The following is a 53,770-nucleotide window of genomic DNA, read 5'->3' as shown; positions in this document are numbered from 1 at the left end:
AGTTCGAGGCCGATGGCCCGGGCGGCGGCAAGAAGGGCGTGATCAAGGATGCGAGGGCGCATGCGGCGGCCGTGGAGCGCGTGCGCGACTGGCTGGAAGCGTTGGGTTGGGCGGTTCAGGCGACAACCGAAAGCCCGATCACCGGCGGTGACGGCAATGTCGAGTTCCTGCTGTGGGCGAAGAAGCCGGGCTAGGGCCGTAACCCCAAAACGGGCTCAAGTAGGCCGAATGCCGATAGCCCCAAAACAAAGAGAAACCGCCGGAGGATTGCTCCTCCAGCGGCTCCGTCACGTCGTCGATCGACAGGGGGGCTGAAATTTAATCGACGACGCGATAGCGGCCGTACTGGTCGGGGCAGGTGCGGACGTAGCGGGTGTCCGTGCGACCATCCGGCAGACGGACCTGGCTTTCGGCCAGACGGCATCCGTCTGAATTCTGATAGGATTCGACCGGGCGCGAGCGGTCGTCGTAGTAGCCGCCACGGCTGTAGGCATAGTCGTCGCGACGGTCGTAGTCGTCGTAGCGATAGCCTTGGTCACCGGTGTAACGATCATCGTAATAGCCGTAGCTCGGTTGGCTGTAGCCCTGGGCGTAGTAGCCGTTCGAGCCATAACTGCTTTGATAGCTGCGGCACGCGTCCGAGCTGGACCGACCGACCTGCGACCCGACCACGGCGCCGAGCACGCCGCCCAGGATGCTGCCTTCCGTGCGACGGCCGCGTGCTGCCAGTTGCGAGCCGATGACGGCGCCCGCGCCGCCGCCGATCACCGCGCCGGCGCCGGTGCGCCCTTGGCGCTCACGCGCGCAAGGATCGTAATAGCGGCCGCTGTTGTAATCATATGAGCGGCTGTAGGCGCCGGTGCCGTAGTTCTGGCTGTAGCCGCTGCCGTAATAGTTCTGGGCCGACGCCGTGAGCGGGGCGGCCGTGACGCCGAACGCCAGGGCGGCGACGGCGGCGATCGATGTTTTCGTGAGACGCATTTTCCAACCCTCTGAGGACCGAACGGTTTCCGTCAAACCTTAACGGCAAAGCCTCGTGTCTCGTTGCACCAAGATTTACGACGGCGAAGCTGAACGGCAATTGATCGGTTCGTTCATCTTCGTTCATGTTCAGCCGGTCCGCCGCTGTGGCCCCGTGGCTTGAGCGAAAGGGGACGCCCGGCTAGAAGCCGGCCGATGGACATCTTCACCATCGACCGCGTCGGCGGCCAGGGCGACGGCGTCGCCCAGACGCCGTCCGGCCCGGTGTTCGCCGGCCTGACTTTGCCCGGCGAAACGGTGCGCGGCGTCGTCGTGGACGGGCGGCTGGAAGAGGTCGAGATCGTCAAACCCAGCCCCGACCGGATCGCACCGGTCTCGCCCCAGTATGGCGACTGTGGCGGCTGCTCGCTTCAGCATTGGTCGGAAAAGCCGTATCTGGATTGGAAGCGAGAACAGGTGCGCCTGGCCTTGGCGCGCGAGCGGATCGAGACCGAGATCGAGGCGACGGTGGCGACCCCGCCGGCCAGTCGTCGCCGCTTGGCCCTTCATGCCCGTCGCACCCAGGATGGACGGGTTGTGCTGGGTTTCAAGGCGCGCCGCTCCTGGCGGCTGGTCGAGGTGAAGGCCTGTCCGGTCGCCGATCCCCGGATCGTGGCGGCCATTCCGGCGCTGACCCAGGTCGCGGCCGCCTTTTTCGAACATCCGAAGTCCGCGCCGACCCTGCACGTCACCTGGACCCTGTCGGGGCTGGATGTCGATGTGACCGGGGTCGAACGCCGCTCGGGCGGCGGCCTGTCGGCTGACGCCCAGATGCAGGCCATTCAGGCCGCGCACCGGGCCGATCTGGCGCGCCTCAGCCTGGCGGGCGACACCCTGGTCATGGCGCGCCAGCCGAAGGTGGCGTTCGGTCCGGCGACGGTCTCCCTGCCGGCTGGCGGATTCCTGCAAGCTGTGCCCCAGGCCGAGGCGGCGATGGTTGCGCGCGCGCTGGCGGCGGTGAAGGGCGCCAAGAAGATCGCAGATCTGTTCTGCGGCGCGGGGACCTTCACCTTCCCGTTGGCCACGGTCGCGCCGGTGATCGCAGCGGACGCATCCAAGCCGGGCATCGATGCGCTGAAGGCCGCCGTCGGTTCGGCCAAAGGGATGAAGGCCATCACGGCCGAGGCGCGCGATCTGTTTCGTCGGCCTATGAATCCCTATGACCTGAAGGGATGCGACGCCATCGTGTTCGACCCGCCGCGGGCCGGCGCGATCGACCAGACGGCCCAGATCGCGGACACCAAGGCCGGCGTCGTCGTGGGCGTGTCGTGCAACCCTCAGACCTTTGCGCGTGATGCGCGGGTGCTGATCGATGCCGGTTTTACGTTGGAGACGGTGACCCCGGTGGATCAATTCCTGTGGTCCTCGCACGTCGAACTGGTGGGGGTTTTCAAACGATGACCTTGGACGACACGAGCGAAGAGGACGGCGGCGGTTTCGACGCCGACGACTGGATGCGGCTGACGCCGTTCACCGGCGCCGTGGCGACGCTGGACGACGTTCAGGCGAGACGTGCGGTGTTCGCCTTGGGCGAAACCGACGATCCGCGTCCCATCGTCATGGATTTGCCTCAGCCGGTCATCTGGTGGGAAGAGGACGGCGAACAGGCGGCCGTGGCGGTTCAGGCCGAAAGCCACCTCGGCGCCGATGGCGAGGAGATGGAAATCCTGGGTCTGATCCTGCCGGACGGGGAGGGCGCGGTGGCCCTGATGGAGGATGTCGATCTGGTCGATGACACCGATCCGACCTGGCGCGATCTGGTCACGCGCGCCATCGATCCTTCGGCGGCGGACGACTAACCAAACAACTCCAGCTGAGGCCGGGCGTCGGCCGGCACCCGGAACTGGGTTTCGTCCAACAGGTGGTGTGGCGTGTCGAGGCCGTAGCGTTTGACGGCGGCCTTGAACCGGGTTCCGATCAGTTCGGCGACAGGGCCGGTTCCCTTCATCCGCTGAGACCAGTCGGCGTCATAATCTTTGCCCCCGCGTGTCTGGCGGATCAGGGACATGACGCGCGCGGCGCGATCCGGGCGGGCGTCGGCCAGCCATTCCCGAAACAGATCCTTGATCTCAAGCGGCAGACGCAGGGTGACATACATGGCCCGCGTCGCCCCGGCCTTGGCGGCGGCTTCCAGTATGGCTTCCAGTTCGTGGTCGTTCAGACCGGGAATGACGGGGGCGAAACCGACTCCGACAGGACAACCGGCGTCCGCCAGGCGGCTGATCGCCTCCAGCCGCTTGGCGGGGGTGGAGGCGCGCGGCTCCATCGCCCGCGCCAGCCCACGATCCAGGGTGGTGATGGAGACGAAGGCCGAGGCCAGCCCCGCCTTGCCCATCGGGCCCAGAATGTCGGCATCGCGCGCGATCAACACCGACTTGGTGATGATGCTGAACGGATGCCTGAATCTTTGCATGACCTCCAGGATCGAGCGCGTCGACTTCAGATCACGTTCGACCGGCTGATAGGGGTCTGTATTGCCGCCTATGTGGATGCGCTTGCATCGGTATCGGGGTGCGAGGAACGCCTGTTCCAGCAGACTTGCGGCCTGGGGTTTGAAGAAGATCCGGCTCTCGAAATCCAGGCCCGGGGATAGGCCCATCCAGGCATGGGACGGACGGGCGTAGCAGTAGATGCAGCCATGTTCGCAACCTTTGTACGGGTTGATGGAGCGGTCGAAGCCGATGTCCGGACTGTCGTTCCGGGCAATGATGGTGCGGGCGTGTTCAGGGGTGAGGGTTGTGCGCAGTGGCGCGGCCTCGGCGTCGTCTTGCGTCCAGCCGTCATCGAACGACTGATGCTGCTCAGGCTCGTAGCGGCCGCTGACATTCGAACGCGCGCCTCTTCCCTTGGCGGTTTCCATGGGAAGGACGATGCGACATCAGATAGAACAAAGCAAGAACATTTGTTCTAGAGGTTTTAGTTCAGTCGGGGCCGATGACCATGCAGGTCACGCGACGCGCAGCCAGCGCCTCGCAGGCGGACTTTGCGCCGGTTTCGGACAGGCCGACGAAGCGCGAGCGATACCAGTCGCCGGCGGTCTGGACGTTGCGTTCGGCGGTGGCGAACTGATCGCGGAAGCGGCGATTGACCTCGGTCAGCCAGTCGGTCGCCACCTTTTCCTCGCGGAAGGCGCCGACCTGCACCGCCCAGCGACCGGCCGGCGTTCTGGGCGCGGCGCGTGTCGGTTCACGCGTTGCAGACGACGCAGAACGACGGGGCGTGGTGGACGGCGCGACAGCGGCATTGGCCGGGGCGCCGTTCAGCGAAGCGGTGACATTGCGTGGCCCGCGCGTAGCGGCGGAGGCGGCCGGCGCCGAACCGATGGGCGGCAGCGCTGCGGCGGCCCGCTGGCTGGCTGCGCGCTCCGACGGGGCAGCGGCGACGCGGGTCGGCAGGGCGGCGGGCGCCGGTGCGGCCGTATAGGCGACAGCGGTGGATTCCGCGCCGACGCCGTCCTCGTCGTCATTGACCGAAGCATAGGCGATCGGGGCGTCGGCGATCGCCGACCCGACGCCGAATCCGCGCTGCTCGAAGAAGGTCTGGGCCACCTGGATCCGCTCGCCCTGGGCGCGGCGGCGCTCGACCTCGAAGCCGGTGTCCATGAGTTCGGCGACGTGGGCGTTGCGGCTGGCGGTCGAACGGCCGCCCAGGACCACGGTGATCAGGCGTCGCCCGTCACGCACGGCCGAGGCGGCGAGGTTGTAGCCCGAGGCGTTGGTGTAGCCGGTCTTCATCCCGTCATAGCCGCGCCCTGTCGGCAGCAGGCCGTTGGTGTTGCGATAGTTGCGGCCGTTGTAGGCCCAGTCGTGAAGGCCGAAATAACTGTAGTACTGAGGGAAATCGCGCATGATCGCGCGCGCCAGAATGGCTTGGTCGCGCGCGGAGGTCACCTGACGTGCGTCCGGCAGGCCGTTTGCGGTGTAGTAGCGCGTCTGGGTCATGCCTAGCTGCGCGGCCTTCTGCGTCATCATATTGGTGAAGCGGGCTTCCGATCCGCCGATGTGCTCGCCAATGGCCAGGGCCATGTCGTTGGCGGACCGCACGGCGGTGGCGCGCATGGCGTCGTCCAGGGTGATGGTCTGGCCAGCAGCCAGGCCCAGTTTCGATGGCGGCTGGGACGCGGCGCGCGGCGAGATCGTCAGCACGTCGTTCACATTGGCCTTGCCCTGAGACAGCGCTTCGAACGTCAGATACAGCGTCATCATCTTGGTCAGGGACGCTGGATAGCGGCGGCTGTCGGCGTTTCGCGCGAACAGGACCTCGCCCGTGGCGGCGTCGATCACGATGGCGGCGTAGCGGCTGTTCTCCTGGGCCGAGTAGGCGGTCTGGGCCTCGATCGGCCTGACGTTTGCGCCCAGAACCAGCGAAAGCGCGAGGACGGCGAACAGGCCACGGCGGAGAAAAGCAATCATGGGCGGGACAACCCCTCGGTGAGCAGGGTGCGACAGGCCCCCCGGCCGTCACGAACAAACAGCTAGCATAGGAAGCGCGGGTTTCGTGGTGGTTAACCGCGCGTCAACGCAAATTTGACCGGCCGATCAAGGTTATCGCCGAACATATTGTGCATTGCACAAAACGCTTGAAAAACCTTCGCACGTGCAGCATATTGCGGGTCTGCGAGATCCTCTCGCGTCATTATTTCCGCCCTCAGGCCCGTCCCCAAGGGCCTTCTACCGGAGAGACGATCATGGCCGACGCCGCTGAAACCGTGAAGAAAACCGCCGACCAAGCCACCGCCGCCGCAACTTCGGCTGCCGCCAAGGTCAAGGCGCAAGCCGAAACCATGCAAGCCGCTGGCACCCAGGCCTTCCGTGAAGGCATCGACAAGTCGACGGCCTCGATGGCCGAGTTGAACGCGCACAGCAAGAAGACCCTGGAAGCCATGGTCGAGTCGGTCACCGTCGCCCAGAAAGGCGCCGAGGCCCTGTCGCAACAGGCGCTGGGCTTCGCCAAGTCTTCGTGGGAAGACGGCGTCGCCGCCTCCAAGGAACTGTCGACCGCCCGTTCGGTGCACGAGTTCTTCGAGCTCCAGACCGCCTGGGCCAAGAAGTCGATGGAGCGCTATGTCGCCGAGCTGACCAAGACGAACGAGATCGTCACCGCCACGGTCAACGACAGCATCAAGCCGATCAACGAGCGCGTAACCGCCTCGGTCGAAACCTTCCAGGCCGCTCGCTAATCCCGCGAACCGCCTGAAGAATCGAGAAGGCCCCGGAGTTCGCTCCGGGGCTTTTTTGCTGTCAGGGCAGGGCGGAATGGTCGTAGCTGAAGACCCGCGCCAGCTTCCACTCGGTCCCGTCCTGTTTCCACATCTGCGTGAAGCGGGCGCGTCCCACGCGCTGTTCGGGGCCATCACCCTTGCGCTCGTAGAAGACGTGCTCGCCCGTTTCGACCGCGCCGTACTTGTTGATGGGATAGACGGCCAGACCGTCCCGCAGAGCCTCGCGCCGAGTCCGCCAAGCGTCGGGCGCGCTGCGGTCCTGACAGCGCGAGGCGTATTGCGCCACGAAGCTGTCGGCGTCGGTCGCCACACGCCCGCCTCGGTCGTCGAAGAATTCGAAATCGTCGGTCAGCATGGCCCGAAGTCCGGCCGGGTCGCAGCCTTCGAAGAAGACAGCGAAAAGTTTGGCGTCGGCCGCCATGACGGCGGTTTCCAGCGGCGTAGGCTGGGCGAAGGCGGCGAGCGAAAGGGCGGCGACGAGGGCGGCGGGCATGGCGATCGGGAGCTGTTCAACTGAGGCGCTCAACCTGAGCCGTTGACCTGCTGTGATCACGTGAAATCTTTGTCAGACGCCCTTCACGAAAGCCGTGACTGGACGCCGCTTCAATTCAGGCCATCATTCCCTATCTGAGAGCCAAGACGACTCCCCGATTACGGAACACGAATGCCCATACAAAGGCCCGGTGAGACCGGCGGCGGTCAAGGAACCGCCGTCGTCACCGAAACAAAGCCGAAGCTGCAAAAGCCCTCGCTCTATCGAGTGCTGATTCTGAACGACGATTATTCGCCGATGGAATTCGTCGTCTATGTGCTGGAGCGGTTCTTCCAAAAGAGCCGGGAAGAGGCCACCCGCATCATGCTGCATGTGCATCAGCATGGCGTCGGCGTCTGCGGCGTCTTCACCTACGAAGTCGCCGAGACCAAGGTCGCGCAGGTCATCGAGACGGCGCGCCGCCACCAGCACCCTTTGCAATGCACGATGGAAAAGGACTGAGAGGAGCCTCCCTATGCCTTCATTTTCCCGTCCTCTCGAAGAAACCCTGCACCGCGCGGTGGGATACGCCAATGCGCGCAGGCATGAGTATGCGACGCTCGAGCACCTGCTGCTCGCGCTGATCGACGATCCCGATGCGACCGGCGTCATGCAGGCCTGCAACGTCGATCTGTCGGCGTTGAAAGCGGCGCTGACCCTCTATGTCGACAACGACCTGGCCGCCCTGGCCACCAGCGACGGCGAGGACGCCAAGCCGACCGCCGGCTTCCAGCGCGTGATCCAGCGCGCGGTGATCCACGTCCAGTCGTCCGGCCGCGAGGAAGTGTCCGGCGCCAACGTCCTAGTCGCCATCTTCTCCGAGCGCGAGAGCCACGCCGCCTACTTCCTGCAAGAGCAGGACATGACGCGCTATGACGCGGTCAACTTTATCGCCCACGGCATCGCCAAGAAGGCGGGCGCCAACGAGGCCCGTCCGGCCAAAGGCGCTTCGCCCGAAGAGGCCGAGGATGCTTCCGCCGTCAAACAGGGCGGCGAGGCGCTGGAAGCCTATTGCGTCGACCTCAACGAGAAGTCGCGCCAGGGCAAGGTCGATCCCCTGATCGGTCGTCAGGCCGAGGTGGATCGCTCGATCCAGATCCTGTGCCGGCGGACCAAGAACAACCCGCTTCTGGTGGGCGACCCTGGTGTCGGCAAGACCGCCATCGCCGAAGGTCTGGCCCGCAAGATCGTCAACGGCGAAGTGCCTGACGTTCTGAAGGACGCCACCATCTATTCGCTCGATATGGGCGCGTTGCTGGCCGGCACCCGCTATCGCGGCGACTTCGAGGAGCGCTTGAAGCAGGTGGTCAAGGAGTTGGAGAACCACGACAACGCCGTGCTCTTCATCGACGAGATCCACACGGTGATCGGTGCGGGCGCGACCTCGGGCGGGGCGATGGATGCCTCGAACCTGCTGAAACCGGCCCTGGCGTCCGGCACGCTGCGCTGCATGGGATCAACGACCTACAAGGAATATCGCCAGCACTTCGAAAAGGACCGCGCCCTGGTGCGTCGCTTCCAGAAGATCGACGTCAACGAGCCGACGGTCGAGGATACGGTGAAGATCCTGAAGGGCCTGAAGACCTACTACGAGCAGCACCACAAGGTCCGCTATACCGACAGCGCCGTGCGCACGGCGGTGGAGCTGTCGGCGCGCTACATGACCGACCGCAAGCTGCCGGACAAGGCGATCGATGTGATCGACGAGGCCGGGGCGTCGCAGATGCTGCTGACCGAATCCAAGCGGAAGAAGGTCATCGGTCAGAAGGAGGTCGAGGCCGTCATCGCCAAGATGGCTCGCATACCGGCCAAGTCGGTGTCCAAGTCTGACACCGAAAGCCTGCGCGAACTGGAAACCGACCTGAAGCGCGCCGTCTTCGGTCAGGAACAGGCCATCGAACAGGTGTCGGCGGCCATGAAGCTGGCGCGGGCAGGTCTTCGCGATCCGAACAAGCCGATCGGCAGCTTCCTGTTCAGCGGCCCGACCGGTGTCGGCAAGACCGAGGTCGCCAAGCAGCTCGCCGCCACATTGGGCATCGAGATGCAGCGTTTCGACATGTCGGAATATATGGAGCGCCACACGGTCAGCCGTCTGATCGGCGCGCCTCCCGGCTACGTCGGCCACGACCAGGGCGGGCTTCTGACTGACGCCGTCGATCAGCATCCGCACGCCGTCGTGCTGTTGGATGAGATCGAGAAGGCGCACCCGGATGTCTACAACATCCTGCTGCAGGTGATGGATAACGGCATGCTGACCGACGCGGTCGGCAAGAAAGTCGATTTCAGGAACGTCATCCTCATCATGACCACCAACGCCGGGGCCGCCGACAACGCGCGCGCCTCCATCGGCTTCGGCCGGGGCAAGGTCGAGGGCGAGGATGACAAGGCCATCCAGCGCCTGTTCGCGCCGGAGTTCCGCAATCGCCTGGACGCCATCGTGGCCTTCAAGCCGTTGCAGGCCGATACGATCCGTTCGGTGGTGACCAAGTTCATCCTGCAGCTGGAAGCCCAGCTGGCGGACCGCAACATCACCATCGAACTGACCGACGAAGCCGCCGACTGGCTGGCCAAGAACGGCTTCGACGAACTGTATGGCGCGCGTCCGCTGGCGCGGGTCATCCAGGACTCGATCAAGAAGCCGCTGGCCGACGACATCCTGTTCGGCCGCCTGACGCGCGGCGGACACGTCAGGGTCCAGCTGAAGGACGGCAAGATCGACTTCGACATCACGAGCGCCAGCGCGCCCGCGAAGGCCGAGGAAGAAGAGACGGCCTGATCCTTAAAAAGGTGATGGCGAAAGGCCCGGCTGGCAGCAGCCGGGCCTTTTTAATGTTTCAAGTCGCTGGCGAACTAGGCAGTGGAGGGGCGTAATGAATCTAAAGGTGTGGAGAGCCTCGGTCGTTATAATGGCGGCGTTGACCGTTTTGGTCCTCGCTATCGCCGTCTGGTTTCAAGGTTTCAGTTTCCAGGGTGACGTCATCTTTGTGGTGGCATTTGCGATCTGTCTGCTGGCTGCGGATCGCACCTACGATTGGCTTTCGAAAAGATCACCTAGCCGGATCGCCGCCTATTCGTTGGCGGCGAGTGTCTTGTTGATCTGCGCTTTCGTTCTCGCGGAACTCATGGTGCGTCTGAACTTCGACAACCGCGCCTCAGTATACCCCTGGATGACCGGTTTCGGCATGCTGGCCACCGTCTCGTGGGTAGCCTTCGATCTGATCTGGCGGGGAAGGCTCGACGCCTCCGACAAATGGGTAAAGCCCACGGCGGCAGGCTTGGCAGTTGTGACGGTGCTCGCTTCGCTTTGGGCAGCTTTCACCGTTCCCATCGTTAGATCAGAGCACGTCACTTCCGCAGACTGCGCTTTGATGGCGCAAGCGTTGAAGGAATTTTCTCCGGAGGGCGTCACTGGAGGAATGCGGTTGGAGGCAAGGGCGAAATGCGATTGGCGTTCTTTAGGGCTGCCTGAGCCGCGTCGCCATCAGAGCGATATGACCGGCGAATTTCATCCTTGGTTTTCCGTCGAGCCTCCGACCTATTCTCTTTCGAGAACACGGGCCGCGCTGTCGGTCGGTCAGGAATGGGTCATGTTGGGCGGTGGTGGCCAGACTTGCTTCTATTCCCGGACGCTCAACGGGTGGCGGCAGGATCGTTGCGAAACCAGCTGGATCAGCTGACGACTTACGCCTGCTTGTAGGGCGAGAGTTCCTCGGTCATCGCCCGAATCTCCGCCGCGACGGCCGGGCGTTCGCCGTCCAGATAACGGGCGACGGGATCGCGCAGGGCGGGGTCGGCGATGAAGTGGGCGGAATAGACGGGGGAGGGCAGGTAGCCGCGCGCGATCTTGTGGTCGCCTTGGGCCCCGGCTTCGACGCGGGACAGGCCACGCGAAATGGCGAATTCGATAGCCTTATAGTAGCAAAGCTCGAAATGCAGGAACGGCACGTCTTCCAGCGTGCCCCACTGGCGGCCGTAAAGCGCGTCGCGGCCAATGAAGTTCAGGGCGCCGGCAATGGGCGTCTCATCCCGAAACGCCATCACCAGAGCGATCCGGTCGGCCATGCTGGCCCCGATGCGACTGAAGAAGTCGCGCGTCAGATAGGGTCGGCCCCATTTGCGCGAGCCGGTATCCATGTAGAAGGCAAAGAAGGCGTCCCAGTGGGCCTTGGTGATGTCGGCACCGGTGAGGACGCGGATATCCAGATCGGCCTGAGCGTCGCGGCGCTCGCGCTTAATGGTCTTGCGGCGGTTGGCCGACAGGGCGGCCAGGAAATCGTCGAAGGTCCGATAGCCGTTATTGCGCCAGATGAACTGGATGTCCTGGCGCGGCAGCAGGTCCGCCTCGGTAATGGCCGACCATTCCGGCTCGGTCGGGAAGTTGACGTGCAGAGACGAGACGCCCAGCCGTTCGACCAAGGTCACCGCCCCCTGGATCAGGGCCTGACGCACCGTCGCGGCGTCGGTCTCGGGATGGTTCAGGAAGCGCGGGCCGGTCGCGGGCGTAAAGGGCACGGCGCCCAGCAGCTTGGGATAATACCGGCCGCCGGCCCGTTCGTAAGCGTCGGCCCAGCTGTGGTCGAAGACATATTCGCCCTGGCTGTTGCCCTTCAGATAGAGGGGCATGACGCCCAATACCGCGTTGTCTTCACCCCTCAGAGCCAGGTGGCGTGGGGCCCAGCCCTGGCGCGGCGCGGCGCTGCCCGAGGCCTCGCACGCGTGCAGAAAATCATAGGAGACAAAGGGATCGCCGGTGGGCAGGGCGCACGCGTCCCAGGCCTCTCGGCCGATGTCGGCGATCCCTTCGTGAACCGAGATCTGAAAGATCAGCGGATCTCCACGATCGCATCGATCTCGACGGCGAACCCGAGCGGCAGCTTGTACACGCCGACGGCCGAGCGGGCGTGCTTGCCAGCGTCGCCGAAGACCTCGACCATCATGTCCGAGCAGCCGTTGATGACGGCGGGAATGGCGGTGAAGTCGGGACCGGCCTGAACGAAGCCGCCCAACTTGACGATGCGGACCACCCGGTCCAGATCGCCATCGCAGGCGGCCTTGATCTGGGCGATCAGGTTCAGACCGCACAGACGCGCGGCTTCCAGCGCCTGCTCCGGCGTCACGTCCACGCCGACCGTGCCCTTGATCCCGCCGTTCGCGTCGTTCGACAGCTGACCCGAGATGGTGACCTGATTGCCCGAGCGGACATAAGAGACATAGCTAGCCACCGGCTTGGCGGGTTCCGGCAGGGTGAGGCCGAGTTCGGCGATGCGGGCTTCGATGCTCATGGGGGCTCCTGTTTATCTGGGCGCGGTTTAGCGCGGGGCAAGGGCGGCGTCACCCGTTCGGCGCGCTTTAAAGGTTCGCCAACCGCGCCGTGTCATGGTGCGATCATGGATATGCATCTGACCCCCAACGTCGCCGCCTTCCATGCCGTGCTGGCGCGGTTGTCTCCCGGCGACCGCGCGCGTGTGGACGCCGCCGTAATCCCGGCCGCGCAAAAAGCCGCCGAGACCGCGCCGCATTGGGACTTCGAAATGCCGGCCAAGGCGGTGGATGCGCTGTTGGGCGCTGATGCATCGGACGATGTGCGTCGGGGTTTGGTTGCTGCCTGGGCGCTGCAACTGCCCGACCGTTCAGCGGCGATGAACCTGCCGGCCGAGGTCATGGCCCTCTATCCCTACTGGATCGAACAGTTGGCGGGTTTTCTGGACAAGGCCGAGGGCGACTACGTTTTTGACCACTGGTCCAAGGACGTGCGCTTCACCCTGGCGCTCAGCGTGCCGGGCGCGAAAAGTCAGGTGATCGACCTGTCGTCGCCGGTCGGGCCGGGCCAGATCGTCAAACACGTTCGCGACGGCTGGGGCCTCAAGCCGCTGTTCCGCTATCTGGCGGCGGGCGCCAAGCGCGAGCCTTGGCTGGAGGTTCATACCGAAAGCCGCTGGCTGAGGGGCTTCAACGAGGATGGCTGGAACGAGGCCTGGGCCACGGCGGCGGAGCTGTGCCGCGCGCGGCCCGAACTGGCCGGCATGATCGGCTCTAGCTGGTTCTACGACCCACCCCTGACCGAGATCAGCCCCCGCCTAGCCCACCTGCGCCTGAACCCGCTGAAGGGCGGCGCCTTCATGGTCCATCAAGGACCCGGCGAGATCCATACCGAACGGGCGGCGACGGCGTCGGCGTCGCGCAAGGCGCTGATCGATAGCGGCGAATACACCGCCCGGTCCTGGCTGATGATCTGGCCCCGCAAGGAGCTGATCGCCTGGGCGGATCGGCGTAACGCCGCCTGATTTCAGGCTGTCGCCATCCGCCACGCCGCCGCGACCGGCTGAATGTCCAAGTCGGCCGCCCTGGCCAGTCGGATCAATCGATCGATGTCCTCTGGACGGCAACCATACGGCGTCGGCGCGTCGCTGACGTCGTGGCCGTAGGCGATCAGCCAGCCTTTGGATGAAGCCGTCGTCGCCACAAGCGCCTCCAGGTCGTAGCCGGGCAGGCGACGGCTCTCCAGGCCGATGGCCTGCAGCAGATTGCGATCCGAACGCCCGGCATTGACCCCGTCGCGTACGCCGCGCCCGCACAGGAAGCGTTTGTCGATCACCGGCTTGGACCGCAGGGCGCAATCGCCGAAGGGATAGGCGAAGGTCTGCATTTCGTATCCGTCCAGCCGCTCGGCCACCCACGCGGCGTTGCGGGCCAGGCTGGCGTCCAATTCGGCCGGCGACAGGGTCAGGGTCGAGATATGCTCATAGGTGTGGCATCCGACTTCGTGCCCGGCCTCAAGGAGGGCTTGCAGGTGCTCCACCTCAAACTGGGGCAGGTTTAGATTGCGACCGCCCGACAGTCCGCCGCAGACATAGTAGGTCGCCTTGACCCCGTGCTGGGCCAGGATCGGTCCTGCCTCGGTCCAGGCCGATGCCGGAATGTCGTCGAACGACAGGCTGAGGACGCCGCGCGCGGGCTGCACCGTGGCGGGACGGACGTCGAGATAGCGGCCGGCGCGGCGGCGCATCTTGTCGAAAAAGGCGCTCATGGCCGCCTTTTCGCACGACGGGCTTAAGGCCGGGTTTCAGACCGTGACGGGTTGGACGGTCAGGCCGCGCACGCCGAAGACACGGCGATAGCGTTCGATCTCGACGGGATCGCCGACCGCTTTCGCCGGATTGTCCGACAGTTTGACGGCGGGACGACCGCCGGCCTCGACCACCTTGCAGACCAGGGAGATCGGCTCCAGTTCGGGCGCGAAAACGGGCGAACAGTCGCGGAAATCATTGGTCAGATTGGTGCCCCAGCCGAAGCTGAGACGGGCGCGACCATGGAAATGGGCGTGGGTCGCCTCGATCCCGTCGATGTCCATGCCGTCCGAGAAGATTAGCAGCTTCTCCTTAGGGTCTCGCCCATGCGCGCGCCACCAGTCGATCAGGCGCTCGCCGGCAGGGATGGGCGGGGCCGAGTCAGGATGGAAACCAGTCCAGTCCGCCACCCAATCGGGCGCCTGCTCCAGAAACGCTTCGGTGCCGAATGCGTCGGGCAGGACGATCAGCAGATTGCCCGCATAGTGCCTGCGCCATTCGTCCAGCACCGCATACGGCACCTGGGCCAACGCTGCGTCGTCAGGCGCCAGGGCCGCCAGAACCATCGGCAGTTCGTGGCCGTTGGTGCCGATGGCTTCGAGATCGTTCTCCATGGCGTGCAGGACGTTGGACGTGCCGATGAAGGATTTGCCCAGCCCCTCCTTTAACGCCTGAATGCACCAGCGTTGCCACAGGAAGCCGTGCCGTCTGCGGGTGCCGAAGTCCGACAGGGCCAGATCGGGGAGGGTGCGCAGCCGCTCCACCTTGGACCACAGCCGCGTCTTGGCGCGCGAATACAGGATGTCCAGTTCGAACCGCCCCAGCCGCCGCATCCCGACGCGGCAGCGCAGCTCGTTCAGGATCGCCAGCGCCGGGATTTCCCACAGCGTCACCTCGGCCCAGGCGCCCGAGAAGGTCAGCACATACTGCCCGTCCTGAACCGACAGATCACAGTCCGGCAGGCGATAGTCGGTCAGCCAGGCGATGAAGTCGGGCGAGAAGATTTGCTTCACGCCATAGAAGCTGTTGCCCGCAAGCCAGACCAGCTCCTTGTTAGTGAAGCGTAAAGTGCGGGCGTGATCCAGCTGTTCGCGCAAGGCGTCGATATCGATCTCGTCGGCCAGACGCACAGCCTTGGTGCGGTTGATGACCTGGAAGACGACCGGCACGTCGCGATGCTCGCGCCAGATCATCTGCAGCATCAGCAGCTTGTAGAAGTCTGTGTCCAGCAGACTGCGGACGATCGGGTCCAGGCGAAAGCCATGGTCATAGGCGCGTTTAGCGAGATCCATGCCCTGTCCTACGGCTTCAGCGCACGGCCCGCCACCACTGCGTCCTTGCCGAACTTTTCGCGCAGCACGTCGATGGCACGCTCTGTCTTCAAGGCGCGCGTCTCACTGGTCTGGAACAGGCCGGCGGGCGCGTCCTCCGCGTCCTGCACGTCCGCCATACCGATACCGATCAGACGATAGGGGCGGCCCAGCTCCGGCTTTAGCAGATCGCGCCCCGCAGCGAACAAGGCGCGCGCCGTCTGCACCGGATCGGGCAGGGTGACGCGTCGGGTCACGATCTTGAAGTCGGTGCGGCGCAGCTTGAGCACCAGCACCCGGCTGGCGACCCCGTCGCGCCGGGCTTTGGACGCCAGCTTCTCGCACAGGGGCCACAGCTCGGCCTCCAGCGCCTCGGCCGAGGTCAGGTCTTCGTTGAAGGTGGTTTCGGCGCTCATACCCTTGCGGTCGCGCTCAGGGTTCACGGCGCGGGCGTCGCGGGCGTGCGCCAGATCGTGCAGGCGCAGACCGGATTCGCCGTAGCGTTTGATTAAATCGCGAACGTCGGCCCGCGCTAGATCGCCGATGGTCGAATAGCCGTCGCTGCGCAAAGCCTTGCCAAACACAGGCCCGACGCCGGGCAGGGCGGTGACGGGGCGAGGCGCGAGCAGGGCCTGGGCGTTGACGGCCCCGACGACGGAGAAACCGCGCGGCTTGTCCATCTCCGACGCCATCTTGGCCAGGAAGCGGTTGGGCGCCAGGCCGATGGAGACGGTCAGGCCGGTCTCCTCCTCGATCTGTTTCTGAAAGCGGATCAGCTGCAGCGCCGGCGGGCCGCCGTTAAGCCGCTCTGTGCCCGACAGATCGACCCAGGCCTCATCCAGCGACAACGGCTGGATCAAGGGCGTCAGCTGTCCCAACGCCCCCAGAATGCGCTGCGATTCGAAGACGTATTTGGTGAAGTCCGGCCTGATCACAACGGCTTCGGGACAGGCCTTCAGCGCCTTGAACATGGGCATGGCGGAGCCGACGCCGTACTGGCGCGCGACATAGCAGGCGGTGGAGACCACGCCGCGCTTTCCGCCGCCGACGATCACCGGCTTGTCGCGCAACTCTGGCCGGTCGCGCTTCTCCACCGAGGCGTAGAAGGCGTCGCAGTCCATGTGGGCGATCGACAGCTGGTCCAGTTCGGCGTCTGAGACCACGCGCCGCGACCCGCACGCCGGACAGCGGTTCTCGTGCGGCCCGGCGGGATCTTCGCCGGTCCACAAGCAGTCGCGACAGATGGCCTTGATGGCCACGCTTAAGGTCTCCGTAAGGTTGGCTTCACCCCAACTTAAGACTGGGCGCCTACGAATGCGACCAACGAGGCGTCCCGCGTTCGAGGGGCGCGCAGGTCAGGTGATGATGTCCAAGAAAGTCCTCATCGTCGAGGATAACGAGCTGAACATGAAGCTTTTTCATGATCTGCTCGATTCCCAGGGCTATGAGACCCTGCAGACCCGCGAGGGTTTGCAGGCGCTCGCCTTGGCGCGCGCCCATCATCCCGACCTGATCCTGATGGATATCCAGTTGCCGGAAATTTCGGGCCTGGAGGTCACCAAATGGCTGAAGGACGACGAGGAGCTGAACCACATCCCCGTCATCGCCGTCACCGCCTTCGCCATGAAGGGCGATGAGGAGCGGATTCGTCAGGGCGGGTGTGAGGCCTATATCTCCAAGCCAATCTCGGTGATGCACTTCCTTGAAACCATCCGGCAGCACCTCGGATGAGCGCCCGTATCCTCGTCGTCGACGATGTGGACGTGAACGTCCGCCTGCTCGAAGCCAAGCTGACCATCGAATATTACGATGTGCTGACCTGCAACGACGGCGCGTCGGCCCTGGCCATCGCCGCCGAACATCAGCCAGACCTGATTCTGCTCGACGTCATGATGCCCGGTATGGACGGGTTCGAGACGTGCCGACGGCTGAAGGCCCAGGCCGAGACGCGCCATATTCCCGTCGTGCTGGTCACGGCGCTGGACGGGCGCGAGGATCGGATCAAGGGGCTTGAGGCCGGCGCCGACGATTTCCTGACCAAGCCCATCGACGACGTCATCCTGTTCGCGCGGGTCAAGTCGCTGACGCGGCTGAAGCACGTCATGGACGAACTCCGCGAGCGTGAAGAAAGCGGCCGTCGCCTGGGCGTCGATTCGGACAATGCCGCGCGGCTGCGTAGCGAGGGCGGGCGCGTTCTGATCGTCGACGACGACCAGCGTCAGGCCGAGAAGATCGCCCAGGAACTGGGCGGCGAACATCGCGTCGCCATCGAAACCGATCCCGAGGCGGCGCTGGTCGCGGCCAAGGGCGCGCTGGACCTGATCATCGTCAACGTCGCCGCCGCCAGCTTCGACGGTCTGCGGATCGTCGCCCAGGCCAAGTCGGGTGATGCGCGCCGCGCGCCGATTCTGGCCATCGTGGAGCCGACCGAACGGCCGCGCATGATCAAGGCGCTGGAACTGGGCGCCGCAGACATCCTGCCGCGCCCTGTCGATACCGAAGAACTGTCGGCGCGGGTTCGCACCCAGATCCGTCGCAAACGCTACACCGACTTCCTGCGCCAGAAGCTGGACAGCAGCATGGAAATGGCCGTCACCGACGCCCTGACCGGCCTGCACAACCGGCGCTACATGACCGGCCAGTTGCAGGCGCTGGTGGGTCGTGCGGCCCAGGGTGGGGCCCAGGTGGCCGTGCTGGTTCTGGACATCGACCACTTCAAGTCCGTCAACGACAGCTTCGGCCACGACGCTGGTGATGAGGTGCTGGTGGAGTTCGCCGTGCGCCTGGCCACCAATGTCCGGGCTGTGGACCTGCCTTGCCGCATGGGCGGCGAGGAGTTCGTGGTGGTCATGCCGGGCGCCAGTCTGGAAGACGCCGGCCGTGTCGCCGAACGGATTCGCCGCGACATCGCCTCCGCGCCGTTCCGCGTCATGGGCGGCAAGGAGCAGATCACCATCACCATCTCGATCGGCGTGGCCGCTACGACCGGCGACGGCGACACGCCCGAAGGCCTGCTGAAGCGCGCCGACGAGGGGGTCTATGAGGCCAAGGCCGCCGGTCGCAACCGGGTCATCGCCAAGGCGGCGTGACTCGGGCGTCCAGACAACGAAAAACGCCCGGCTGGAGACCAGCCGGGCGTTTTCAATTCTCAGCGGATCAAGGACTTACTTGATCTTGCCTTCCTTGAACTCGACATGCTTGCGCACGACAGGGTCGTACTTCTTGACGACCATTTTCTCGGTCATGGTGCGGGCGTTCTTCTTGGTGACATAGAAGAAGCCGGTGTCGGCCGTGGAGTTCAGGCGGATCTTGATGGAAGCCGGTTTGGCCATCGGAATTACCTCTGCGACGGCGAAAGCCGCTTAAAATAAGAGGCGCGGAACATACTCAGGATCGACCCAAAGTCAACGGGCGCGATGCCACGTTGATGAGGCGGAACGCACATATAGTCTGACCGCATGAAAATCGCATCCCTGCTGGCCGCTGCGGCCCTGATGGCCTTGTCATGCGTCGGCGTTGCAACGGCCGATCCGGCTCAGTCCCAGGACGATTTCCTGGCGCGCTTGAACGCCCTGTGTGGCCAACGATTCGAAGGGCGTGTCGTCACCACCGACGCCGCCGACGCCAGGTTCGCCAGCGAGCGGCTGGTCATGCAGGTCCGCGACTGTTCGCCGGACGAGGTGCGTATTCCCTTCGCCGTGGGGTCGGATCGTTCGCGCACCTGGGTCGTGACCAAGACCGACACGGGCCTTCGGCTGAAGCACGATCACCGACATGCGGACGGCACGACCGACGTGCTGCATTGGTATGGCGGCGATACGGTCAACGCCGGCACGGCCGAGCGTCAGGAATTCCCGGTCGACGCCGAATCGATCGCCCTGTTCAACGAAAACGACGCGGCGGTCTCGACCACCAATACCTGGGCGATGGAGGTTCACCCCGACCGGATGTTCGCCTACGAACTGCGACGTCCCAACCGGCATTTCCGCGTGGAGTTCGACCTGACCAAGCCGATGGCCGACTAGGGTCAGACTTCGCGCCAGGTCCGGATCGGCCGCACGGTGGCGCAGGCGGGACCGCCGTCCTTGGCGCGGCCGGGCAGGACGACTTCCAGCACCTCGCCTTGGCGCGCCTGGGCCAGCAGATCGGCGGGAATGTCGTGGACGTCGATCTTGGCGCGTCGGCTCCATTCGCTGGCGTGCTGGCCTGCCGACGTGCCGATCGCGACATAGACGAACCGCCGCGTAGCGCCCTCGCGCCGCACGAAGGGGCCGGTCAGGCGCCCATCCTCGGACAAAGTGACGGGCGCGTCGAAGCTGATCGGGCCGTCTGCGGCGATGCGCGGCTCGACCGGTATGTTCGCCTTGTCCTGCAGGCTGTAGGCGACGCCCGCGACCGGATCGGCGATCGTCAGGCGCAGGGTGATCGTCGTTCCGGCCATTTCAGTCCCTGTGTTCGACCGTGTGCCGACCCCGCACCATCCGCACGAAGGGCAGGGGCCGGTTCGGGTGTTTCAACCGCTCGGCCAACTCCCCCAACACAAACCGGGTGATGGCGGGCAGGTCCAGTGCGCGCGCCTCGTCCAACGGCAGCCAGGCGATCTCGTCCAATTCGCCCGACCCCGCGGTCGGCTCCGGGCTCAGCAGGGCATCGGCCGGGGCCATGAAGAAGCGGGCGTCGAACCGGCGGGTCCGGCCCGGCGGCGTAATGGCGCGCGCGACATAGGACAGGACCGACAGATCGGGCAGCGCGCCGGCCTGGCGATACTCGCGCCAAGGTCCGGCGACGGAGGCGCGGGGCGCCGGCCGCCCCAGAATGAGCCCTGTCTCCTCGAACGTCTCGCGCACCGCCGTCAGGGCCAGGGCGCGCGCACGGCGAGCGGGCAATTCGCCTTCCAGTCGCCGCGCAACCTCGCCCGACAACTCATCCGTCGCGGCGGCGTTGAAGTCGCTGCGATCGATCCGCCCACCCGGAAACACCCACTTCGACGCCATGAACACATGGCCAGGCGCGCGCCGCCCCATCAGCACCTCGGGCCGATCGCCGCCACGCGTCAGGATCAGCGTCGCCGCATCCTTCGGCCGCTGAGCCCCGCCGACACGCGGGGCGTCGGCCAGATCCTGAGCGGCGTCGAAAGGGGTCACTTGCGCTTGCCCTTCCTCACACCCTTCAGGCCGCCGGAGGGTTTGGAGCCGTTGCGGGGCTTGGGGCCGCCAGGGCGGTTCTTGCCGCGCATCGGCGGGCCGTCACCGCCGCGGCCGCGAATGCCGTAGCGTGGGGCCGGGGCGTTGGGATCGCGGGGTTCGGGCTCGCTGAGCATTTCGAACACCAAGCCACCCGTGACGGGGGTCGCCTCGCGCAGCTTGACCTCCACCATGCGGCCCAGGGTGAAGCGTTTACCCGTGCGTTCGCCGACAAGGGCGTGGGCGCGGTCGTCGTGGGTGAAGTATTCGCTGCCGAGCGTGGAGACGGGCACCAGGCCGTCCGCGCCCGTGTCCTCCAGACGAATGAACAGGCCGAACCGCGTCACGCCGGTGATCCGCCCGGCGAAGGTCGCGCCGACGTGCTCTTCCAGATAGGCGGCGATATAGCGATCCATTGCGTCGCGCTCGGCGGCCATCGACCTGCGCTCGGTCATGGTCACGCCCTCGGCGATGGCCGGCAGTTCGGCGATCTCGCGGTCGGTCAGTCCGTCCTTGCCCAGATTCAGCGCCCGGATCAGGCCGCGGTGGACGATCAGGTCGGAATAACGCCGGATCGGCGAGGTGAAGTGGGCGTAGCGATCCAGGTTCAGGCCGAAGTGGCCGATATTCTCGGGGCTGTAGATCGCCTGCATCTGGCTGCGCAGGACCACCTCGTTGACGACATCGGCGTGTTCGGTGTTGCGGGTCTCGTCCAGCAGTTTGTTGAACCGCTTGGTCGTGCCGGGCTCGCCCTTGTTCCAGGGCTTGCCGATAGTCGACAGGAAGTCGGCCAGGTTGAAGATCTTCTCCTGGCTGGGTGTGTCGTGCACGCGGTAGATCAGCGGCGTCTTCTTCTGCTCCAGCGTTTCGGCGGCGCAGACGTTGGCCTGGATCATCATCTCTTCGATCAGCCGGTGCGCCTCCAGCGAAGCGCGCTTTTCGATGGAGGCGATGCCGCCATCGGGCGCCATGCGGATGCGGCGTTCGGCCGACTCGATCTGCAGCGGGCTGCGCTTCAGCCGGCCCTTCAGCATGGCGTGATAAGCGTTCCACAGCGGATAGAGGATCGCCTCCATGATCGGGCCGGTCGTGTCGTCCGGTTGTCCATCGATGGCGGCCTGCGCCTGCTCGTAGCTGAGCTTGGCGTGCGACCGCATCAAACCGCGCACGAACCTATGTTCGGTCTTTCGGCCGTCCTTGTCGAAGACCATCCGCACGGCGAGACAGGCGCGGTTCTCGCCCTCCTTCAGGCTACACAGACCGTTCGACAACACCTCCGGCAGCATCGGCTCGACCCGATCGGGGAAATAGGTCGAGTTGCCCTTGTCGCGCGCCTCGCGGTCCAGCTGGCTGCCGGGGCGGACGTAGGCGGCGACGTCGGCGATGGCGACCCAGACGATCCAGCCGCCCTCATTCTTCGGATCCTCATCGCGCGCCGCATAGACGGCGTCGTCGTGGTCGCGCGCATCGGCGGGGTCGATGGTGATGAAGGGGACCTCGCGCAGGTCCTCGCGCCCCTTCAGAGTCGGCAGGGCCTGATCCTCGGCCTCGCGTTCGACCGCTTCGGAGAAGCCCGTCGGGACGCCGTGGGCGTGGATGGCGATCAGGGAGGCGGCGCGGGGATCATCCTCCTTGCCGATGTGCTCAAGGATCTTGCCGCGCTTGGGACCATAGCGTTGGTCGCCTTTTTCAATGGCGGCCAGAACCAGGTCGCCGTCGCGCAGGTCGCCGGATTGGGCCTGGGGCACCACCAGCACGTCCTTGGAGCGACGATCGACCGGCTCGACACGGGTTTCGCGCGCTGACTTGCGGATCACGCCCAGGACGCGGTTGGTCCCCACGTCCAGCTTCTTGATCAGCCGGGCTTCCCAACCCTCCGCGCCGCGCTGGAACTTCACCAGCACGCGGTCGCCTAGGCCAGGGGCGGCCTTTGACTTGTCGGGCATCAGAATGGCGCGCGGGGCGTCGGGACTGGCCTCGACCAGGCGAACATACAGTTCGCCGTCGCCGTCGCGCTCGATCACATCGGCGACGCCGACGGGGGGCAGGGCGCCGGCTTCGGAAAAGCCTTTGCGACCGCGTTTGCCCAGTCGCCCTTCGGCTTCCAGTTCGCGGATCATTTCCCGCAAGGCCCTGCGGTCACCGCCTTTCAGCCCGAAATGGCGCGCGATGTCGGTCTTCTCGGCCGATCCGGCCTCGCGCAGAAAGGCGACGAGGGTGTCTTTGTCGGGGAGACCGGCGGGCGGCCTCTTGGATGATTTGGTCATTATGTCTTTCGTAGCGCGGAACCGCGCCCTTGAGTAAATCTTGAGGGGTCAAATCTTGCGTGAGTTGACCATGTGAAGGCGGGGCTTCAGCTTCCGCCCGCCCCGAATGGAGTTTTCGATGTCCCTGACCGCCCCCGCCCTGAGCGCGACCGTCTCGTCGCCGCTGGATCTGATCGGCAAGACGCCGATGGTGGAGGTGACGAAGATCGACACCGGCCCGTGCCGCCTGCTGCTGAAGCTGGAGTCCCAGAACCCCGGCGGTTCGATCAAGGACCGGATCGCCATCTCCATGCTGGACGCCGCCGAGCGCAAAGGCTTCCTGAAGGAAGGCGGCACCATCGTGGAGGCGACGGCGGGCAACACCGGCCTGGCGTTGACGCTGGTCGGTCGGGCCCGGGGGTATAAGGTGCTTCTGGTCATTCCGGACAAGATGTCCAAGGAAAAGATTCAGCATCTCAGGGCGATGGGCGCCGATGTTCGTCTGACGCGTTCGGACGTCCCGCATGGCCATCCGGAATATTACACAGACATGGCCGAGCGTCTGGCCCAGGGCATTCCCGGCGGCTTCTATGTCAACCAGTTCGCCAACGCCGCCAACGCCGAGGCCCATGTGAATACGACGGGCCCCGAAATCTGGGAGCAGACGGGCGGCGACATCGACGCCTTCGTCGCCGGCATCGGCTCGGGCGGCACGATCACGGGCGTGGCGCAGTTTCTGAAGAGCGTTGGCTCGAAGGCCCAGATCATCTTGGCCGATCCCGTCGGCTCGACCTTGGCCGGCATCGTCAACGACGGCGTGCCGGGGCCGGAAGGCAGCTACACCGTCGAGGGAATCGGCCAGAACTTCGTGCCCGATACGGCGGACATGAGCCTGATCGACAAGGCCTATTCGATCCCCGACGCCGAGGCGATCGCCACGGCGCGCGAACTGCTGCTTAAGGAAGGTATTCTGGCCGGCTCGTCGTCCGGCACCCTGATCGCCTCGGCCCTGCGCTGGTGCCGCGAGCAGACGGAGGCCAAGACCTGCGTCACCTTCGTCTGCGACACTGGGGCCAAGTATCTCTCCAAGGTCTATAACGACGCTTGGCTGGCGGATCAGGGCCTGGGCGAGCGCGAGCTGCATGGCGACCTGTCGGACCTGATCAACCGCAAATACGAGAAGGGCGACGTCGTCGTCGCCGGGCCGGGCGACACCTTGGACACCGCCTTCAAGCGCATGAAGGGCGCCGACGTATCGCAACTGCCAATCATCGAAGACGGCCGGCTGGTCGGGATCTTGGACGAAAGCGACCTGATCCGCATCATGAACACTGACGAGATCACGCGGAAGGAGCGGTTCGCCAAGCCGGTGGCCTCGGCCATGACGCGGGATCTGGACACGCTTCAGGTCAATGAGCCTCTGGACGCCCTAATCCCTGTCTTCGACCGCGACCGGGTGGCCATCGTGTTGGACGGCGAGCGGTTCGTCGGCCTGATCACGCGCACCGACCTGATCAATCACCTCAGCCTGAACCGGTAAGCTTATGACTGACAAGAAGAACAGCCAGGGCTTTTCGACCCGCGCCATCCATGCGGGCCAACATCCTGACCCGACCACGGGCGCAGTGATGACGCCGATCTACGCAACCTCGACATACGCTCAGGAAAGCCCGGGCGTGAACAAGGGTTATGAGTATGCGCGGGGCAAGAACCCGACGCGCGAGGCGTTCGAGGCCTGTATTGCGGACCTGGAGGGCGGCACGCACGGGTTCGGCTTCGGCTCGGGCATGGCGGCGACCTCGACGGCGCTGGAGTTGCTGGATGCGGGCGATCACATCGTCACCGGCGACGACCTGTACGGCGGCTCGTGGCGACTGTTCGAGAGGGTGCGCAGGCGAACCATGGGGCTGGACTTCGCCTATGTGGACCTGAGCGACATCGCGGCGGTCGAGGCCGCGATCACGCCCAAGACCAAGATGCTGTGGGTCGAGACGCCCACCAATCCCCTGATGAAGCTGGCCGACATCGCCGCCCTGTCGAAGGTGGCCAAGGCGCATGGTCTGCTGCTGGTCGTGGACAACACCTTCGCCACCCCCTTCTGCCAGCAGCCGCTGAGCCTGGGGGCGGACGTGGTGATGCACTCGGCGACCAAATACCTGAACGGCCATTCGGACATTATCGGCGGGGTACTGGTGACGGCCGACGCCGAGCTGGCGACGCGGATCAAGTTTCTGCAAAACTCGGTCGGCGGGATCATGGGGCCGTTCGACGCCTTCCTGGCCAACCGGGGGCTGAAGACTCTGGCGCTGAGGATGAAGGCGCACTGCGAGAACGCGCTGACCATCGCACGCTGGCTGGAGACGCGCGCGGGGATCGCCAAGGTGATCTATCCCGGCCTGATCGCCCACCCGCAGCATGAGTTGGCCGCGCGCCAGATGCACGGCGGCTTTGGGGGGATGGTGACGGTGATCCTGGAGGGCGATCTGGAGCGCACCAAGCGGGTGCTGGAGCGGGTTCAGGTCTTCACCCTGGCGGAATCGCTAGGCGGGGTCGAAAGCCTGGTGAACCACCCGGCGATCATGACCCACGCCAGCGTGCCCAGGGAGGTGCGCGAGGCGGGCGGCGTGACCGACAACCTGATCCGGCTGTCGGTCGGGGTCGAGAACGTCGAGGATCTGATCGCAGATCTGGATCAGGCCCTGGGCTGATCTCAGCTGGAGGGAAGGGCTGTCTGGTGTCCGGTGACAGGCGGCAGCTTCTTCTTGGGGGCGGCGCGCTTGACCGGGGCTTTTGCGGGCTTGGGCAGGGCCGCGCGGCGGGCCATTTCGGTGTCGATGACCGGGATGATGTCGCTGGCGGCCATGACCTGGGTCGAGGCGCCGTGTTCGACCAGGCGGGCGGCGTTGGCGCGCAGCGTCGTCAGGTCGGCGTCGGTCATCGCGGGGATCATGTCGGCGAGCGGGGTCATGTCGGCATCCGTATGCAGAAGCCTCAGGGCTGGCGCGACAGGCGCCAGCCCTTCAGCTGATTGAAGGCGATTTCCACCGTCACGCGGTCGCCCAGCAGCGAGACGCCCGTCTGGGCGCCCAGCGAGGGCAGGACCGTGATCAGGTGGCCGTTGTCCAGGCGAACGCGACGGCCGCCGAGCGGCATCAATTTGATGACCTCGCCGTCGAAGGCGATCACGCCGGCCCTGGTCGGGGCCGGCTCGTTCGTGTTGGACGCTTGGAGCGTGTCCTACTCCGCCGCCGTAAGGCGACCGGCGGACTCTTTGCCGGAGCGCGAATCGCGCTCGATTTCGTAGGAAATCTTCTGGCCTTCGTTCAGCGAGCCGACGCTCGAGGTTTCGACGGCCGAGGCATGGACGAAGACGTCCTTGCCGCCGTCATCGGGCGCGATGAAGCCGTAGCCTTTGGTGGGGTTGTACCATTTTACAGTGCCGGTAGCCATTTGGAGACCTCCGTCTGGCGTTGACCGCAGGGAGGGATCCCTGGTCGGCCTGTCGGGTCTGAATGGGATCGGCTTTTGGACCTCGGTGCGTGATGCAAAGGGAGCAGCGGCGTTACGCAGAGAGATCGACCAAACCTAGATGGGCGCCCGACAACCGTTACGCAAGGGGCTGGCGATCAGAAGGCGTAGGCGACCTTTGCGACCAGGGCGTCCTCATATTGTTCGCCGAAGGTGTGGGCGTCGGTGTCGTAGTAGCGCAGGTCGAGCTCAAGGGCGTCGGTGAGGGCGTAGGTCACGCCGGCGTTCCAGCCGGTGTAATCGGGCGCGCCGTTCTGTTCGCGACGACCGACGGCGACCGTGCCGTTCAGGCGGTTGGTGAAGTCCCAGCCCAAGCGGCCCTCGACCCAGGTGAAGCTGTCGGTCGAGCCGGCGGCGTCGGGCGAATACTGGACCTGCAGTCGCGCGCTGGCCGGGCCGATCGAGCGGCTGGCGTTGCCGGTGATCTCCCAGGCGTCCTGATCATAGCCGGCTTCGGCGTCGAGGCGGTTCTTGTAGGCGACGTTGAAGTCGAACCGATAACCGAAGGCCTCGGGCTGATAGCCGACCACGAACTCGGCCTCGACGTTGGAGCCGCCGGCCTGGATCGTCTGGAAGCCGGGGCCGACGTAGAACAGGCCGTCCGCGCTTTCCCAGGTCGCCGAGCCGAAGGCGTAGCCGTCGTTGCCGGACTTGGACGCATCCTTGGAGCGGTTGTCCGTGCCCGCGCCCAGTTCGAAGGACCAGGCGTCACGCGCGGACGTCGGGGCGGACGCAGGCGCCGACTGGGCGGCGGCCGGCAGCGCAACGGCGAGCACGGAGACGTAGAGGGCGGCGAGGACGGTCGTGCGGATCATGGGGGCTCCAGCGCGAGAGAAGCGGATTTGCGCCGCCTTTAGCGTGCTCCGGCCTTGATGGCGAATTCCTCCGTGGCCTGAGCGAACTCTTGTCGCAGGCGCGCGACCAGTTCGGCGGTCGGCAGGACGTCGTGGATGGCGCCCGCGCCTTGGCCGGCGGACCAGACGGTCTTCCAGGCCTTGGCCTCGTCGCCCATGTCCAGCTTGTGCTCTGGCAAGGTCTTCGGATCGATGCCGTTCTCGATCAGCGACTTGCTCATGAAGTTGGCAGGGATGCCGGACACGGCGGGCGTGTGGACGATGTCGGTCGCGCCGCTGTCGATGACCATCTGCTTGTAGGCGTCGGCGGCCATGGCTTCGGTCGTGTTGATGAAGCGCGTGCCCATATAGGCGAAATCCGCGCCCAGCATCAGGGCGGCCGCCACGTCCTGACCCGTCGAAAGCGCGCCTGACAGGATGATGGTCCCCTTGAAGAAGCTGCGAACCTCATTGACCAGGGCGAAGGGGTTGATGATGCCCGCATGGCCGCCCGCGCCGTTGGCAACCAGGATCAGACCATCGACGCCGGCCTCGGCCGCTTTTCGCGCATGACGAATGTTGGCGATGTCATGGAAGACCTGACCGCCGTAGCCGTGGACCGCGTCGACCACGTCGCGCACGGCGCCCAAGGAGGTGATGATCAGCGGCACCTTCTCCTCGACCGACACCATCATATCGGCCATCAGCCGGGGGTTGGTCGGATGAACGATGTGGTTGACGCCGAAAGCCGCGGCCTCGGGCTTCAGCCGACCTTTGATCTCCTGAATCCAGTCCCGATAGCCCTCGGTCGTGCGCTGGTTCAGCGACGGGAAGGTGCCGATCACGCCCGCATTGCAGGCCTCGACCACCAGATCCGGTCCGGACACCAGGAACATCGGCGCCGAAATGATCGGCAGGATCAGACCTTTTTGCAGCGAAGCGGGAATGGCCACGGGCGTCTCCTTTGGTTTTCTTTCGCTACGCTTAGCGGGCTGTCGCCGGGGAAGGCAATCGCGGGGATTTCAGACGGTGGCGCGAAAAAATGAGTCTAATTCGTCTAATCTCGGGCCGGAGGCGGGGTGAAAGCGGGCAGGCGGCGACGGCGGGTGAAAACCGGCCATCATACGACGGTCCGGATCGAGGATCAGTCGATTGACGCTGGTCGCGGCGAAGGCGTTGAAAGGGCGAGGGAAGCCGTCCGGGATTACGATGGCTGGCTGATCGTATCCTTTCTCCCGTTGGGAGACGGTGGCCCGAGGGCCGGATGAGGGGCGGTCGGTTGGCCAGATCACGCCGTCCGACCCTCACCCTTTCGCGCAATGACGCCAGCTGACGCCGCCGTGCGCTCAAGCCCTCTCCCAATGGGAGAGGGAAGTGGAGCGGGGGAGGATTTTCATACGCGTCGCAAGCGCCTAAATGCGCCCCATGACCCACTATACCGACAACCTCAGCCAGCTCGGCGTCCAGACCGCCGCTCCGACCAGTCCCGAGACGGCGGTGCTGGAGCGTGTGCCGAACCCGCATGCTGACACGCTGTATCTGGCCCGGTTCACGGCGCCGGAGTTCACCAGCCTGTGCCCGGTGACGGGCCAGCCGGATTTCGCCCACATCGTCATCGACTATGCGCCGGGCGACTGGCTGGTCGAGTCCAAGAGCCTGAAGCTGTATCTGACCAGCTTCCGCAATCACGGCGCCTTCCACGAGGATTGCACCGTCGCCATCGGCCGCAAGCTGGCGGACCTGCTGGAACCCAAGTGGCTGAGGATCGGCGGATACTGGTATCCGCGCGGCGGCATCCCGATCGACGTCTTCTGGCAGACCGATGCGCCGCCCGAAGGGCTGTGGCTGCCGAACCAAGGCGTGCCGACCTATCGCGGGCGAGGATAGTCAGGGCGCGTCTGTCGTTCGTCGGCGCGCGCGTGGCGATCAGGCGCTCAGGGCGGCAGGCGCAGCCTGGTCAGGCCAGGCGACAGGCGACAAGGCTTCCAGGGCCGGTTTCGCCAACAGATAGCCCTGCATCAGATCGACGCCGAGGTCGCGCAGGACATCGTGTTCGGCCAGGGTTTCGATGCCTTCGCAGACCGGCTGGATGCCCAGGTCCCGCAGCATGTTCAGCGTGTGGCGCACGATGGTGCGTTTGACCGTGTTGGTGTCGATGTCGCGCACCAGGGCCATGTCCAGCTTGACGATGTCGGGCTGGAACAGGCTGAGCAGGCCCAACCCCGCATAGCCGGCGCCGAAGTCGTCGATGGCGGTCTTGAAGCCCATGGCGCGATAGGATCGCAGGATGTTCAGGATGTGGTCGGTGTCCATCACCTCGCTCTCGGTGAACTCGAAGATGATCCGATCCACCGGGAAGTTGGTGCGCATAGCCGCCGCCAGGGTGGCGCGGATGCAAGCGCGCGGTTCATAGACGGCGTTGGGCAGGAAGTTGATCGACAGGCTGGCGCCGCCCGCCGTCATATCCAGACCGGCGGCGAGATCGATGGCGGTCGTGCGGCATAGCTGATCGAAGGCATAGCGGTTGTCGTGGGAGATATGCGACAGAACCTGACCCGCGCCCCGGCCGTCCTTGCCCCGCACCAGGGCCTCGTAGGCGAAGACCGTCTGGGTCGTCACATCGACGATCGGCTGGAACGCCATGGTGATCGGCAGGTCAAACCCCGCCCCATCCTTACAACCTGCGCAAGACATAAGCTTCTCCTACTGGCCGGCAAGTCTAAGGCGGCAGGCGTTAAAGACTGATGTCGAAAAGGAAATTCGTTCTCGGGTTCCTTTCGTGCGGTTGAGACGCCGCGGCGTGGGAGCCGTCCGCTCTTGAAGTTTCGCGCTGGGCCGTCACGGGTAGTGCGATGAACCACGCACTTCCGCTCGAAGCCTGGGGGCGCCGTCTGATGACGCGGGCGGAGGCGTGGGCGGATGGGACCAGACCGCGTCGATACGCCTATGAGTTCCTGTGGTTCGGGCTGAAGCAGGGGTGGGCGTGTCTGTTCGGGGGGCTGATGCTGGCCCTGATCCTGGGGACGTTTCTGCTTTGGCCGGAGGGGGCGCCGGTGTCCCGTTACGATTTCCTGGCCGTCGGGGCGGTGGTGATCCAGGCGGCGATGCTGATCTTCCGGCTGGAGAGCTGGGAAGAGGCGCGGGTGATCTTCCTGTTCCATGTGGCGGGGACGATCATGGAGCTGTTCAAGACCGCGCACGGGTCGTGGGTCTATCCCGAGGACAGTCTGCTGCGGATCGGGGCGGTGCCGCTGTTCTCCGGCTTCATGTATGCGGCGGTCGGCAGCTATATCGCGCGGGTGCAGCGCATCTTCCATATTCGGGTGCGGAGGTATCCGCCGCTGTGGACGACCTGGGTGCTGGCGGCGGCGATCTACATCAACTTCTTCGCCCATCACTGGCTTCCGGATTTTCGAAAAGTCCTATTTGTGCTGACGATCCTCTTGTTCTGCCGAGGCTGGTTCTTCTTCACCGTCGATCGGATGCGATTGAAGATGCCGTTGCTGTTGGGCTTCGGCTTGGTGGCCCTATTCATCTGGTTCGCCGAGAACCTGGGCACGCTGGGGCGGGCCTGGGTCTATCCGGGGCAGGCCGACGGGTGGGAGATGGTGTCCCTGGCCAAGCTGGGCAGCTGGTTCCTGCTGATGATCATTTCGGTGGTGCTGGTCTCGTTGGTGCACCGACCGGAAGAGGAACTTAGCGGCCCTGTAACGCCCCGCGCATGATGGCGGACTTGCGGCTCATGCGGGCCTTCACCAGGCGATAGGCCACGGCGACAATCAGGATGGTCACGGCGAGGGCGCCGATCAGAAGGGTGGGGCCGTGGGCCTCGCTGAGGACTTCCATCTTCGCCAGGCCCTGGGCGGCGAGATAGCCCGGCGCCAGCATGGCCAGCACCCAGACGATCCCGGATGTGACATTGCCGAACTGGAAGGCGCGCTGACGCATCCTGAGCATGCCCAGGGTCAGGGGCACGAAGGCGCGCAAGGGCCCGAAGAAGCGGCCGACGAAGATCGACATGACGCCGTAGCGACGGCAGTACAACCGCGTCCAGGCGATGCGGCGGCGGTGCGCCGTGAACATCGGGCGCTGGAGGAAGCGCACGCCCAGCCGACGTCCGGCCCAGTAGGAGATGGCGTCGCCGATCACCGCGCCGATGACGCAACCGACGATGACATTGACGGGGTCCAGCACGCCGGCTGCGATCAGGCCGCCCGCCGCGACCAGCAAGCCGGTGGCGGGCACGAAGGCGCCGACGACCGCCAGCGACTCGACGAACACGACCAGGCCCAACATGACGCCGGCCCACATATGGTTGCGGGCGACGAAATCGCCCACGGCTTGCAACAGGGAATCCATACGAAGGCCTTGGGGGAGGAAGGCGGGGTCGGTCGAGGTCAAACCGACTTGGGGCGACCTTATGTCACCCGCTTACGGCAGGCGTGTGACCTTGGCGGCCATGTCGGGACGCGGGCGTTCCAGCGCCGGTTCGTTCAGCGTGCCGATGTGGATGAAGCCGGCGACGCTCTCGCCCTCGGTCAGGCCGAACAGGGCGACGCCTTGCGGATCGTAGCTGTACCAGTCGGTGATCCAGCTGGACGAATAGCCGAAGCCGGATGCCGCGTGTTCCAGGTTCATGCAGACCGCGCCCGCCGACAGCTGTTGCTCCCAGATCGGCTTGGACCCTTCGACCGGCGTCGAGACGACCAGGATGGTGACGGGCGCGGCGGTGAGCTTGGCCAGCACGGCCTGATCCTTGGCCGGGCCGTTCCTGAGTTCGACCAGCACGGCGAGGCGGGCGGCGATGTCGGCGCGCGATTGGGGGCCCAGGACCACGAACCGCCACGGGAACAGCTTGCCGTGGTCGGGCGTGCGGGCGCCCAGGGTCAGAATCTCGTCCAGTTCCGCCTCGGACGGGCCGGGCGCGACCAGGGCCTGGGCCGGGGCGGAGCGCCGCTGGGCCAGGCGGTCCCGAAAATCTTTCGAGGGAACGGGCGGGGGCAGGGGTTCGTTGAGCGCGACCATGCCGTCTAGCTAGGCTTTCATCCGCGTCTTCGCCATAGGTGGCCCATGCGCAAATCCGACGAACCGAAATGGGCCGAGGGGATGGCGAAACCGCCGGCGTGGCGCAGCGACGGAACCGAGACGGTGTTCGATAGCCCTTGGATGGCGCTGACCCGGCATCCGGCGACGGCGCCGACCGGGATGAAGGCCGACTATGCCGTCGTGCGGTTCAAGAACGTTGGGACCGGCGTCCTGCCCGTCCACGACGACGGAACGGTGACTTTGGTGGGCCAGCAGCGGTTCGCCCACGCCAACTACAGCTGGGAAATGCCCGAAGGCGGTGCGCCGCTGGACGAGAATCCGTTCGACGGCATCCGGCGCGAACTGGCCGAAGAGGCGGGATTGCAGGCCGAGCATTGGCTGCCGGCGCTTAAGGTCGAGATGTCGAACTCCATCACCGACGAGATCGGCATGACCTGGATCGCCTGGGGCCTGTCGCCTGCGCCGACCGATCCCGATCCCACCGAGATCATCGCCGTGGTGCGCGTGCCGTTCGTCGATCTGCTGGACGAGATCGGGCGGGGAACGGTGCGCGACAGCCTGACGGTGGCGACGGCCTACAAGGCCTATCATATGGCGATGAACGGCGAACTGCCCGAGGCGCTGGCGCGCCCCTTGCTGAGGCGCGTATGATGTCGCCGAAGGAGCCGGTCATGGCCAAGCTGGAAGTCGTCGCAGAACTCAAAATGGACAGCGTGTGGCGTCAGCTGCGCGCCTCGGCCGAGGCAGCGTCGCGCGAGGAGCCGCAACTGGGCTCGCAGATGAATGCGGTGATCCTGTCGCACGACGACCTGGCGGGCGCGCTGAGCTTCCAGATCGCGCGCAAGCTGGCGGACGGCGAGATGAGCGCCATGTCGGTGCGCGAGGTCTGTCTGTCGGCGTTCAAGGCCGATCCGTCGATGGTCGAGGCCGCGGAGGCGGATTTGCAGGCTGTGGCCGAACGCGACCCGGCGATCCGCAACCTGTTGCAGCCCTTCCTGTATTTCAAAGGCTTCCAGGCCTTGCAGGGCTGGCGCGTGGCGCACTGGCTGTGGGGACAAGGGCGCGAGACGCTGGCCTTCCACTTCCAGAGCCGGATCTCAGAACTTTTCCAGCTGGACATCCATCCGGCCGCGCAGATGGGCAAGGGGCTGTTTCTGGATCACGGCACGGGCATCGTGATCGGCGAGACGGCGGTGGTCGGCGACGACGTGTCGATGCTGCATGGGGTGACCCTGGGCGGGACGGGCGCCGAGCGCGGCGACCGCCATCCCAAGATCGGCAAGGGCGTTCTGCTGGGCGCCGGGGCCAAGGTGCTGGGCAATATCCACGTCGGCGACTACGCCAAGGTGGCGTCCGGCTCGGTGGTGCTGAAGGCCGTGCCGTCCGGCTGCACCGTGGCGGGGGTGCCGGCCCGGCTGGTCAACTGCCCGACCAACGCCGAACCGGCCCGGACGATGGATCACACCTTGGCCGAGGTGGTGTACGACTTCGTCATCTGACGGGTTTCCCTGAACGGCCGATGTCTCTAGGGTCCGCCGCCAACGTCCAGACCATGAGGCCCCCCGTGAAAGACACCGACCTGAAGCGCATCGAGGCGCACCTCAAGCGCACCTTCAACACCGGCGGCATCATCGTGAAGGCCCGCCCCAAGCAGAATGACTCGGCCGAGGTCTATGTCGGCGACGAGTTCATCGGCATCGTCTTCGAGGACGAGGACGAGGAAGGTTCGTTCATGTTCGAAATGGCGATCCTGGCCGAAGACCTTCCGGCCTAAAACGCCGACCGATCCGACCGCCCGGCGTGAATGCGCCGGGCGGTTTTCGTTTGCGCCGACCTGTTCAGCGATACGGGTCGGTCAGCGCGTGGGGGCCGCGCGTTCGAGGCCATACAGCGCCTCGACGATGTCCTCGGCCTTCTGCTGGACCAGTTGCTGGGCGTCGTGGACGCCGCGATTGTAGAAGGCGCCGCCGATCTCCTTCCCGATGAAGTCCAGCAGCATCTCGGCCGGAAGCTGGCCGAGTTCCTGATCCAGTTCTCGGGCGAAGTAGTCGCGCAGTTTGGCGGTGATCGCCGCGCGGTCTTCCTTGGAGAATTCGATCGGTTTCATGCGACCTCGGCGAGAGCCTCTTCGGCCGCCACCCAGGCGGCTTCGGCGGCGGCCAGATCGGCCTCGGTCTTGGCGCGGGCGCGGGTCAGGCCTTCGAGGGCCTTGGGATTGCTGACCGAGGCGGTGGCCATGTCGTCGTCGATACGGGCGATCTCGGCCGTCAGGCGGGTCATCGTCTCCTCCGCCTTCTTGACCGCATGGCGCAGGGTCGAGGGCGAGGGGCCGGATCGCTTCTTGTTGCCCCTATCGTTCGCGCCGCGGGCGCTCTCTGCTTGAGGGGCGCCTGAGTTCGCCTTGGCCTCTTCCTTCTTGATCTGGCTGGGCTTGGCGATGGCCTGTTTCGCGCGGTCGAGGACGAACTTGGCGTAGTCGTCCATGTCGCCGTCAAAGGGTTTCACCGTGCCGTCGGCGGCCAGCCACAGGCGATCCGCCACCATCTCCATCAGCGAGCGGTCGTGGGTGATCAGGATGACGGCGCCGTTGTAGTCGTTCAGCGCGTCCAGCAGGGCGCGGCGGCTGTCGATGTCCAAGTGGTTGGTCGGTTCGTCCAGGATCAGGACGTGCGGCGCATCCATCGCCACCATGTTCAGCAGCAGACGCGCGCGCTCGCCGCCCGACAGGCTGTCGACCGTGGTTTCCTGCTTCTCATAGCCCAGGCCGAACTGGGCCAGCTTGGAGCGGCGGGCGCTTTCGGGTGCATCCGGCATGGCGCGGCGGATGATCTCCAGCGGCGTATCGGTCGGATCCATCGCCTCGATCTGGTGCTGGTGGAACCAGCCGACGCGCATCTTCCTGTCGCGGTGAAGCTCGCCCTCGGACACGTCCAGGGCGCCAGCGATCATCTTGGCGAAGGTGGATTTGCCGGCGCCGTTGACGCCCAGCAGGCCGATGCGGTCGTCCAGGTCCATGCGCAGGTTCAGATTGCGAAGGATCGGCTTGCCCGGCTCATAGCCGACATTGGCCCGCTCCAGCCGGATCAACGGCGGCGCCAGCGGACGCGGCGGCGAGGGCAGGGTGAAGGGGGCGACGCGCTCCTCGATCGTGGTGGCGACCGGCTGCATCTTCTCCAGTCGCTTCATGCGCGACTGGGCCTGGGCGGCCTTGGAGGCCTTGGCCTTGAACCGGTCGACGAAAGCCTGAAGGTGGGCGCGTTCGGCGTCCTGCTTGGCCTTGGCCGACAGCTGCAGCCGGGCTTTCTCGGCGCGGGCCTTTTCGAAAGCGTCGTAGTTGCCGGTGTAGAGGGTCAGGGTGTGGTTCGCGAGGTGCAGGATATGGGTGCAGACCTCGTTCAGCATCTCGCGGTCGTGGGAGATGATCAGGGCGGTGTGCGGGTATTTCTTAAGCCGCGCCTCCAGCCACAGGGCGCCTTCCAGGTCGAGATAGTTGGTCGGTTCGTCCAGCAGCAGCATGTCCGGCTCGGCGAACAGGGCGGCGGCCAGGGCGACGCGCATCCGCCAACCGCCCGAGAACTCCGACATCGGCCGGGCCTGGTTTTCCTGATCGAAGCCCAGACCGACCAGGATTTCGGCGGCGCGCGCGGGCGCGGCGTCGGCGTCGATCTCGATCAGGCGCGACCAGATCTCGCCCATCTCTTCCGGTTCGGCGGTCTCAAGCCGGCCCAGCAGGGTGTGGCGTTCGACGTCGGCCTCAAGGATGGTGTCGATGACGCTGACGGGGGTCGCCGGATGCTCCTGATCGACCGAGCCGATACGGGCGGTCTTGGGCAGGCTGATCTCGTCGCCGGCGGCGTGAAGCTCGCCCAGGATCAGCTTGAACAGGGTCGATTTGCCGATGCCGTTGCGGCCGACCAGACCGACCTTTGAGCCGGGCGGCAGGCTGACGGAGGCGTCCACGAGAAACTTGCGGCCCCAGGCGTTGAAGGTCAGGTCGGTGATCTGGAGCATTGCGGCGAAGGTTCTTCGGTTGGTCGGCGTCCCTCAATCGGCAGGTCGCCATGCGGCGTGCGTCAGGGATGCAAAAAGGGACGGTTGGAAACGCGGGAGGTGGTCGCTATAAGCCCGCGACACTCAATCTCCCAACAAGAAGTCAATTCCCATGACCGAACGTACCTTCTCGATCATCAAGCCCGACGCCACGCGCCGCAACCTGACCGGCGCGATCAACGCCGTGATCGAGGGCGCCGGCCTGCGCATCGTGGCCCAGCGCCGCGTCAAGCTGACGACCGAACAAGCCAAGAAATTTTACGAAGTGCACGCCGAGCGCCCGTTCTACGGCGAGCTGGTCGAGCAGATGACGGCCGAGCCGGTCGTCGTTCAGGTGCTGGAAGGCGACAACGCCGTCGCCGCCTATCGTGAAGTCATGGGCGCCACCAACCCGGAACAGGCCGCCGAAGGCACCATCCGCAAGCAGTTCGCCCTGTCGATCGGTGAAAACTCGGTCCACGGTTCGGACAGCCAGGACAACGCCAAGATCGAGATCGCCCAGTTCTTCACCGACGACCAGATCGTCGGCTAAGCGCTCAAGTTGCGAGGAACCGCGTTCCGAGCGTAGCGCGAGCACAAGGCGCTCAAGCCGCGAGGGACCGCGTCCCGAGCGTAGCGCCAAAACAAAGCGATGCGAGAGCGACGCCTCTCGCATAGCGTGACTATATAGGCCCGCGCCCGGAACCGGACGCGGGCCTTGTCGTTTGGTGGTCATTATCTCGTTCGTCTCCCGGAGAAGACCCATGAAGACCATGATCAAACTGGCCCCCGTCATCGGCGTCGTGGCCCTGCTGGCCGCCTGCGGCCAAACGATGGAACAACGCGCCGCCACCGGCGCCCTGGGCGGCGCTGTCGCCGGTCAGGTCATCGGCGGCAACACGGGTTCGACCGTGGCCGGCGCCGCCATCGGCGCCGTCGCCGGCGCGGCGACCAAGCCCCGCTGAATCAGGCTCAGTCTCTGGGGCGAAAGCCCGAATGACAAAAAGGCCCGGAGCGTCGCTCCGGGCCTTTTCTACGTCTGACCTCTGGCGCCTTTACCAGATGCGGGCGCGGGCCTCGGGCGCGATATATTCCTTCTGGTCCGGCGAGACGCCGAAGGCCGCATACCAAGCGTCGATGTTGCGCGGCGAGGTCGCGGCGCGCACCGGGCCGGGCGAGTGCGGGTCGGTGGTCAACTGCTCCTTCAGCGCCGCCTCGCGGGACTTCTCGCGCCAAACCTGCGCCCAGCCCAGGAAGACGCGCTGATCGCCCGTCAGCCCGTCGATGACCGGCGCCGGCTGGCCGTTCAGAGACTTGTGATAGGCGTCTAGGGCCAGCAGCAGGCCGCCGAGGTCGGCGATATTCTCGCCCATCGTCAGGTCGCCGTTGACGTGCACGCCGGGGATCGGCTCCAGCTTGTCGTAGATGTCGCCCAGCACCTTGGCGCGCGCCTCGAAGCGGGCGGCGTCTTCCGGCGTCCACCAGTCGCGCAGCACGCCGTCGCCGTCCGACTTGCGGCCCTGATCGTCAAAGCCGTGGGTGATCTCATGGCCGATGACCGCGCCGATGCCGCCGTAGTTGACGGCCGGGTCCGCGTTCGGATCGAAGAAGGGCGCCTGCAGGATGGCGGCCGGGAAGACGATCTCGTTGCGCGGCGGGTTATAGTAGGCGTTCACCGTCTGAGGCGTCATGCCCCATTCCAGCGGATCGACCGGCTTGCCGATCTTGCCGCGCTTGTAGGCCCATTCGAAGGCCGAGGAGCGTTCGACGTTGCCGTACAGGTCGTCGGCCTTCAGCTCTAGGCCGTCATACGAGCGCCACTTGTCGGGATAGCCGATCTTCACCCCGAACTTGGACATCTTGTACAGGGCCTGCTCCCGCGTGGGCTCGCTCATCCAGTCCAGGGTCTTCAGCCGCTCGGTCATGGCGTCGCGGATATTGCCAACCAAGGCCTCCATCTGGGCCTTGGACGAAGCGGGGAAGTGCAGGCGGACGTATTCCTGGGCCAGGACCTCGCCTAACTGGCTGTCGACCAGCGCCACGCCCCGGTTCCAGCGGGGACGGTTTTCAGGCTGACCGCGCAGCGTCTTGCCGCGGAAGTCGAAGCGAGCGTCGACGAAGGCCTTGGACAGATAGGGGCTGGCCTGATCGACGACGTTGAACGCCTGCCAGGCCTTCAGCGTCTCAATGGGGGTGTCGGCGAACACCTGGGCGATGGCGGGGATGGCGGTGTTTTCCATCAGCACCAGGGTGTCGACGTCCGACACCTGGGCCCCCGCCAGGAAGCCGGCCCAGTCGAAGCCGGGAGCCAGGGTCGCCAGGTCCGAGGCCTTTGCCGGGTTGTACAGCTTGTCTATCTGGCGACGCTCGACCGTCGTCCACTGCTTGTCGGCGACCTTGGTCTCGAAGGCGAGGATGTCGGCGGCGGTCTTGGCCGGATCGGCCCAGCCGATGGCGGTCAGGGTGGTCGTCAGATAGGCCAGATAGGCCTCGCGCTGGGCGGCGAAGTCGGGCTTCAGATAGTAGTCGCGGTCCGGCAGGCCCAGCGATCCCTGACCCAGATAGGCCGAGTTCAGATTGGGGTTCTTCAGATCCTCGAACACATCGATGCCGAACAGGGAGCCGCCGAAGCCCGAATGGCTCTCGCCCATCAGGCGCGCCATTCCGGCGTGGTCGGTGACCGCCTTGACGGCGGCGAGGTCGGCGGCCAGCGGCGTCGCGCCAAGCTGTTCGATCTTCGCCTCGTCCATGAAGCTGGCGTACAGGGCGCCGACCTTGCGGGCGTTCTCGTTGGCGGGATTGGCGGCGCTGGTCTCGATGATCGACTTCAGCTGGGACTGGGCGTTCTCATACAGAACGTCGAACGGGCCGAAGCGCGACTTGTCGGCCGGAATCTCGGTCGTGCGCAGATAGGTCCCGTTGGCGTATTCGTTGAAGTCGTCGCCGGGCTTCACCGAGGTGTCGCGACCGGCCAGATCGAAGCCCCAGGCGCCGAAGGGGCTGTGGGCCGTGCCGGGCATGCCGTGCGAATGCTGGGCCGAAGCGTCCTGGGCCGAGGCCGCGCCGCCGGTAAGAGCGACGACGATACAGGCCGAGCAGGCGGCCATCAGACGAATGCGAGTCATGGATAGAGAGGGTCCCGATTGAGGTCGGGCGCACCATTGCGCCGGTGCGGCGGTCTGTCGCATGACGTTTTTGTAATCTTCGCGCCGCTAACGGCGGGGCAGGTCTCGGCAGAAGTCGGCCAGCACCTGCGGGTAAAGCTGATGCTCCGCCGTCTTGACCCGTTCGGCCAGCGCCTCGGCCGTATCGCCCTCGACGATCGGCACGCGCGCCTGGCCCAGGATCGGGCCCTCGTCCACGCCCTCGGTCACCAGATGGACCGTGCAGCCGCCCTCGGCGTCGCCGGCGGCGATGGCGCGGGCGTGAGTGTCCAAGCCGGGATAGAGGGGCAGCAGGCTGGGGTGGATGTTCAGCATCCGCTCGCGCCAGCCGCCGACGAGCCAGGGCGTCAGAACGCGCATATAGCCGGCCAGCGCCACGACCTCGACGCCGGCGTCGCGCAGGACCGCGTCCAGCGCCCGCTCATGCGCCTCGCGATCCTTCCCGAACGGTTTGTGCGCCACGGTCGTCGTCGCCACGCCCTTGGCCGCCGCAATCGCCAGACCGCCCGCGCCCTCGATGTTCGACAGCACCAGCACGACCTCATAGCCGCTGTCCGGCGCCTGACCGGCGTCGATCAGAGCCGCCATGTTGGAGCCCGCCCCCGAGATCAGGACGGCGACGCGCGTCGTCACGAGTTCAGGCCGCTTCCAGTTGTCCGCAGACGAAGGCGACTTCGCCGGCGTTGAGAAGGGCCGCCAACACGGGCTCGGCGTTCTCGGGCGAGACGATCAGGATGAAACCGACGCCGCAGTTGAAGGTGCGGCGCATCTCGTGGTCGCTGATGCCGCCGGTTTCGGCCAGCCACTGGAAGACGGCCGGCATGGGCCAGGCGTTCCAGTCGAAGCGGGCCTGCAGACCCTCGGCGATGCAGCGAGGCGGGTTTTCGATCAGCCCGCCGCCGGTGATGTGGGCTGCGCCCTTGACCAGGCCCGCCTTCATGATCGGCAGGACCGGCTTCACATAGATGCGGGTCGGCTCCATCAGGGCCTGGGCCAGCGAGCGGTCCTTGGCGAAGGGGGCGTCGTCGCCCCAGGCCAGGCCGGACTTCTCGACCACCTTGCGCACCAGCGAATAGCCGTTGGAGTGCGGGCCGGTGGAGGCCAGGCCGATGATGACGTCGCCGGCCGCCTGGCGATCCAGATAGGGCAGGGCGTGGCCGCGCTCGACGGCGCCCAGGCTGAAGCCGGCGAGATCGTAGTCGCCCTCGGTGTACATGCCCGGCATTTCGGCGGTTTCGCCGCCGACCAGAGCGCACCCGGCCTGGCGACAGCCCTCGGCGATGCCGGCGACGACGCGGCGGGCGGCGTCGATCTCAAGCCGGCCGGTGGCGTAATAGTCGAGGAACAACAGGGGCTCGGCCCCTTGGGCCAACAGGTCGTTGACGCACATGGCGACCAGATCGACGCCGACGCCGTCATGACGGCCGGTCTCGATGGCGATCTTCAGCTTGGTGCCGACGCCGTCGGTGGTGGAGACGATCAGCGGGTCCTGGAAGCCGGCGGCCTTAAGGTCGAACAGGGCGCCGAATCCGCCCAGCGAGGGCTCCGATCCGGGGCGCGCCGTCGATTTCGCCAGTGGCTTGATATGTTCGACCAGCATTTCACCCGCGTCGATGTCCACGCCCGCATCGGCGTAGGTCAGACCGTTTTCGAGAGGCTTTTGGGTGTCGCTCATGGGATCTCGGGCCTGAATCGGGGCGGAAATGCAGCGCGGCTCTTGCCACAGGTAGGATGCGCGGGGCTATAGCATCGGAATGACGCCGATCACCACCACCGAGGCGCTGGCCGATTTCTGCGCCCGCGTAGCCACAGCCCCCTTCATCACGGTCGACACCGAGTTCATGCGGGAAACGACCTATTGGCCGAAGCTCTGCCTGATCCAGGCGGCCTCAGCCGATCACGCCGCCATCATCGACCCGATGGCGGAAGGGCTGGATCTGGAGCCGTTCCTGGAGCTGTTGCGCGACGAGAAGATCGTGAAGGTCTTCCACGCCTGTCGCCAGGACGTGGAAATCTTCGTGCGCCTGGGGGCCATGCCCAAGCCGATGTTCGACACCCAGGTCGCGGCCATGGCGGCGGGCTTCGGCGAACAGGTCGCCTATGATTCGCTGGTGCGGCAGATGTTGCGCATCGAGGTGGACAAGGGCAGCCGCTTCACCGACTGGGCGCGCCGGCCGTTGTCGGAGAACCAACTGGTCTATGCGCTGGGCGACGTCACCCACCTTGCGGCGCTTTATCCCAAGCTGCGCGACCGGCTGCAGAAGGAAGGCCGACTGGAGTGGGTGATGTCGGAGATGGAGAGCCTGACCGATCCGGCCCTCTACGACACCAATCCCGAAAACGCCTGGAAGCGGCTGAAGCCCAAGAAGTTCTCGGCCAAATATCTGGCGGCGTTCAAGGCCGTCGCCGTCTGGCGCGAGCGGGCGGCGCAGGAGCGCGACCAGCCGCGCGGCCGCATCCTGAAGGACGAGGGCATCGACGAGATCGCCCAACAGACCCCGACGGATGTCGAGGCCTTCAATCGCCTGCGCTCGGTGCCCAAGGGTTTTGGCGGTTCACGCCTGGGTCTGGAACTGGCCGAGGAGCTGAAGCGGGTTCTGGCCGATCCCGAAGCCTTTGCGCCCGAGATGGAGCGTCCGGCCCACCGCCAGCCGGCGCCGCCGTCGGTCGTGGAGCTGTTGAAGGTGCTGCTGAAGGCCAAGAGCGACAACGCCGGCGTGGCCTCCAAGCTGATCGCCACCGTGTCGGACCTGGAAAAGATCGCCATAAGCGACGATGCCGACATCGACGCGATGAAGGGCTGGCGCCGTCAGATCTTCGGCGAGGACGCGCTGAAGCTGAAGCGCGGGGAGATCGCCCTGGTGCTGAACGGCGCGCGGGTGGAAGTCGTCGAGATCGAGTAGGGGCGAGCGTCTCCTCCCCATGCAATGGGGAGGGGGACCGCGAAGCGGTGGAGGGGCTCTTGAAGTCCCGCGGGCACCTATGATGCGTTGGAGAACCCCTCCGTCCCGGCGCAGAGGGCGCGCCGCGCCACCTCCCCATAAGATGGGGAGGAGACGGGCTGATCGCCTTAGATCTTCAGACCCAGGTCCATCGCCTCGGCGAGGGCCTTGGCGCGCTTTTTGGTCTGTTCGCCCAAGAGGACGTCAGCGTAGCCTTCGGTCGCGGTCAGGCGCAGGTCGCCGCCTTTGACCTTGGCGGTGGCGTTGGCCATCAGCTGGGGCGAGCGCCCGGACAGATCGCAGGCCAGACGGATAGCCAGGCCGATGGCGCGGGCGCGTTTGGCGGCGGCGGCGTCGAGCAGGCGGTCGATGACCTCGGGCTGCGGCGTGGCGGGCGCGCCACCGTAGCGGGCGTTCATGGCGCTGGCCAAAAAGGCGCGTTCCGTGTGGCTGATGCCGGCGACGGGCGCGCGCAGCACCTGGTCGAAGACAAGCTCCAGCCTGTGATCCGGATGCAGCCGCGCGCCCAGGTCCGCCAGACGGCAGGCGGCGCTGACCAGCACGGCGTCGCGTTTCTCGCCGAACACCTCGGGCAGGGCGGCGACGATTTCGGAAATCCAGCCGTTGAGCGCGCCGGGCAGGGCGGGAGCCACGCCCTGGCGACCGCCCAGGGCGGTGCAGCCGGCCAGCAGCGGATCGGCCGTGCGCGTCGCCTCGTCCAGCGTCTCGAAAAGCAGGCCCTCGCGCACGCCCCAGGCCGACATCTCGATCTGTTTGAGACCAAGATGTTTGATCAACGCCTCAAGCACCAGGCCGGCGTAAGGCAGGGTCTCGGCGCGTTTCTTCGACACGCCGGGCAGTTTGGCCAGGCTGGCTGCCGACTGTTGCGCCACCAGACGCGCGGTCTCCAGCGCCTCATCGGCCGACATCTGATACTGATGCACGACCTTCAGCGGATAGGATTTCAGGCCCATTTGCACCTGGGCCAGGGTGCGCCACGCGCCGCCCACGGCGTAGAGACGCTCGCTCTTGAACTGGCCTGCGATCGGTTTCAGGGCCTGATCGATGCGGTCCTTGATGCGCTGGGCGTCGAAGGCCTTGCCGTCAGCCAGTGCAAACGGACCCAGCGGCAGGGTCAGGCCGTTCCCGACGCCGTCTCCGTTCAGCCGGGTCAGCTCAAGACTGGCGCCGCCCATGTCGGCCGAGACGCCGTGAGCCAGGGGGGCGCCGGCCAATACGCCCATGGCCGCATATTTGGCCTCTTCCTCACCCGACAGGACGCGGATCTGGAGGCCGGTCTCGGCGGCGACCCGCTCACAGAACTCCGGCCCGTCCAAGGCTTCGCGCACGGCGGCGGTGGCGGCGATCAGGGTCGCGTCCGGCCGCACGCCTTCCAGCACGGCGGCGAAGCGGCGCAGCGCCGTCATCGCCATGACCACGCCCTCGGGCGACAGTTTGCGCGTCGTCGGCAGGTCGCGGCCCAGGCCGGCCAGAACCTTCTCATTATACACGGTCCAGATCGCGCGGCCTTCCAGCCGGTACAGGACCAGACGAACCGAGTTTGAACCGATGTCGATCGCGGCGATGTCGCGGTCGGTAAGCGTGATGTCGGGCATCAGCGGCCTGGACGCTCGTAGCGCAGGACGGCGGGCAGGCTCTTGGCCTTACGGCCGCGCCCGGACAGGCTGGGATTTGTCATGAAGTATTTGTGGGCCGAGAAGGGCCGCTCAGGATCGGCGGGGGTAACGCGTGTATAGCGCCCTTCGGCGTCCAGCACCCAGCTTTGTGCGTCGTCCTTCAGATTGGCGACCATGATCTGGTCCAGCACCTGATCGTGGACGGTGGCGTTGCGGATCGGCGTCATCAGCTCGACACGGCGATCCAGGTTGCGGGTCATCCAGTCGGCCGAGGAGATGAAGACCTTGGCCTTGTCGTGCGGCAGGTCCTTGCCATTGGCGAAACAGACGATGCGGCTGTGTTCCAGGAAGCGGCCGACGATCGACTTGACCCGGATATTCTCCGACAGGCCTGGTACGCCAGGACGCAGGCAGCAGATGCCGCGCACGACCAGATCGATCCGCACGCCCCACTGGCTGGCCCGGTACAGGGCGTCGATGATCTCGACATCGACCAGGGCGTTCAGCTTGACCCAGATGGCGGCGGGCTTGCCCATGGCGGCGGCCGACATCTCCTTGCCGATCAGCTCGATCAGCGTGGCCTTCATGTTCAGCGGCGAGACGACCAGGGCCTCGAGGTGGTCCGGCGTCGCATAGCCCGTGATGTAATTGAACACCCGCGTCGCATCGCGCCCCAGGACGGGGTCGCAGGAGAACAGCGACAGGTCGGTGTAAACCTTGGCCGTGACGGGGTGATAGTTGCCAGTGCCGAAGTGGCAGTAGGTGCGCAGGCCCTCGCCCTCGCGCCGGACGACGACACTGACCTTGGCGTGGGTCTTGTATTCGACGAAGCCGAAGACGACGTGGACGCCGGCCCGCTCCATCGCCCGCGCCCAGCGCAGATTGGCCTCTTCGTCGAAGCGGGCCTTCAGTTCGACCAGGGCGGTGACGTTCTTGCCGTTCTCGGCCGCCTCGATCAGGGCGGCGACGATGGGGCTGTCCTTGGAGGTGCGGTACAGCGTCTGTTTGATCGCGATGACATTGGGATCGCGCGCTGCCTGACGCAGAAACTGAACCACCACGTCGAAGCTCTCGAACGGGTGGTGGATCAGCAGATCCTTTTCGCGAATGGCCGCGAAAACGTCGCCGCCATTGTCGCGGACGCGTTCGGGATAGCGCGGCTCATAGCCCTTGAACTTCAGGTCCGGGTGGCCGCCGGGGATCAGGTCCGACAGTTGGGCCAGGCCCAGCATGCCGTCGACCAGAACCACGTCCTGGGGCGCGGCCTCCAGCTCGCCGACGATGAAGTCGCGCAGATCGGTGGGCATGGACGCCTCGATCTTGACCCGCACCACCGAGCCCAGGCGACGCTGCTTCAGCGCCTCCTCGAACTCCAGGACCAGGTCCTCGGCCTCTTCCTCGATCTCTATGTCCGAGTCGCGGATCAGGCGCAGCACACCCTTTTCCTGAACTTCGCAGCCGGGGAACAGGTGATCGATGAACAGCAGCAGCACGTTTTCCAGCGTGATGAATCGCTTGTGCCCCGGCGTGGAGCGGCCGTCGGTCGGCAGTTCCCAGAAGCGGCGAACCTGGGTCGGCACCGGCACCAGGGCGTAGAAGGTCTTGGTCTCGCCCTTGCGCTTTAGTTTCAGCGCCAGGGAGAAGCCGAGGTTGGGCAGGAAGGGGAAGGGGTGCGCCGGGTCGATGGCGAGAGGCGTCAGGACGGCGAAGAGCTGGTTCAGGAACTCGGGTTCCAGACGCTCCTTCTCGGTCTTGGTGATCTTCTGGCGATCGACGATCTCGATGCCGGCGACCGTCAGCTCCTTCTTTAGCTGACGCCAGCGCAGCTGCTGTTCGGCCATCAGCTCGCCGGCGGCGATGTTGATCCGCTCCAGCTGTTCGGCGGGCGTCAGGCCGTCGGCGGACAGGACGCGCAGACGTTCGCGCAACTGACCCTTCAGGCCGGCGACGCGGGTCATGAAGAACTCGTCCAGGTTATTGGCCGAGATAGACAGGAACCGCAGCCGCTCCAGCAGCGGGTGGTTGGGGTTGGCCGCTTCTTCCAGCACGCGTTCGTTGAACGCCAGCCATGAGGTTTCGCGATTGAAGAACCGGCTGGGCGAGGCCATCAGCTCTTCGCTCAGCGCCAGTTGAGGGGCGCGAGAGGCGGGAACCTCTTCGCCTCGGGTGTCGTCATGGATCGCGGCGTCGGTCATGAACCGGTTCTCGCGCGCGTGTGTGACGGCCGCAAGCGGGCGCCGAGAAAATGTCGCGGGTCAGTCGGTGGCGGCGTCCATGGCGTCCAGCACTTGGCGAGCCAGGACGCGAGTGACCGGGCGGTGCAGGGCGTCCAGACGTTCGACCACCGCGGCGGCGGTCTCGGCCGAGCGGTCCAGGCGGCGCACCAGATAGTCGATCACGTCGTCGGACGGGGTGATGCTGCGTTCGGCGAAACGGGCGCGCAGTATGGCCGACAGGACCGCGTCGTCGGGCGCGGCGATGGCGACGGCGCGCACGGCGTCCAGCCGCGAACGCAGATCGGGCAGATCGACCGACCACTGACGCGGGGCCGAACGCGACACCAGCAGCAGGGCGCCGCCGCCGGAGTTGGCGAGATTGATCAGGTGAAACAGGCTTTCGTCGTCGGCGTCCGCCGCGCGGTCCAGCAGGACCGGCCGGCCTTCCAGCTCAAGCGGATCGATCAAGGCGGCCTCGGCGCCGTTCAACGGCACGGCGCCGACCCGCTCGGCCCAGTCGGCGGCGAGGCGGCTCTTGCCCGATCCTGGGGGGCCGTGCAGCGCCAGCACCGCGCCCACGCCATCGGGCCAGCGGGCCAGAACGCGCACGGCCTCGGCGTTGCTGTCGGAGGTCACGAAGGCCTCGCCCGCAACCGGCCGCTCCAGCGGCAGACGCAGCTGGTCGGTAGTCGTCGGGGGCAGGGCGCTCAGCGCGGACATGCGCCTGTCATAGCAGAGGCCGGCGTTAACCGCGTCAGGCCCGCTCTGTTGGTTCCGGGGAGCGAACCGCGCCCCTGTGGATGAAATCAGGCGAATTCGGCCAGGGCCGGGTTCAGCTTGCCGGCCTTGAACTCGGTCACCGTGTAATCGGCCAGGCCGTGAACCTGGAACGGATCGTCCTTCAGCAGGGTCTCCAGCTCTTGCTTGGTCCCGCCGCTGCGCACCACCAGGATGCCGCCGGTGCGCGGCACCATCGGCCCGGCGGCGATGATCAGGCCGCTGGCGACATGCTGATCCAGCCACGCGCGATGCTCGACCGTCCGCGCCTCGATGGCTTCGATGGGCTGGGTGTAGGTGATGGTGACGATGAACATGGCGGCCTCGGGCGGGATGGAAGCGTCAGATATCATGCGCGGCGGCAGGCTTTGCAACGGCTGAAACCTTGACTTTCCGGGGCGATGATGCGCCCTACGCCGCTTCGATTTCGGGCGCCGACGGCGTCGGATTCCACCGCCCAGAGACTCCAGACGGTTCGTTTCATGCACGCCTATCGCTCTCACACCTGCGGCGCTCTGCGCGCCTCCGACGCCGGTTCCGCTGTTCGCCTGTCGGGCTGGGTTCACCGCAAGCGCGACCACGGCGGTCTGCTGTTCATCGATCTGCGCGACCACTACGGTCTGACGCAGCTGGTTCTGCACCCCGAGACGCCGGGCTTCGCCGCCGTGGAGCGTCTGCGCGCCGAGAGCGTGATCAAGGTCGATGGCGAGGTGGTCGCCCGCGACGCCTCGGTGGTGAACCCCAACCTGCCGACCGGCGAGGTCGAGGTGCGCGTCCAGGGCGTCGAGGTGCTGTCCGAAGCCGCCGAACTGCCGATGCCGGTCTTTGGGGATCAGGAATATCCAGAGGATATCCGCCTGGCCAACCGCTTCCTGGATCTGCGCCGCGAGCGACTGCACAAGAACATCGTGCTGCGCTCCAAGGTGATTTCCTCGATCCGCCGTCGCATGGTCGATCAGGGCTTCCTGGAGTATCAGACTCCGATCCTGACGGCCTCGTCGCCGGAAGGCGCGCGCGACTTCCTGGTGCCGTCGCGTCTGCATCCGGGCAAGTTCTATGCGCTGCCCCAGGCGCCGCAGCAGTTCAAACAGCTGCTGATGGTGTCGGGCTTCGATCGCTACTTCCAGATCGCACCCTGCTTCCGCGACGAAGACCTGCGCGCCGACCGTTCGCTGGAGTTCTATCAGCTCGACGTCGAGATGAGCTTCGTGACGCAGGAAGACGTCTTCGCCGCCATCGAGCCGCTGATGCACGGCGTGTTCGAGGAGTTCGGCGAGGGCAAGCCGGTCTCGGCCATCGACGGCGTTCATACCTTCACCAACGACTTCGGCGAGACGTTCGAGCACAAGGGTTTCGAGCGCCTGACCTATGCCCAGTCGATGGCCTGGTATGGCTCGGACAAGCCGGACCTGCGCAATCCGATCAAGATGCAGGTCGTGTCGGATCATTTCCGCGACGGCGGCTTCGGCCTGTTCGCCAAAATCCTGGGCGCGGACGACAAGAACGCCGTCTGGGCCATCCCGGCGCCGACCGGCGGCAGCCGCGCCTTCTGCGACCGCATGAACAGCTGGGCGCAGGGCGAGGGCCAACCGGGCCTGGGCTATATCTTCTGGTCCGAAGACCAGGGCACTTGGGGCGGCCCTATTGCCAAGAATCTGGGTCAGGAGCCGACCGAGGCCCTGATGTCGTCGCTGGGCCTGGGCCAGGGCGACGCCGCTTTCTTCGTCGCTGGCCTGCCGGCGACCTTCGCCAAGTTCGCCGGCTTGGCCCGCACCCGCGTGGGTATGGAGCTGAAGTTGGTGGACGAAGACCAATTCAAATTCTGCTGGATCGTTGACTTCCCCATGTTCGAATGGTCGGAAGAAGAGAAGAAGGTCGACTTCAGCCACAACCCCTTCTCGATGCCGCAGGGCGGTTTGGAGGCCCTGGAGACCCAGGATCCGCTGACCATCCGGGCCTATCAGTACGACATCGTCTGCAACGGTTATGAGCTGTGCTCAGGCGCGATCCGGAACCACAAGGCCGAGATCATGCTGAAGGCGTTCGAGATCGCCGGCTATGACGCCTCGGTGGTCGAGGAGCAGTTCGGCGGCATGCTGAACGCCTTCCGCTATGGCGCTCCGCCGCACGGCGGTCTGGCCCCCGGCATCGACCGCATCGTCATGCTGCTGGCGGGCGAGACGGCCATCCGCGAGGTCATCGCCTTCCCGCTGAACCAGCAGGGCGAGGATTTGCTGATGAACGCCCCGACCGAGGCCGAGGAGCGCCAGCTGAAGGACGTCCACATCCGCACGGCGCTGCCGATCAAGGTGTGATCGGCGAGGTCTGATCAAGGACGACAGAGGGGGGGACGCTTCGCGGCGTCCCCTTTTTTGCGCTCGCGCCCAGCGCGAGCACGATTGCCTGCAACCGCAAACCGGGATTTACGTTCGGATCGGACGTTAATCTTTCGGTAACCAAATGCGACGCGCCATTCGTCTGGGTATCTTCATCGGCACCGTGCTGGGCATGAGCGCCTGTGCGACCCAGTACGACGCCAATGGTCGGCCGGTTTCGGGCGCTTACGGCTCGGTCGAAGCCGGGCGGACGGGCTGAGCGCAAGGAAAACGTGGCGCTGGTCGCGATCCTGCCCTAATGTAGCGCTGCGGACGCCGTCTGTCGCGCCGCGTCGGTCCCCAAAACCCCCTAGATGTTACTCATCGCTATTGCTGTCGTTCTGCTCCTGGTGGTGCTCAACGGCTTGTTCGCCATGACTGAATTGGCGGTCGTCTCCTCGCGGAAATCCAAACTACAGGCGAGGGCGGAACGGGGCGACCGGGGGGCCAGGGCGGCGCTGAAGCTGTCGGAAGAACCGACTCAGTTCCTGTCCGCGGTTCAGGTGGGCATCACTCTGATCGGCATTCTGGCGGGCGCCTATGGTCAGGCGACCATCGCGGGCGAACTGGATCGCATTCTGGAAGTCGCTTTCCCGGCGCTGGCTCAATATACCGAATTTTTCGCCACGGCCCTGGTGGTCGTGTGCATCACCTATGTCTCGCTGATCATCGGCGAACTGGTGCCCAAGCGCCTTGCGCTGATCTTCCCCGAAACGGTAGCGTCCAAGATGGCCGGGCCGATCTCCAAGCTGGCGATCGTGCTGAAGCCCTTCGTCCTGCTGCTGACCGCCTCCACCTCGGGCATACTGAAGCTGTTGGGCGTCAAGGATCGCGATGGCTCCGACGTGACCCAGGAAGAGGTTGCGACCATCCTGGCCGAAGGCACCTCGGCCGGCCTGATCGAGCCCGAAGAGCAGGTGATGATCGAGGAAATCCTGCGCCTGGGCGACCGTCCGGTGCGGGTGGCCATGACGCCGCGTCACGACGTGTTCTGGATCGCCCTGGACGACCCCGAAGAGATGCTGCGCGAAGAGATTCGCACCTGCCCCTATTCGCGGATCGTGGTGGCGCGCGAGAGCGACGTCGATAATCCGCTGGGCGTGGTTCACAAGAAGGATCTGCTGGACAGCCTGCTGACCAACGGCAAGTTCGACATCGAGCCGCTGGTCGCCGAACCGGCCTTCATTCCTCAGTCGACCTCGGTGTTGAAGGCGCTGGAGATCCTGAAAGGCTCGCGCGTCCACATGGCCTTTATCGTCGACGAGTACGGCGCCTTCGAAGGCGTGGTGACAGCGACCGACATCCTGGAAATGATCGCCGGCGACTTTAACGAAGGCCATGACGAAGAGCAGGCCTGGATCCATCAGCGCGCCGACGGCAGCTGGCTTGTCGACGGTCAGACGGACCTGGACGAACTGGCTGACAAGCTGGGCGAGGACTTTGGCGAGCATGAAGGCTTCCACACCGTCGCCGGCCTGATTCTGCACCAGATCTCGCGCGTCCCGGACGAGGGCGAAGTGCTGCAGGTCGGCCGATTCGAGGTCGAGGTCGTGGATATGGACGACCGCCGCATCGACAAGCTGATCTTCAAGGAACTGGTGAAGGCACAAGACGAGCGCGACGCCATCGCCGCGCATCTGGAAGACTGATCGCAAGTGTCACATCGCCCTTGAAATGGCGGGCGGTGTCGGGCATACGCCCCCCTCTGGCGAACGCACGGACCTTTCGGGTTTGCGCGGTTGTCTAGGAGTTTAGCTCAGCTGGTAGAGCACCGGTCTCCAAAACCGGGGGTCGTGGGTTCGAGTCCCCCAACTCCTGCCAATCCCCCCTGTCGCTTCCGGATGGGACTTCCCATCTGGGGCGACAGGAACAATTGTGTGAAGAGCAACTGATGGCCAAGGCCAAAACTCCCGGCAAGCGGCCTCAAGGCAGCGCGAAGCCCCAGATGGGCGCCAAGCCTCAGGCGGCCGGCGCCGCCGCCATCACGGTCGATTCGCCCGAGCCCAAGAAGCCCCGCACCAGCCCCGGCCAGTTCCTGAGCCAGGTGCGCGCCGAAGGCCGCAAGATCGTCTGGCCCAGCCGCAAGGAGACCTGGATCACCTCGGTGATGGTCTTCATCATGGTCATCATCGCCTCGATCTTCTTCTGGATCGTGGACACCGGCCTGGGCTACGCCTTCCGCTACATCATCGCTCTCGGATCCTGAGAAAGACGCGCCCATGACCGATGCAGCGCCCGCAAAGCCCGCCAATCCGCGCCACAAGTGGTACATCGTCAACGCCTACTCGAACTTCGAGAAGAAGGTCGCCGAGCAGCTGCGTGATCAGGCCAAGCAACAAGGCCTTGAAGACGCCTTCTCCGAAATCCTGGTTCCGACCGAAGACGTCGTCGAGATCCGTCGCGGTCGCAAGGTGAACTCGGAACGCAAGTTCTTCCCCGGCTATGTGCTGGTGAAAATGGAAATGACCGACCAGGCCTATCACCTGGTCAAGAACACGCCGAAGGTCACGGGCTTCCTCGGCGCCGCGGGCGGCACCAAGCCCCTGCCGGTCTCCGAGCGTGAAGTTCAGAACATCATCGGCGCCGTGGAAGAGGGCGTCGAGCGTCCGAAGCCCACCATCCGCTTCGACATCGGCGAGAAGGTCAAGGTCATCGACGGCCCGTTCGCCAGCTTCGACGGTTCGGTCGAGAGCGTGGACGAAGAACACGCCCGCCTGCGCGTCGCCGTGTCCATCTTCGGCCGCGCCACGCCGGTCGAACTGGAATACGCCCAGGTGGAGAAGGTCGCGGGCTGAGGCTCACGCACCTGTCGATATTTAAGCCGCGTCCGACAGGGCGCGGCTTTTTCGTTTCTGCGGCGAGGGCGGGGCGGTGCGTTGCCTTTCCATCCCCCCTCTGTTACACGCGCGCCTTCGCTCGGCGGGCCATTGGTTCGCGGAGCGTCAAATCCGTGGGAGGCAGCCATGCCGCACCACGGCTCACCGGCCCTGCGTTCGCGCCGGGTCATTCATAGGAGAGACCAATGGCCAAGAAGATTCTCGGCTATATCAAGCTGCAAGTGCCGGCCGGTTCGGCCACGCCTTCGCCCCCGATCGGCCCGGCTCTGGGTCAGCGCGGCGTGAACATCATGGGCTTCTGCAAGGAGTTCAACGCGCGCACCGAGAAGGAAGCCAAGGGCACCCCGCTTCCGACCGTGATCACCGTCTATCAGGACAAGTCGTTCACCTTCATCACCAAGACGCCGCCGGCGACCTGGTACCTGAAGCAGGCCACGGGCCTGAAGTCGGGTTCGAAGCTGGTCGGCCGTGAAGTCGCCGGCAAGATCACGCAGGCGCAACTGCGCGAGATCGCCGAAAAGAAGATGAAGGATCTGAACGCCAACGACATCGACGCGGCGGCCAAGATCATCGAAGGCTCCGCCCGCGCGATGGGCCTCGAAGTGGTGGAGGGCTAAACCATGGCCAAGCAAACCAAGGCCTTCAAGGCCCGCACCGGCGTGACCCAAGACCTGCTGCCGTTCTCCGACGCCATCAAGCTGGCCAAGGAAAACGCCAAGGCCAAGTTCGACGAGTCGCTGGAAATCTCGGTCAACCTGGGCGTCGACCCGCGTCACGCCGACCAACAGGTCCGTGGCGTCGTCAACCTGCCGTCGGGCACCGGCCGTGACGTTCGCGTCGCCGTCTTCGCCAAGGACGCCAAGGCCGCCGAAGCCACCGCAGCCGGGGCCGAACACGTCGGCGCCGAAGATCTGTACGAAAAGATCGCCGGCGGCTTCATGGAGTTCGACCGCGTGATCGCATCGCCGGACATGATGGCCCTGGTCGGCCGTCTGGGTAAGGTGCTGGGCCCGCGTGGCCTGATGCCGAACCCCAAGGTCGGCACCGTGACCCCGAACGTGGCCCAGGCCGTCAAGGACGCCAAGGGCGGCGCCGTCGAGTTCCGCGTCGAGAAGGCGGGCATCGTCCACGCCGGCATCGGCAAGGTTTCGTTCACCCAGGACGCCCTGGAAGCCAACGTGAAGGCCATCGTGGACGCCCTGGTGCGTTCCAAGCCGTCGGGCGCCAAGGGCACCTATGTGAAGCGCATCAGCCTGTCGTCGACGATGGGCCCGGGCTTCAAGGTCGACCCGGCCTCGCTGGGCGCCTAAGTCGAAAGAAAAGCCACACGGAAGAACGGCGGGGAGCGATCCCCGCCGTTTTTTCTTGCCCGGATCAGTAAGCCGCTGTGAAGCGGGCGCGGCTGTGCTTGGGGTTTTCCAGTTCGTCGACCATGGCGATGGCGTAGTCGGAGAAGCCGATCTTGCTGTCGCCGTTGGAGTCCACGACCAGCTGGTCGGTCCCGGTCCGGTAGCGGCCCAGGCGCGGCGTCTCCTCGATCAGGGCGGCGGGCGAGAAGAAGGTCCAGTCGATGTCCGTTTCCTGACGCAGGTCGTCCAGGAAGGTCAGGCCTCCCTTGGCGATCGGCTTCCATTCGGCCGGAAACTGCGGCGTGTCGAACAAGAGGACGCCGGGCGCGACCTCCAGGCTGGCGGCGCCGCCGGTGACGAGCAGGCGCGGGACGCCGGCGGTCTTCAGCGCGCCAAGGATCGTCGCGGCGGGAATATCGAAGTGCAGGGCGCTGATGACCGCGTCCGAACCCTCGATC

The 53,770-nt window shown here is 65.7% G+C and carries 59 protein-coding genes and 1 tRNA gene (2 of these 60 only partly in view); 29 read left to right on the top strand and 31 right to left on the bottom strand.

Annotation, left to right across the window (positions count from 1 at the left end):
• Positions 1-194 carry the 3' portion of a TlyA family RNA methyltransferase gene (locus tag AC3WRC_RS13155; protein WP_492304135.1) on the top strand. It extends 538 nt beyond the left edge of the window, so 194 of the gene's 732 nt are visible here — the last part of the coding sequence; the start codon falls outside the window, past its left edge; the stop codon is at positions 192-194.
• A 124-nt stretch (positions 195-318) separates the two neighbouring features.
• Here AC3WRC_RS13155 and AC3WRC_RS13150 read toward each other — a convergent pair whose 3' ends face one another.
• Complete coding sequence (locus AC3WRC_RS13150) at positions 319-981, bottom strand: YMGG-like glycine zipper-containing protein (protein ID WP_492304134.1); 663 nt, start codon at positions 979-981, stop codon at positions 319-321.
• 195 nt (positions 982-1,176) lie between these two features.
• Between AC3WRC_RS13150 and AC3WRC_RS13145 the strand changes: the two genes are divergently transcribed.
• Positions 1,177-2,421, top strand: coding sequence for a class I SAM-dependent RNA methyltransferase (locus AC3WRC_RS13145; RefSeq protein WP_492304133.1), 1,245 nt, complete (start codon positions 1,177-1,179; stop codon positions 2,419-2,421).
• 2 nt (positions 2,422-2,423) lie between these two features.
• Positions 2,424-2,819 (top strand): hypothetical protein, encoded by a 396-nt coding sequence (locus AC3WRC_RS13140; protein WP_492304132.1) that lies wholly within the window; start codon positions 2,424-2,426, stop codon positions 2,817-2,819.
• On the opposite strand, the gene AC3WRC_RS13135 is transcribed toward AC3WRC_RS13140, so the two are convergent.
• The gene (locus AC3WRC_RS13135) at positions 2,816-3,880 is read right to left on the bottom strand and encodes a PA0069 family radical SAM protein (protein ID WP_492304131.1); all 1,065 of its coding nucleotides are present in this window, start codon (positions 3,878-3,880) and stop codon (positions 2,816-2,818) included. The genes AC3WRC_RS13140 and AC3WRC_RS13135 overlap by 4 nt on opposite strands.
• 61 nt (positions 3,881-3,941) lie before the next feature.
• A complete protein-coding gene (locus tag AC3WRC_RS13130) occupies positions 3,942-5,432 on the bottom strand; it encodes a serine hydrolase (protein ID WP_492304130.1) in 1,491 nt (496 codons plus the stop codon).
• 275 nt (positions 5,433-5,707) lie between these two features.
• On the opposite strand from AC3WRC_RS13130, the gene AC3WRC_RS13125 reads away from it, so the two are divergent.
• A complete protein-coding gene (locus AC3WRC_RS13125) occupies positions 5,708-6,199 on the top strand; it encodes a phasin family protein (RefSeq protein WP_492304129.1) in 492 nt (163 codons plus the stop codon).
• Between the two features lie 61 nt (positions 6,200-6,260).
• Here the strand turns inward: AC3WRC_RS13125 and AC3WRC_RS13120 are convergent, their stop codons facing one another.
• A complete protein-coding gene (locus tag AC3WRC_RS13120; protein ID WP_492304128.1) occupies positions 6,261-6,734 on the bottom strand; it encodes a nuclear transport factor 2 family protein in 474 nt (157 codons plus the stop codon).
• A gap of 171 nt (positions 6,735-6,905) precedes the next feature.
• Between AC3WRC_RS13120 and clpS the strand changes: the two genes are divergently transcribed.
• The 3 genes from clpS (at position 6,906) to AC3WRC_RS13105 (ending at position 10,450) form a co-directional block, all read left to right on the top strand.
• Positions 6,906-7,235, top strand: a complete 330-nt coding sequence (gene clpS, locus AC3WRC_RS13115; protein ID WP_017504641.1) for an ATP-dependent Clp protease adapter ClpS — start codon at positions 6,906-6,908, stop codon at positions 7,233-7,235.
• A gap of 13 nt (positions 7,236-7,248) precedes the next feature.
• Positions 7,249-9,549: an ATP-dependent Clp protease ATP-binding subunit ClpA gene (clpA, locus tag AC3WRC_RS13110; protein WP_026108343.1), complete on the top strand. Its 2,301-nt coding sequence runs from the start codon at positions 7,249-7,251 to the stop codon at positions 9,547-9,549.
• 94 nt (positions 9,550-9,643) lie between these two features.
• Complete coding sequence (locus AC3WRC_RS13105; RefSeq protein WP_055754787.1) at positions 9,644-10,450, top strand: hypothetical protein; 807 nt, start codon at positions 9,644-9,646, stop codon at positions 10,448-10,450.
• Between the two features lie 4 nt (positions 10,451-10,454).
• Here AC3WRC_RS13105 and AC3WRC_RS13100 read toward each other — a convergent pair whose 3' ends face one another.
• A complete protein-coding gene (locus AC3WRC_RS13100) occupies positions 10,455-11,600 on the bottom strand; it encodes a GNAT family N-acetyltransferase (protein ID WP_492304196.1) in 1,146 nt (381 codons plus the stop codon).
• Positions 11,597-12,055 (bottom strand): RidA family protein, encoded by a 459-nt coding sequence (locus AC3WRC_RS13095; protein ID WP_017504644.1) that lies wholly within the window; start codon positions 12,053-12,055, stop codon positions 11,597-11,599. The genes AC3WRC_RS13100 and AC3WRC_RS13095 overlap by 4 nt, the downstream gene beginning before the upstream one ends.
• A gap of 105 nt (positions 12,056-12,160) precedes the next feature.
• On the opposite strand from AC3WRC_RS13095, the gene AC3WRC_RS13090 reads away from it, so the two are divergent.
• Positions 12,161-13,057, top strand: coding sequence for a hypothetical protein (locus AC3WRC_RS13090; RefSeq protein WP_492304127.1), 897 nt, complete (start codon positions 12,161-12,163; stop codon positions 13,055-13,057).
• A gap of 2 nt (positions 13,058-13,059) precedes the next feature.
• On the opposite strand, the gene AC3WRC_RS13085 is transcribed toward AC3WRC_RS13090, so the two are convergent.
• The 3 genes from AC3WRC_RS13085 to AC3WRC_RS13075 are packed head-to-tail and all read right to left on the bottom strand — an operon-like array spanning position 13,060 to position 16,409.
• Positions 13,060-13,800 (bottom strand): polysaccharide deacetylase family protein, encoded by a 741-nt coding sequence (locus AC3WRC_RS13085; protein WP_492304126.1) that lies wholly within the window; start codon positions 13,798-13,800, stop codon positions 13,060-13,062.
• Between the two features lie 36 nt (positions 13,801-13,836).
• The gene (locus AC3WRC_RS13080) at positions 13,837-15,132 is read right to left on the bottom strand and encodes a nicotinate phosphoribosyltransferase (RefSeq protein ID WP_492304125.1); all 1,296 of its coding nucleotides are present in this window, start codon (positions 15,130-15,132) and stop codon (positions 13,837-13,839) included.
• Between the two features lie 8 nt (positions 15,133-15,140).
• Positions 15,141-16,409, bottom strand: a complete 1,269-nt coding sequence (locus tag AC3WRC_RS13075) for a DNA polymerase IV (RefSeq protein WP_492304124.1) — start codon at positions 16,407-16,409, stop codon at positions 15,141-15,143.
• A gap of 106 nt (positions 16,410-16,515) precedes the next feature.
• On the opposite strand from AC3WRC_RS13075, the gene AC3WRC_RS13070 reads away from it, so the two are divergent.
• Together AC3WRC_RS13070 and AC3WRC_RS13065 are read left to right on the top strand one after the other, a co-directional pair.
• The gene (locus tag AC3WRC_RS13070) at positions 16,516-16,881 is read left to right on the top strand and encodes a response regulator (protein ID WP_164952723.1); all 366 of its coding nucleotides are present in this window, start codon (positions 16,516-16,518) and stop codon (positions 16,879-16,881) included.
• Positions 16,878-18,239, top strand: a complete 1,362-nt coding sequence (locus tag AC3WRC_RS13065; protein ID WP_492304123.1) for a PleD family two-component system response regulator — start codon at positions 16,878-16,880, stop codon at positions 18,237-18,239. Before AC3WRC_RS13070 ends, AC3WRC_RS13065 begins: the two co-directional genes overlap by 4 nt.
• 75 nt (positions 18,240-18,314) lie before the next feature.
• Here AC3WRC_RS13065 and rpmG read toward each other — a convergent pair whose 3' ends face one another.
• Positions 18,315-18,482 (bottom strand): 50S ribosomal protein L33, encoded by a 168-nt coding sequence (gene rpmG, locus AC3WRC_RS13060; protein ID WP_003164451.1) that lies wholly within the window; start codon positions 18,480-18,482, stop codon positions 18,315-18,317.
• A 126-nt stretch (positions 18,483-18,608) separates the two neighbouring features.
• Here rpmG and AC3WRC_RS13055 point away from each other — a divergent pair, with 126 nt between their 5' ends.
• Entirely contained in the window at positions 18,609-19,175 is a 567-nt protein-coding gene (locus AC3WRC_RS13055; protein ID WP_055754792.1) for a hypothetical protein, read from the top strand.
• A gap of 2 nt (positions 19,176-19,177) precedes the next feature.
• Here AC3WRC_RS13055 and AC3WRC_RS13050 read toward each other — a convergent pair whose 3' ends face one another.
• The 3 genes from AC3WRC_RS13050 to rnr are packed head-to-tail and all read right to left on the bottom strand — an operon-like array spanning position 19,178 to position 22,600.
• The gene (locus AC3WRC_RS13050; RefSeq protein ID WP_492304122.1) at positions 19,178-19,591 is read right to left on the bottom strand and encodes a DUF5990 family protein; all 414 of its coding nucleotides are present in this window, start codon (positions 19,589-19,591) and stop codon (positions 19,178-19,180) included.
• 1 nt (position 19,592) lies between these two features.
• Entirely contained in the window at positions 19,593-20,294 is a 702-nt protein-coding gene (locus AC3WRC_RS13045) for an NUDIX hydrolase (RefSeq protein WP_055754794.1), read from the bottom strand.
• Positions 20,291-22,600: a ribonuclease R gene (rnr, locus tag AC3WRC_RS13040; protein WP_066551915.1), complete on the bottom strand. Its 2,310-nt coding sequence runs from the start codon at positions 22,598-22,600 to the stop codon at positions 20,291-20,293. Before rnr ends, AC3WRC_RS13045 begins: the two co-directional genes overlap by 4 nt.
• Positions 22,601-22,718: 118 nt before the next feature.
• On the opposite strand from rnr, the gene AC3WRC_RS13035 reads away from it, so the two are divergent.
• Together AC3WRC_RS13035 and AC3WRC_RS13030 are read left to right on the top strand one after the other, a co-directional pair.
• On the top strand, positions 22,719-24,119 hold the full coding sequence (locus AC3WRC_RS13035; protein ID WP_492304121.1) for a pyridoxal-phosphate dependent enzyme: 1,401 nt from the start codon (positions 22,719-22,721) through the stop codon (positions 24,117-24,119).
• A gap of 4 nt (positions 24,120-24,123) precedes the next feature.
• On the top strand, positions 24,124-25,287 hold the full coding sequence (locus tag AC3WRC_RS13030; protein ID WP_492304120.1) for a cystathionine gamma-synthase: 1,164 nt from the start codon (positions 24,124-24,126) through the stop codon (positions 25,285-25,287).
• 2 nt (positions 25,288-25,289) lie between these two features.
• Here AC3WRC_RS13030 and AC3WRC_RS13025 read toward each other — a convergent pair whose 3' ends face one another.
• The 5 genes from AC3WRC_RS13025 to AC3WRC_RS13005 form a co-directional block, all read right to left on the bottom strand.
• Positions 25,290-25,547, bottom strand: coding sequence for a hypothetical protein (locus AC3WRC_RS13025; protein WP_055754797.1), 258 nt, complete (start codon positions 25,545-25,547; stop codon positions 25,290-25,292).
• A 23-nt stretch (positions 25,548-25,570) separates the two neighbouring features.
• Positions 25,571-25,765, bottom strand: a complete 195-nt coding sequence (locus AC3WRC_RS13020) for a S1 domain-containing protein (RefSeq protein WP_055754798.1) — start codon at positions 25,763-25,765, stop codon at positions 25,571-25,573.
• A 51-nt stretch (positions 25,766-25,816) separates the two neighbouring features.
• Positions 25,817-26,029: a cold-shock protein gene (locus AC3WRC_RS13015; RefSeq protein ID WP_008260450.1), complete on the bottom strand. Its 213-nt coding sequence runs from the start codon at positions 26,027-26,029 to the stop codon at positions 25,817-25,819.
• Positions 26,030-26,205: 176 nt separating this feature from the next.
• Complete coding sequence (locus tag AC3WRC_RS13010; RefSeq protein ID WP_492304119.1) at positions 26,206-26,922, bottom strand: TorF family putative porin; 717 nt, start codon at positions 26,920-26,922, stop codon at positions 26,206-26,208.
• 38 nt (positions 26,923-26,960) lie between these two features.
• The gene (locus AC3WRC_RS13005) at positions 26,961-27,893 is read right to left on the bottom strand and encodes an NAD(P)H-dependent flavin oxidoreductase (RefSeq protein ID WP_292080755.1); all 933 of its coding nucleotides are present in this window, start codon (positions 27,891-27,893) and stop codon (positions 26,961-26,963) included.
• 472 nt (positions 27,894-28,365) lie between these two features.
• Here AC3WRC_RS13005 and queF point away from each other — a divergent pair, with 472 nt between their 5' ends.
• Positions 28,366-28,827: a preQ(1) synthase gene (gene queF, locus AC3WRC_RS13000; RefSeq protein ID WP_492304195.1), complete on the top strand. Its 462-nt coding sequence runs from the start codon at positions 28,366-28,368 to the stop codon at positions 28,825-28,827.
• A 39-nt stretch (positions 28,828-28,866) separates the two neighbouring features.
• Here queF and AC3WRC_RS12995 read toward each other — a convergent pair whose 3' ends face one another.
• Positions 28,867-29,634, bottom strand: a complete 768-nt coding sequence (locus AC3WRC_RS12995) for an EAL domain-containing protein (RefSeq protein ID WP_066551911.1) — start codon at positions 29,632-29,634, stop codon at positions 28,867-28,869.
• A gap of 158 nt (positions 29,635-29,792) precedes the next feature.
• Between AC3WRC_RS12995 and AC3WRC_RS12990 the strand changes: the two genes are divergently transcribed.
• On the top strand, positions 29,793-30,665 hold the full coding sequence (locus AC3WRC_RS12990) for a DUF817 domain-containing protein (RefSeq protein ID WP_492304118.1): 873 nt from the start codon (positions 29,793-29,795) through the stop codon (positions 30,663-30,665).
• On the opposite strand, the gene AC3WRC_RS12985 is transcribed toward AC3WRC_RS12990, so the two are convergent.
• Together AC3WRC_RS12985 and AC3WRC_RS12980 are read right to left on the bottom strand one after the other, a co-directional pair.
• A complete protein-coding gene (locus AC3WRC_RS12985; RefSeq protein WP_284878041.1) occupies positions 30,637-31,299 on the bottom strand; it encodes a DedA family protein in 663 nt (220 codons plus the stop codon). The genes AC3WRC_RS12990 and AC3WRC_RS12985 overlap by 29 nt on opposite strands.
• A 72-nt stretch (positions 31,300-31,371) precedes the next feature.
• The gene (locus AC3WRC_RS12980; RefSeq protein WP_284878042.1) at positions 31,372-31,965 is read right to left on the bottom strand and encodes a nitroreductase family protein; all 594 of its coding nucleotides are present in this window, start codon (positions 31,963-31,965) and stop codon (positions 31,372-31,374) included.
• A gap of 45 nt (positions 31,966-32,010) precedes the next feature.
• On the opposite strand from AC3WRC_RS12980, the gene AC3WRC_RS12975 reads away from it, so the two are divergent.
• From AC3WRC_RS12975 to AC3WRC_RS12965, 3 genes are all read left to right on the top strand, one after another.
• The gene (locus tag AC3WRC_RS12975) at positions 32,011-32,637 is read left to right on the top strand and encodes an NUDIX domain-containing protein (RefSeq protein WP_492304117.1); all 627 of its coding nucleotides are present in this window, start codon (positions 32,011-32,013) and stop codon (positions 32,635-32,637) included.
• A gap of 20 nt (positions 32,638-32,657) precedes the next feature.
• Positions 32,658-33,485, top strand: coding sequence for a serine O-acetyltransferase (gene cysE / locus AC3WRC_RS12970; RefSeq protein WP_066554922.1), 828 nt, complete (start codon positions 32,658-32,660; stop codon positions 33,483-33,485).
• 65 nt (positions 33,486-33,550) lie between these two features.
• The gene (locus tag AC3WRC_RS12965; protein ID WP_017504669.1) at positions 33,551-33,760 is read left to right on the top strand and encodes a DUF3126 family protein; all 210 of its coding nucleotides are present in this window, start codon (positions 33,551-33,553) and stop codon (positions 33,758-33,760) included.
• An 81-nt stretch (positions 33,761-33,841) separates the two neighbouring features.
• Here AC3WRC_RS12965 and AC3WRC_RS12960 read toward each other — a convergent pair whose 3' ends face one another.
• The gene (locus tag AC3WRC_RS12960; RefSeq protein ID WP_307511762.1) at positions 33,842-34,093 is read right to left on the bottom strand and encodes a DUF2164 domain-containing protein; all 252 of its coding nucleotides are present in this window, start codon (positions 34,091-34,093) and stop codon (positions 33,842-33,844) included.
• Positions 34,090-35,997, bottom strand: coding sequence for an ABC-F family ATP-binding cassette domain-containing protein (locus AC3WRC_RS12955; RefSeq protein WP_055754807.1), 1,908 nt, complete (start codon positions 35,995-35,997; stop codon positions 34,090-34,092). Before AC3WRC_RS12955 ends, AC3WRC_RS12960 begins: the two co-directional genes overlap by 4 nt.
• Before the next feature lie 151 nt (positions 35,998-36,148).
• Here AC3WRC_RS12955 and ndk point away from each other — a divergent pair, with 151 nt between their 5' ends.
• Both ndk and AC3WRC_RS12945 read left to right on the top strand, forming a co-directional pair.
• Positions 36,149-36,568, top strand: coding sequence for a nucleoside-diphosphate kinase (gene ndk / locus AC3WRC_RS12950; RefSeq protein ID WP_017504672.1), 420 nt, complete (start codon positions 36,149-36,151; stop codon positions 36,566-36,568).
• Between the two features lie 211 nt (positions 36,569-36,779).
• On the top strand, positions 36,780-36,980 hold the full coding sequence (locus tag AC3WRC_RS12945; protein ID WP_017504673.1) for a YMGG-like glycine zipper-containing protein: 201 nt from the start codon (positions 36,780-36,782) through the stop codon (positions 36,978-36,980).
• A 90-nt stretch (positions 36,981-37,070) separates the two neighbouring features.
• Here the strand turns inward: AC3WRC_RS12945 and AC3WRC_RS12940 are convergent, their stop codons facing one another.
• The 3 genes from AC3WRC_RS12940 to purM all read right to left on the bottom strand — a co-directional run bounded on the left by AC3WRC_RS12940 (position 37,071) and on the right by purM (position 40,854).
• Positions 37,071-39,140 (bottom strand): M13 family metallopeptidase, encoded by a 2,070-nt coding sequence (locus AC3WRC_RS12940; RefSeq protein WP_492304116.1) that lies wholly within the window; start codon positions 39,138-39,140, stop codon positions 37,071-37,073.
• Positions 39,141-39,227: 87 nt separating this feature from the next.
• Positions 39,228-39,812: a phosphoribosylglycinamide formyltransferase gene (purN, locus tag AC3WRC_RS12935; RefSeq protein ID WP_492304115.1), complete on the bottom strand. Its 585-nt coding sequence runs from the start codon at positions 39,810-39,812 to the stop codon at positions 39,228-39,230.
• A 4-nt stretch (positions 39,813-39,816) separates the two neighbouring features.
• Entirely contained in the window at positions 39,817-40,854 is a 1,038-nt protein-coding gene (gene purM, locus AC3WRC_RS12930; RefSeq protein ID WP_492304114.1) for a phosphoribosylformylglycinamidine cyclo-ligase, read from the bottom strand.
• 79 nt (positions 40,855-40,933) lie between these two features.
• On the opposite strand from purM, the gene rnd reads away from it, so the two are divergent.
• The gene (gene rnd, locus AC3WRC_RS12925; protein ID WP_492304113.1) at positions 40,934-42,082 is read left to right on the top strand and encodes a ribonuclease D; all 1,149 of its coding nucleotides are present in this window, start codon (positions 40,934-40,936) and stop codon (positions 42,080-42,082) included.
• A 167-nt stretch (positions 42,083-42,249) separates the two neighbouring features.
• On the opposite strand, the gene AC3WRC_RS12920 is transcribed toward rnd, so the two are convergent.
• The 4 genes from AC3WRC_RS12920 to AC3WRC_RS12905 all read right to left on the bottom strand — a co-directional run bounded on the left by AC3WRC_RS12920 (position 42,250) and on the right by AC3WRC_RS12905 (position 47,104).
• Positions 42,250-43,737 (bottom strand): Ppx/GppA phosphatase family protein, encoded by a 1,488-nt coding sequence (locus AC3WRC_RS12920; protein ID WP_492304112.1) that lies wholly within the window; start codon positions 43,735-43,737, stop codon positions 42,250-42,252.
• Positions 43,737-45,953, bottom strand: a complete 2,217-nt coding sequence (locus AC3WRC_RS12915) for an RNA degradosome polyphosphate kinase (protein ID WP_313447215.1) — start codon at positions 45,951-45,953, stop codon at positions 43,737-43,739. The genes AC3WRC_RS12920 and AC3WRC_RS12915 overlap by 1 nt, the downstream gene beginning before the upstream one ends.
• A 60-nt stretch (positions 45,954-46,013) precedes the next feature.
• Positions 46,014-46,694, bottom strand: a complete 681-nt coding sequence (locus tag AC3WRC_RS12910) for a P-loop NTPase family protein (protein WP_199059516.1) — start codon at positions 46,692-46,694, stop codon at positions 46,014-46,016.
• Positions 46,695-46,780: 86 nt separating this feature from the next.
• Positions 46,781-47,104: a YciI family protein gene (locus AC3WRC_RS12905; protein ID WP_233156372.1), complete on the bottom strand. Its 324-nt coding sequence runs from the start codon at positions 47,102-47,104 to the stop codon at positions 46,781-46,783.
• Between the two features lie 129 nt (positions 47,105-47,233).
• Between AC3WRC_RS12905 and aspS the strand changes: the two genes are divergently transcribed.
• The 8 genes from aspS (at position 47,234) to rplA (ending at position 53,273) form a co-directional block, all read left to right on the top strand.
• Positions 47,234-49,066, top strand: a complete 1,833-nt coding sequence (gene aspS, locus AC3WRC_RS12900) for an aspartate--tRNA ligase (protein ID WP_492304111.1) — start codon at positions 47,234-47,236, stop codon at positions 49,064-49,066.
• Positions 49,067-49,211: 145 nt separating this feature from the next.
• The gene (locus tag AC3WRC_RS12895) at positions 49,212-49,346 is read left to right on the top strand and encodes a hypothetical protein (protein WP_255360388.1); all 135 of its coding nucleotides are present in this window, start codon (positions 49,212-49,214) and stop codon (positions 49,344-49,346) included.
• A gap of 94 nt (positions 49,347-49,440) precedes the next feature.
• Complete coding sequence (locus tag AC3WRC_RS12890; RefSeq protein WP_153923662.1) at positions 49,441-50,775, top strand: hemolysin family protein; 1,335 nt, start codon at positions 49,441-49,443, stop codon at positions 50,773-50,775.
• 96 nt (positions 50,776-50,871) lie between these two features.
• Positions 50,872-50,947: transfer RNA gene (locus AC3WRC_RS12885), tRNA-Trp, on the top strand.
• A 70-nt stretch (positions 50,948-51,017) separates the two neighbouring features.
• Positions 51,018-51,332, top strand: a complete 315-nt coding sequence (gene secE, locus AC3WRC_RS12880) for a preprotein translocase subunit SecE (RefSeq protein ID WP_017506693.1) — start codon at positions 51,018-51,020, stop codon at positions 51,330-51,332.
• Positions 51,333-51,345: 13 nt separating this feature from the next.
• Positions 51,346-51,921 carry a transcription termination/antitermination protein NusG gene (gene nusG, locus AC3WRC_RS12875; protein ID WP_017506694.1) on the top strand — a complete coding sequence of 192 codons (576 nt, stop codon included), beginning with the start codon at positions 51,346-51,348 and terminating at the stop codon, positions 51,919-51,921.
• A gap of 227 nt (positions 51,922-52,148) precedes the next feature.
• Complete coding sequence (gene rplK / locus AC3WRC_RS12870) at positions 52,149-52,580, top strand: 50S ribosomal protein L11 (RefSeq protein ID WP_055754816.1); 432 nt, start codon at positions 52,149-52,151, stop codon at positions 52,578-52,580.
• Between the two features lie 3 nt (positions 52,581-52,583).
• Positions 52,584-53,273 carry a 50S ribosomal protein L1 gene (gene rplA, locus AC3WRC_RS12865; RefSeq protein WP_017506695.1) on the top strand — a complete coding sequence of 230 codons (690 nt, stop codon included), beginning with the start codon at positions 52,584-52,586 and terminating at the stop codon, positions 53,271-53,273.
• Between the two features lie 64 nt (positions 53,274-53,337).
• Here the strand turns inward: rplA and AC3WRC_RS12860 are convergent, their stop codons facing one another.
• On the bottom strand, positions 53,338-53,770 hold the 3' portion of the coding sequence (locus AC3WRC_RS12860) for an NAD(P)-dependent oxidoreductase (RefSeq protein ID WP_492304110.1). 176 nt of this gene lie beyond the right edge of the window; only the last 433 of its 609 coding nucleotides appear in the window; its start codon lies off the right edge, out of view; its stop codon occupies positions 53,338-53,340.

This window comes from Brevundimonas sp. EU05-FHT14B07 (assembly GCF_058790795.1).
The sequence above is the reverse complement of the archived record's forward strand: the minus strand, read 5'-3'. Positions and strand labels throughout refer to the sequence as shown.

Bases quoted from the DNA above. Each gene is read 5' to 3' on its own strand.
- AC3WRC_RS13150 (WP_492304134.1), bottom strand. From the start codon at position 981: ATGCGTCTCACGAAAACATCGATCGCCGCCGTCGCCGCCCTGGCGTTC.
- AC3WRC_RS13145 (WP_492304133.1), top strand. From the start codon at position 1,177: ATGGACATCTTCACCATCGACCGCGTCGGCGGCCAGGGCGACGGCGTC.
- AC3WRC_RS13135 (WP_492304131.1), bottom strand. From the start codon at position 3,880: ATGGAAACCGCCAAGGGAAGAGGCGCGCGTTCGAATGTCAGCGGCCGC.
- AC3WRC_RS13130 (WP_492304130.1), bottom strand. From the start codon at position 5,432: ATGATTGCTTTTCTCCGCCGTGGCCTGTTCGCCGTCCTCGCGCTTTCG.
- AC3WRC_RS13125 (WP_492304129.1), top strand. From the start codon at position 5,708: ATGGCCGACGCCGCTGAAACCGTGAAGAAAACCGCCGACCAAGCCACC.
- AC3WRC_RS13120 (WP_492304128.1), bottom strand. From the start codon at position 6,734: ATGCCCGCCGCCCTCGTCGCCGCCCTTTCGCTCGCCGCCTTCGCCCAG.
- clpS (WP_017504641.1), top strand. From the start codon at position 6,906: ATGCCCATACAAAGGCCCGGTGAGACCGGCGGCGGTCAAGGAACCGCC.
- clpA (WP_026108343.1), top strand. From the start codon at position 7,249: ATGCCTTCATTTTCCCGTCCTCTCGAAGAAACCCTGCACCGCGCGGTG.
- AC3WRC_RS13105 (WP_055754787.1), top strand. From the start codon at position 9,644: ATGAATCTAAAGGTGTGGAGAGCCTCGGTCGTTATAATGGCGGCGTTG.
- AC3WRC_RS13095 (WP_017504644.1), bottom strand. From the start codon at position 12,055: ATGAGCATCGAAGCCCGCATCGCCGAACTCGGCCTCACCCTGCCGGAA.
- AC3WRC_RS13090 (WP_492304127.1), top strand. From the start codon at position 12,161: ATGGATATGCATCTGACCCCCAACGTCGCCGCCTTCCATGCCGTGCTG.
- AC3WRC_RS13085 (WP_492304126.1), bottom strand. From the start codon at position 13,800: ATGAGCGCCTTTTTCGACAAGATGCGCCGCCGCGCCGGCCGCTATCTC.
- AC3WRC_RS13080 (WP_492304125.1), bottom strand. From the start codon at position 15,132: ATGGATCTCGCTAAACGCGCCTATGACCATGGCTTTCGCCTGGACCCG.
- AC3WRC_RS13070 (WP_164952723.1), top strand. From the start codon at position 16,516: ATGTCCAAGAAAGTCCTCATCGTCGAGGATAACGAGCTGAACATGAAG.
- AC3WRC_RS13065 (WP_492304123.1), top strand. From the start codon at position 16,878: ATGAGCGCCCGTATCCTCGTCGTCGACGATGTGGACGTGAACGTCCGC.
- rpmG (WP_003164451.1), bottom strand. From the start codon at position 18,482: ATGGCCAAACCGGCTTCCATCAAGATCCGCCTGAACTCCACGGCCGAC.
- AC3WRC_RS13055 (WP_055754792.1), top strand. From the start codon at position 18,609: ATGAAAATCGCATCCCTGCTGGCCGCTGCGGCCCTGATGGCCTTGTCA.
- AC3WRC_RS13050 (WP_492304122.1), bottom strand. From the start codon at position 19,591: ATGGCCGGAACGACGATCACCCTGCGCCTGACGATCGCCGATCCGGTC.
- rnr (WP_066551915.1), bottom strand. From the start codon at position 22,600: ATGACCAAATCATCCAAGAGGCCGCCCGCCGGTCTCCCCGACAAAGAC.
- AC3WRC_RS13035 (WP_492304121.1), top strand. From the start codon at position 22,719: ATGTCCCTGACCGCCCCCGCCCTGAGCGCGACCGTCTCGTCGCCGCTG.
- AC3WRC_RS13030 (WP_492304120.1), top strand. From the start codon at position 24,124: ATGACTGACAAGAAGAACAGCCAGGGCTTTTCGACCCGCGCCATCCAT.
- AC3WRC_RS13025 (WP_055754797.1), bottom strand. From the start codon at position 25,547: ATGACCCCGCTCGCCGACATGATCCCCGCGATGACCGACGCCGACCTG.
- AC3WRC_RS13015 (WP_008260450.1), bottom strand. From the start codon at position 26,029: ATGGCTACCGGCACTGTAAAATGGTACAACCCCACCAAAGGCTACGGC.
- AC3WRC_RS13010 (WP_492304119.1), bottom strand. From the start codon at position 26,922: ATGATCCGCACGACCGTCCTCGCCGCCCTCTACGTCTCCGTGCTCGCC.
- queF (WP_492304195.1), top strand. From the start codon at position 28,366: ATGACCCACTATACCGACAACCTCAGCCAGCTCGGCGTCCAGACCGCC.
- AC3WRC_RS12995 (WP_066551911.1), bottom strand. From the start codon at position 29,634: ATGTCTTGCGCAGGTTGTAAGGATGGGGCGGGGTTTGACCTGCCGATC.
- AC3WRC_RS12990 (WP_492304118.1), top strand. From the start codon at position 29,793: ATGAACCACGCACTTCCGCTCGAAGCCTGGGGGCGCCGTCTGATGACG.
- AC3WRC_RS12985 (WP_284878041.1), bottom strand. From the start codon at position 31,299: ATGGATTCCCTGTTGCAAGCCGTGGGCGATTTCGTCGCCCGCAACCAT.
- AC3WRC_RS12980 (WP_284878042.1), bottom strand. From the start codon at position 31,965: ATGGTCGCGCTCAACGAACCCCTGCCCCCGCCCGTTCCCTCGAAAGAT.
- AC3WRC_RS12975 (WP_492304117.1), top strand. From the start codon at position 32,011: ATGCGCAAATCCGACGAACCGAAATGGGCCGAGGGGATGGCGAAACCG.
- cysE (WP_066554922.1), top strand. From the start codon at position 32,658: ATGGCCAAGCTGGAAGTCGTCGCAGAACTCAAAATGGACAGCGTGTGG.
- AC3WRC_RS12960 (WP_307511762.1), bottom strand. From the start codon at position 34,093: ATGAAACCGATCGAATTCTCCAAGGAAGACCGCGCGGCGATCACCGCC.
- AC3WRC_RS12955 (WP_055754807.1), bottom strand. From the start codon at position 35,997: ATGCTCCAGATCACCGACCTGACCTTCAACGCCTGGGGCCGCAAGTTT.
- ndk (WP_017504672.1), top strand. From the start codon at position 36,149: ATGACCGAACGTACCTTCTCGATCATCAAGCCCGACGCCACGCGCCGC.
- AC3WRC_RS12945 (WP_017504673.1), top strand. From the start codon at position 36,780: ATGAAGACCATGATCAAACTGGCCCCCGTCATCGGCGTCGTGGCCCTG.
- AC3WRC_RS12940 (WP_492304116.1), bottom strand. From the start codon at position 39,140: ATGACTCGCATTCGTCTGATGGCCGCCTGCTCGGCCTGTATCGTCGTC.
- purM (WP_492304114.1), bottom strand. From the start codon at position 40,854: ATGAGCGACACCCAAAAGCCTCTCGAAAACGGTCTGACCTACGCCGAT.
- rnd (WP_492304113.1), top strand. From the start codon at position 40,934: ATGACGCCGATCACCACCACCGAGGCGCTGGCCGATTTCTGCGCCCGC.
- AC3WRC_RS12920 (WP_492304112.1), bottom strand. From the start codon at position 43,737: ATGCCCGACATCACGCTTACCGACCGCGACATCGCCGCGATCGACATC.
- AC3WRC_RS12915 (WP_313447215.1), bottom strand. From the start codon at position 45,953: ATGACCGACGCCGCGATCCATGACGACACCCGAGGCGAAGAGGTTCCC.
- AC3WRC_RS12910 (WP_199059516.1), bottom strand. From the start codon at position 46,694: ATGTCCGCGCTGAGCGCCCTGCCCCCGACGACTACCGACCAGCTGCGT.
- AC3WRC_RS12905 (WP_233156372.1), bottom strand. From the start codon at position 47,104: ATGATATCTGACGCTTCCATCCCGCCCGAGGCCGCCATGTTCATCGTC.
- aspS (WP_492304111.1), top strand. From the start codon at position 47,234: ATGCACGCCTATCGCTCTCACACCTGCGGCGCTCTGCGCGCCTCCGAC.
- AC3WRC_RS12895 (WP_255360388.1), top strand. From the start codon at position 49,212: ATGCGACGCGCCATTCGTCTGGGTATCTTCATCGGCACCGTGCTGGGC.
- AC3WRC_RS12890 (WP_153923662.1), top strand. From the start codon at position 49,441: ATGTTACTCATCGCTATTGCTGTCGTTCTGCTCCTGGTGGTGCTCAAC.
- secE (WP_017506693.1), top strand. From the start codon at position 51,018: ATGGCCAAGGCCAAAACTCCCGGCAAGCGGCCTCAAGGCAGCGCGAAG.
- nusG (WP_017506694.1), top strand. From the start codon at position 51,346: ATGACCGATGCAGCGCCCGCAAAGCCCGCCAATCCGCGCCACAAGTGG.
- rplK (WP_055754816.1), top strand. From the start codon at position 52,149: ATGGCCAAGAAGATTCTCGGCTATATCAAGCTGCAAGTGCCGGCCGGT.
- rplA (WP_017506695.1), top strand. From the start codon at position 52,584: ATGGCCAAGCAAACCAAGGCCTTCAAGGCCCGCACCGGCGTGACCCAA.